This window comes from Thermaerobacter sp. PB12/4term (assembly GCF_003403315.2).
GTDB lineage: Bacteria > Bacillota > Sulfobacillia > Thermaerobacterales > Thermaerobacteraceae > Thermaerobacter.
The window spans coordinates 461,126-518,796 of the sequence record NZ_CP048407.1; the positions used below are offsets into that span (position 1 = coordinate 461,126).

A 57,671-nucleotide genomic window follows, 5' to 3' on the forward strand; every position below is an offset into this window, starting at 1 on the left:
GCGCCGATTCGAGAGACGTTCCGCAACTGGAAGCTGGTCCTGCTGGCCCTGCTCGGTGCCACGGCCGGGCAGGCGGTGGTCTGGTATACGGGCCAGTTCTACGCCCTGGTGTACCTGCAGAATACCCTGAAGGTCGACTTCGTCACCGCCAACATCATCGTGGCCGTCGCCCTGGCCCTGGGCACGCCCTTCTTCGTCGTCTTCGGCCACCTGTCGGATCGCATCGGCCGCAAGCCGATCATGATGGCAGGCAACCTGATCGCTGCCCTGACCTACTATCCGCTGTACCAGCTGATGCACCAGAACGCCGGCAACCCGGTGGTGCTCACCCTGCTGGTCTGGGTTCAGGTGCTCTACGTCACCATGGTCTACGGGCCCATCGCCGCCTTCCTGGTCGAGACCTTCCCCGGCAAGATCCGCTACACCGCCCTGTCGCTGCCCTACCACCTGGGCAACGGCTGGTTCGGCGGCCTCACGCCGTACATCTCGGCCAGCCTGGTGGCCAGCACGGGCAACATCTATGCCGGCGTCTGGTATCCCACGGCGGTGGCCCTGATCACCTTCGTGGTGGGGACCTTCCTGCTGAAGGAGACCAGCGTGATCTCCATCTGGCAGGAGACCCATGCCACCGAAGCCACCGCCGACTGACCCGGCGGACGAACCGGCCGGTGGGCGCCGGCCCCGCGGGCCCTGGCGGCGCCGCGGGGCCGGCTTTTGCCCGGGGCCGGCAAGGGCCGCGCGGCGGGGTCGCGATCGTTCCGCCCCGGCTCGGTTGCTTCGCCATGTCCGGCTGCCGCGGCGGCGATCGCCGGGGCCCGCCTCGCGTCAACCGGGTCCGGGGGGCCCAGGGCGACGGGGACGTCCGGTAGCCGCTTTGGCACTCCCCGCGGAGGAGGGGTTGGGCGCCGGCCGCAGGATCTGAGCGAGTTCCGTTCTAATTAGAGGTACAGGGGACGAATTCCGGCGGGACCGTGCCCGCAGAGGGAGGGGACACCATGGCAGACGCGGCAGGAAGGCCCATCGATGCCCTGCTCCGGGAAGAACGGCGTTTTGCACCCCCCGAGTCCTTCCGGGCCCGCGCCCACGTGCGGGACGAGTCGGTCTACGAGGAGGCGGAACGGGATCCCGAGGGCTTCTGGGCCCGGTGGGCGGAAGAGCTGGAGTGGTTCCGGAAGTGGGACCGGGTGCTGGAGTGGAACCCGCCCCACGCCAGGTGGTTCCTCGGCGGCAAGCTCAACGCCAGCGTGAACTGCGTCGATCGGCACATCCGCGGGCCGCGTCGGAACAAGGCCGCCATCATCTGGGAGGGCGAGCCGGGGGATACCCGCACCCTGACCTACTATGACCTCTACCGGGAAGTGAACAGGTTCGCGGGCGTGCTCAAGAGCCTGGGCGTGAAGAAGGGCGACCGGGTGACCATCTACCTGCCCATGATCCCCGAGCTGCCCATCGCCATGCTGGCCTGTGCCCGCATCGGCGCGCCCCACTCGGTGGTGTTCGCCGGCTTCAGCCCCCAGGCCCTGGCCTCGCGCATGGAGGACGCCGGCTCCCGGTTCCTCGTCACCTGTGACGGGTTCTACCGCCGGGGGAAGGTGGTCCCGCTCAAGGCTCAGGCCGACGAGGCGCTCAAGCTGCTGGCGGGCAAGCAGGATGTGGAGGCCGTGGTGGTGGTGCGCCGCACCGGCCATGAGGTGCCCTTCACGCCGGGCCGGGACCGCTGGTGGCACGAGCTGATGGAACAGGCCCAGCGGCTGTGCCCGCCCGAAGCGATGGACGCCGAGGATATGCTCTTCATGATGTACACCTCGGGCACCACGGGGCGGCCCAAGGGCATCGTCCACACCACGGGCGGGTACCTGACGGGCGTGTATGCCACCACCAAGTGGGTCTTCGACCTCCACGAGGACGACGTGTACTGGTGCATGGCCGACATCGGCTGGATCACCGGCCATTCGTACATCGTCTACGGCCCGCTGGCCAACGGCGCCACCACGGTGATGTATGAGGGGGCGCCCGACTGGCCCGACAAGGACCGGCCCTGGGTGATCATCGAGAAATACGGCGTCACCATCTTCTATACGGCTCCCACGGCCATCCGGGCCTTTGCCGCCGACGGGCCGGAGTATCCCCGCCGGCACGACCTCTCGAGCCTGCGCCTCCTGGGCAGCGTGGGCGAGCCCATCAACCCGGAGGCCTGGATGTGGTACCACGAGCACATCGGCGGCGGCCGCTGCCCCATCGTGGACACCTGGTGGCAGACGGAGACGGGGGCCATCATGATCACCCCGCTCCCCGGGGTGACGGTCACCAAGCCCGGCAGCGCCACCCGGCCCTTCCCCGGGATCAAGGCGGCGGTGCTGGACGACCAGGGCAACCCCGTACCGCCCGGCCAGGGCGGCGGCTACCTGGCCATCCTGCGCCCCTGGCCTTCCATGCTGCGGGGCATCTGGGGCGACGAGGAGCGCTACGTCAACACCTACTGGTCCAAGTGGGGCCGGGACGTGTACTACCCCGGCGACGGCGCCAAGATCGACGAAGACGGCTACTTCTGGGTGCTAGGCCGGGTGGACGACGTGATGAACGTGGCGGGTCACCGGCTGAGCACCATGGAGATCGAGAGCGCGCTGGTGTCCCACCCGGCCGTGGCGGAAGCGGCGGTGATCGCGGCACCTCACCCGGTCAAGGGCCAGGTGCCCGTGGGCTTCGTGATCCTGGAGGCCGGCCGGCAGGGCGGTCCCGAGCTGGAGGCGGAACTCAAGGAGCACGTGGCCAAGGTGATCAGCCCCATCGCCCGGCCCGACCGGGTGCTGTTCGTGCCCGACCTGCCCAAGACCCGCAGCGGCAAGATCATGCGGCGCCTGTTGCGGGACATCGTGGAAGGGCGCGAGCTGGGTGACACCACCACCCTGCGCGATCCCGACGTTCCGGAGCAGCTGCGCCAGATGTACGCTTCCCAGCCTGCCCGCTGACCAGCCCGCTGCTGACGGGCGGACCGGGCCGGCTCCCGGCGGGGGACCGGGGTCCTGCGGGACCCCGGTCCCTTTCCGGTGACGGCGGATGGCCAGCCCGCCCCCCAGCCACGCCCGGCCGAGACCATGCCCTCCTTCGCCTCCCATGACCCCGGCCACCCGCTCTGCTCGGGTGGGGCAGGCTTTTTTGCGTTGCGCTCTGGTTGAAAGCGTCAAGAAAAGTTTACAATCGAACACGATTGATTTAAGTGGTCGCCTCCTATTTCGCCATCGTTCGACAGGTTTTGTCGAAAAGGGCGGGCGGTGGGTGGCGGCCTCCACTGGTCACCGCACCGGCGGCACCCCGCCCGGCCCTGCGGCTTCACGGCCCATGGGCGGCCGGGCCGGCCTCCCGCGGCCGCTGGGCGGCGCCCGTACGGAGGGGAAAGAATGGAACTGGCGCCTGATGGGCCACTGGCGCCTGGCGCACCGCACCTGGAACGGCCGGGCACCGGGGGCGCAGGGCCCCGCCTGGACCAGCCCCAGGATGCGGCGCCCGCCGGAGGGCAGGCCCCGCCTCCGGAGGCTGGGCCGGCGCAGGCCGGTTCGTCCGGTACGCCGGCGGGCGGGCGGCCAGGCGCCGGCCGGGCCGAGGCGGGAGTCGAGGCTGGGGAAGACCACCGGGCCGAGGGTCGAAGCGGGGCCGAAGGCGAACCCGGCGCCGCTGCCGCTGCTGCCGGCCTGGCGGGGATCCCCCTCGACTTGCTGGACATCCCGCCCCGGGTCCGCCTGGCGCTCCAGCAGAGGGGTTACGAGACCGTGGGCGATCTCGCCTGGCGGCATGACCCGCGGCTTCTGGCCGCCCGCGGCATGGGGACGCGGGGCCTGCTGGCCCTGGTCACCGAGCTGGCGCGGGTCATGGCCGACGGAGCCTACCAGCGGCAGCTGCTGGCCCGAGCCACCCGGTATGACCCCCAGCGGTTCCCCGAAGCCGTTCGCCGGCGGCCCGTGGATGATCTCGGGCTGGGCCAGCGGGCCTACCGGGCCCTGCGGCGGGCAGGGATCCAGACCGTGGGCCAGCTGCTGGAACTGGGGGAACCGGGGCTGCAGCGGCTGCGGGGGCTCGGGCCCCGCTCCCTGGCGGAGATCTGCCACCGCCTGGACGCCCTGCAATCGGGCCGGCCCTTGCCGCCACCCGGCGGTGCCACCGGCGACCCCCTGGCCCCCGATCTGATGGACGATCCGGCCCCCATCGGTGCCCTGCTCCTGCCGCGCCGGGTGGTCACCGCCCTGCAGCGGGCGGGGCTGCACACCGTCGGGGCGGTGGCCGGCTTTACGCAGGAAGGGTTGCGCCGGTTGCGCGGGCTGGGGGAGAGCGGCGTCGCGACCATTCTGCAAAGCCTGCACCAGTACCGGCAGGAGCGCAGCCGCAGGGAAGCGTTCCCCCGCCGGCTGGAGGACTGGCTGCAGGAGCTGATCGAGCCGCTGGCCGATCGGGAGCGGGAAGTGCTGGCCCTGCGGTACGGCCTGCTGGGAGAGGAAGCCCACGACCTGTCGGCCATCGCCGCCCGTTGGCAGACCACCCGCCAGTGGGTCAGCGTGGTGCAGGGGCGGGCCCTGCGCCGCGCCAGGGCCCGGGCACGACTGGAGCGCTTCCAGCCGCTGGTGGACGCGGTCCGGGCTGCGGCGACCCGCTGCGGCGCCGCGGGGCCTGCCGAGCTGGCCGAGGCCCTGCGCCAGGACGGCACGGTGGGCGTGCCCGAGTCGACCGACGAGGCGGTCCGGCTGGTGGGCCTGCTGGTGCACGTGACGCCCGGGCTGCGGCGGGTGGCGGGGTCGACCTGGTCGACGGTGGAGATCGCCCAGCACCTGCCGGAGGCGGCCCAGCGCCTGCAGGAGTTCCTGGCGGCGGCCGGCCGCCCGCTGGCCCTGGCCGAACTGGCCGCCCACCTGGAGGAAGGCACGGGGGACCTGCCCGCCCCTGCGGAGGCGCTGGCCCGAGCGGTGGTGACCACCCAGGCTTCCTTCGCCCGCTTCCCCGGCGGGACCTACGGCCTTGCCAGCTGGCGCGCGGGACGACGGATGCGGGCCCGGGACTACGTCTACCAGGCGCTGCAGCGGCACGGGCGGCCCCTGCACTACGCCGAGCTCACCCGGCTGGTCAACCAGCTGTTGCCCGAAGGGCGGAAGATGCCGCCGACCCACGTGTTGACCATCCTGTCGTCGGGGGAGCCCTTCCGCCGTGTGGACCGGGGGATTTACGGCCTGAGCCACTGGGAGCGGCAGCCGGAGCGGAACCTGGCGCAGCTGTGCCGCGATGCCCTGGCCGAAGCCGGGGAGCCGGCCAGCCTGGACCAGGTGGTCGCGGCCGTCCAGCGGGTGCGCAGGTACCCGCGGCGGACGGTGGCCCGGGCCCTCAACGAGGACACCGCCGTGCTGCGCTACGGCCGGGATCGGTTCGGCCTGGCCGCGTGGCTGGCGACGGACCCCCGGGCCGCGGGGGCGGTGCGAGTGCCTGCCTATGGCCCCCGCCCTACCAACCTGGCGGCGGTGCGCGGGCTGCTGGCCGAGCTCCTGGCAGGTCACATGTACGACACGTCCCAGCTCACCTCGTACCTGGGCCGCTGGCGGCAGCGTTCCCAGGCCCGGCAGGTCATCGCCTACCTGGCCACCATGGGCTGGCTGACAGGTCTGGAGGACACCTGGACGGCCACGTCCCTCAACGACGGGTGGGTCCGGGCGGGCGGCGAGATCGATCAGCTGGCCGCCCTGGCCCTCGCCGACCCCGCCTTTGCCCACGCCGTCGTGCTCCACGGCGCCTTCCGCCAGCTGGCCCAGGGGGATGCAGGGCCGGCCGGCCCGGGGGGCGCGGACTCCGTACCGGGACCTGCGGGGGACCGTTCCCGCTGGAGCCTGCCGGGCACCGCCCGTCACGACGGCCGGCCGGCCCCTGACCTCGCCGCCGCCGCGGCGGGCGGGGACCGAGGCGCCGGCGGGGCCGGGTCCGCAGGGCCCCGGGAGTCCGCTGTACCGACCCTGGACCAGGCCGCTGGCTGGCTGGCGGGCCGCATCCGCCGGGCCTCTGGCGCCCGGGGGGAGGAGCCGGGCCCCGAGCTGCTGGAGCGGCTGCGCCGGCAATGGCAGGTTACCGCCTGGTTCGACCCCTGGATTTCCCTGCTGGTCCCGGAGCGGGCGGCAGCGGCGGGCGGGGCGGGTGAGCCCGGAGGCGCAGCAGCTGCCGCCGCGGCGGACGAACCGGCGGCCGCCGGCGGGGGCCGCGGCCGGGGCGCCCTGGCCCGGGCCGCCTTGTGGGACCAGGCGGTGACCCGCCTCTGGCCCCGCCACCCCGTTCACCTGCCGGCGGCGTGGGTGGAGACGCCAGCGACGGCCTGGGCCATCCTGGCCGACGTGGTGGCCTCCTGGTCGGGGCCGGACCGGGTGGTCGACCTGGAGGCTCTGGGGGACTGGTGCCGGTCACGGGGGCTGGACGCCAACCCCGTACAGATCGAGGCGGAACTCTTCGCTCTGGGGCTGTGGCCTGTGGGCGAGGGCTCGCGCCTGCGCCTCTACATGCCTTACCGGCTGGTGGTACCGCCGGGCGGGTTCGGTGCCGCCGGCCTGCCCGGGGGCGCCGGCCTGGCCGACGCAGCGGCCGCCGCGCTGGAGGGCTCCGGGGTGGTCGCTGCAGCCCCCGCGGGCTGGCCCGCGGCGCCCCAGGCCCGCGTCGATGTGATCCCGCCCCTGGGGGGCGGGGGCCCGGCGGAGGCCGCAGCGCTGGGGGAAGAACCGGGCGGCGACACCCGCGACGGGTAGCGGTCACCGGCCGGCGCCGGGAGACCGGCCGCGGCCGGCACCCCGGACCCCTTCCGGACCCCCGGTCCGGAAGGGCGGCTTGCGGGCCGGCGCCGGCGGATCGAGGGACTGGCGCAAAGGGAGGCCCAGCGGATGGATTCGAACCAACGGGCAAGCAACCCGTCACGGCAGGAGGAAGGGGCGCCGGCCCCGGCGCCGGCAGCCGGGGCGCCGGGGGCGGTGGTCCCGGACTGGGCAGCCTTGCGGGAACTGGACCGGCAAGGGATGCTGGGCGCGGTCGCAGCCTTCCCCCACCAGCTGGAGGAAGCCCTGCGGCTGGGCCGGGAGGCGGGCAACCTGCCCCGGCCCCTGGCGGGCACCCCGCGGGCCGTGCTGGTGGCCGGCCTGGGCGGGTCGGCCATCGGCGGCGACTTCGTGGCGGCGGTCCTGGAACCGGAGGCGCCGGTCCCGGTGGTGGTCCACCGGGATTACGGCCTGCCCGGCTGGGTGGGGACCGGGGACCTGGTCTTTGCCGTCAGCTACTCCGGGGCCACCGAGGAGACCCTGAGCGCTTTCGAAGAAGCCCTCGCCCGGGGGGCGGCGGTGGTGGCGGTCGCCAGCGGCGGGCCGTTGCTGGAGCGGGCAGCCGCGGCGGAGGCGGCCGGGCGGCCGGTCCGGCAGGTCCGGGTGCCCGGCGGCCTGGCGCCCCGGGCCGCCCTGGGCTACCTGATGCTACCGGTTCTGTATCTCACCTGCGCCTGGACCGGCGTGGGCGATCCTTCGGCCCAGGTGGAAGAGGCCATCGCCGTCCTGCGCCGCCAGGCCCGCGAGCTGGAACCCGGCGGCCCGGAAGGCCCCGCCCACCGGCTGGCGCGGCAACTTCTGGAGCGGCCGGTGTTCATCTACGGCGCCGGGCGCCTGGGCCAGGCGGCGGCCTACCGCTGGCAGTGCCAGCTGAACGAGAACGCCAAGCTGCTGGCGCACTACCACGGGTTCCCCGAGCTCAACCACAACGAGATCATGGGCTGGGAGGGGGTGCCCCTGGACGGGGCGGCGGGTGGAACCGGCAGCGGCGGGCGGGACGGGGCACCGCAGCGGCCGCTGGTGGTTTGCCTGCAGGCCGGCCCGGACCACCCGCGCAACCGGACGCGCATGGCCATCACCGCCGAGCTGGTGGACGGCCGGGCCGGCTGGGTCACCGTCGCGGGGCACGGCCGGAGCCGCCTGGCGCAGCTGCTCAGCCTTTCCTATTTCGGCGATTTCGTTTCGGTCTACGCTGCCCTGCTGAGGGGCCTTGACCCCTCGGCCATCGCCAGCATCCAGCGGCTCAAGGAGAGGCTGGCGGCCCTGCCGGTGGGAGCGGGCGGAACGGCGGGCTGATCGCAGCCGCCGCGAGCGGGAGGGGGGGCCGGTCTTTCCCGCCGGGCGGGGACATAGCCATGGGCACCGGGAGGGGCAATCCCGGTGCCCATGAACTTTTCCTGCCGACGATGGGTCTGGGTGGCCGCGGCCCTTGCGGGCCTGGCCGCCGGCTGGATGGCGGCGGCCGCCCGTTCCCCCGCCCCGGCGCCGGGCCGCTGGGTGTTCCGGGACGATCTCGGCCAGCGGGTGGTGCTGCCCGGCCCGCCCCGGCGGGTGGCCTGCAGCGGCCGGGATCTCTGCGACCTGGCCCGGGCGCTCCTAGGCGAGGAGGCCGTCATCGTCCTTCCCGCCGGGGCCGAAGAGCAGCACCTGCGGGAGAGCGGTGCAGGCCTGGTGGTCCTGCCGGCGGTCACCCGCCAGCCGGGGCTGGCGGGACGATTGCGGGCCCTGGGCTGGCCGGCGGCCACCTTACGGTGGCGGGACGTGGACCAGCTCCCCGCTGCTGCCCGGCGCCTGGCCGGATGGTTGAACCAGCCCGGCCGCGGCCAAGAGCTGGCCACGGCCTACCGGCGGCGGCTCGATCGGGTCGCAGCCGCCGTGGCCGGGGTGCCCGAGGCGGAACGGCCGGTGGTGGTGGTGCTGGCGTGGGATCAGCCGCCGGTCTGGGCGCAGCCGGGCAGCCCGGTGGCCACGCTGGTGCGGCGGGCCGGGGGGCGCCTGCCGGCGGAGGGAAGGCCGGGTGAAAGGGCATGGGGGACCGGGATTGCGTCATGGTGGCACCGCCCGGGCAGCCGGTGGGGAGGCCTGGCCCGGCTCATCGTCCCGGCCGGGGCTGGTGCGGGCTGGCAGGCGGGCGAGGAGGGGTGGCGGGCCCTGGGCCGCCCAGGTCCCGTGCGGGTGGTGACCCCGCTTTGGACCCCGGTGGTGCCGCCGGGCGGACCGGCGGTGGGCACGGCGCTTTACCTGCCGCCCGCCCAGCTGCTGGGGGCGGGCCCGGCAGCCCTGGAAGGCCTTGAACGGCTGGCTGCGTGGCTCTACCCGGAGCGGCTCGCGTTCGAAGGCGATCCGCACCGGCTGGTGCCCCTGCGGGTGGCGCCCTGAGGGGCCGGGCGGGGGGCACCGCGGCTCCGGCCCGGATTGTGGCGGTGCGGGGGGCTGCCGGCCGGGGGCGGAACCGGACCGTTCCCGGGTGGTCGAACCGGACCGTTCTCAGGGCGGCCGGCGGCACGGCCACCCTGGGCTGCGGGGCGCGGGCGGCCGGGTCAGTGCCGCCGCTGGAGGATCACCAGCCCCAGCCCGGTCCGGGCGCGAAATGCCCCCTCGGTACCCGCCAGAGCGTTGCTGACGGTGTAGGCCGTCCCCCAGGCCAGCGTGGCGTCCGCCAGGGGGTAGACCAGCCCTTGGGTGCTCACGCCGGTCATCCGGGGGGTGAGGGGTACCAGGGAGACGACCTGGCCCGGCCGGCCCTGGAACCGGACCTCGCCGGGGCCCACCAGGGGTGCGACGTGGGCGGGCCCGGCCAGCACCCTGAGGGCATGGCCGCTGGCCACCCAGCGCGTGGCCATCAACAGGTTGGCCAGGGTGTGGTCGACCCGGTCTCCCACCCCGCCCACCAGGTACAGGGGGGCCGGGCCCAGCCGCTGCCGGGCCAGGTCCAGGGCCAGCTCGGTGTCGGTGAAGTCCTTGGCGGGGGGAACGCGCCGGACCTCCACGCCGGCCGCCCGGGCCGCCTCCACTTCCGCGGCGGTCAGGGTGTCAAAGTCGCCGGCCAGCAGGTGCGGCCAGAGGTTGGCTGCCCGCAGAAGGCGCAGGCCCCCGTCGGCGGCGATGCAGAGGGACGCCCCGGCCACCAGGCGGGCCGTTTCGGCCACCAGGGCCGGTTCGTCCAGGTCACCTCCTGCCACCACCACGCCGTAGGGCGGGGAGGGAGGCGGCAGAAAGCCGAAGGGTTCGGGCAAGGGATGGGCTTCCGGCATGGGGGACAAGGGAACACCTCCCGGCATGTCCGGTTCTTCCCCTGCATAGGGTCATACGGGTCCGGTGGCGGCCGGGTCACCGCCGGCCGGTGCACCGGCACCGCCGACGCCGCTTGACCGGAAGGGGGAGGAACCGTGTCGCGGATCAAGGAACTGGCGGCCGAATTGCGGGAGCAGGAGCGTCCCCTGCTCGACCACTACAAGCAGCTGGTGGATGCCGCCACCAAGGAGACGGAGCGGCGCCTGGCGCAGATGATGTACAACTACCAGCGCTTTCAGCTCCAGAGCCTCGAACTGTTCCAGGATCGGGTTCCCGAGCGGTTCCATTGTTTCGGCGTCGTCACCCACGACGACGTCAACGTCCGCCAGCGGCCCTCCGGCAAGTCCGAGGTCCTGGCCCGGGTGGGCCGCGGGACGCCGGTCATCGTCATGGCCTTCGAGGGTTTCTGGGCCGAGGTACAGCTGGTGGGGGGCGAGACGGGTTACGTTTTCAAGGATTACGTCCGCTGCGAGGCGGGCGGGTAGAACCGGCCGGTCCGGCCACCTGGCTGCGGGCGTCCGGGCCGCGGGCGGCCCCGCGAGCCTCGTCGCCGCCCGCAATTTCACCACCCGCCCCGTTGTCGCCCCCGCTGCCGGCAGCCTGGTGGCGGGCAAGCCCGGCGGGGGCCTCGCTACCCCGCGCCGGCCCGTCCCAGGCCGGCCTCCCGCTCCCCCTGCTGCCAGGGACGTCCGGCCCGCCGGCCGTTTCCCCGGCGGGCGGGCCGCCGGCGTTCCCAGGGCCGGCCGCGCTGCCGCCGGTGTTCATGGCGGCGTGAAGCTGGTTCATCCACGTGGGGTTGCCCCGGGCGAAGGCGACGAACCGCTCGATGCGCTCCAGGGTTTGGCGGCTGACATGGTGCTCGATGCCCTCCACATCCTGCTGGACCACCTCCTCGTCGTGCACGCCCAGCAGGCGCAGGAAGGTGGCCAGCGTCTCGTGCCGCTGGCGCATGGCCCTGCCGATGGCCTCGCCGCGCTCCGTGAGCATCAGGCCCCGGTATCGCTCGTAGGTGACGAAGTTCTGCTCGTCCAGTCGCTGGACCATGCGGGTGACGGAGGACGGCTGCAGGTTCAGGGCCAGGGCGATGTCGCTCACCCGGGCGTAGCCCTTGCTGCGGATGAGCTCGTAGATGGTCTCCAGGTAGTCTTCCATGCTGGGCGTTGGCCGCACCCGGGTCACCTCGTTTCCGCCCTGGCGATGGGCCCGCCGGACCGCGGTGGCGCGGCGCCAGTCCGGTGACGGGCCGCCGGGCGGCGGGTTCTCGCCACCAATATAGCTTACGTGGGAAGGCGGCGCGCCAGGGGGCCCGGGTGGCGCGCCGGCAGCCAGGGCAAGGACCCGGCGGCGGGGGACCGGAGGACAAGACGGGAGGCAGCCTGCCGGCTGCCTCCCGAGCTTGCGGGGATATGATCCGCGCGCTACCGCGCACCGCTTCCGGGCTTCAGGCCTGCCGTGCCTCGGCGACCCGGGAACGTCACTCGGTGACATGGATGGTGCCCTTCATCGTGGCGGAGTGGCCGGGCACCGTGCAGATGAACTCGAAGTCGCCCGTCTGCTGGGGCGTGAACTCGATGGAGGTGCTCTTGCCGGGATCCGTCAGGCCGATTTCCAGACCGAGCTGCTCCGCGACCAGGTCATGCTGGACGGAGTCGTTGTTGACCAGCTCGATGGTGTAGGTCTGGCCCTTCTTCAGGTTGATCTCCGTCTGGTCAAAGGACATGTTCTGGGCGGTGACCGTGATCTTGTTCCCGGCGGCCTGGTCGCCACCGTTGCCCTCGTTGCCGCCGCCGCCACCGCCGCCGCAAGCGGCGAGGACCGGCAGGGCCAGCAGCATCAGGGCCGCGACCACCAGCAGAGAACGGCGTGCGCGCTTCATGCTGGGCAAGTCCCTCCTTACGGGATTTCGGTCCACCGTTCTTTTATATCCCATCCCGGAGGCTCCCGCACTCGGATGGATAACCGATTTCAACCCCCGGCCCTCGACCGGGGCCGGCGCCGCGGCCGGCCCCGGAGCCAGATCCGGCCCTGGCCCCGGACTCGGGACCGGGCCGCGAAGGCCCGGGCGAGCGGAGTCCCCGCCAAGCAATAGCCTGCCCGCCCTGGGGACGGAAGCACGCCCGGTGAGCCCGCTCGGCGCGGCGGGGCCCGTTCAGGCCGGGTAACGGCCGGCGCGTGGCTCACCCGCCAGCTGGGCCACGTAGGTCCACAGCACGCGGGCGACTTCGGCCAGATGGGCACGGTCCACGTGTTCCAGGCGGTCGGTGTGCCAGTGATAATGGGGAATGCGGCCGCCGGGACCGGTCGCCAGGAAGGTGATGGCTGGGATCCGCCGCGCCGCGGGGACCAGGGCATCGGTGGGCAGGAGGGGCCGCGGCCCCGGGGTCAGCCGGCCCGCCGGCAGCGCCGCCGCCAGCCGGCGGGCCTCCTGGACCAGGCGGGCGTCGTAGCGAACGGGCAGCAGCATGCCTTCGGCCGTCAGGTAGTGGAGCCGGCCGGCACCCACGTTGTCGATGTTGAGCACCGCCACCTGGCTCCCGCGCTGCCGCGGGAACCAGGGGTGGGAGAGCAGGGCCGCCATGCCCCGCATGCCCGTCTCCTCGGCCCCCGTCAACGCCACCACCAGCTCGACTCCCGGCAGGGGGCGCGCAGCCCAGCGCCTTGCCAGGGCCAGGGCCACGGCGACCCCGGAGCCGTTGTCGTTAGCCCCGTTGATGGGCCGCCCGGTGGCCCAGCTGAGCAGGAGGAACCCGGCCACCGCCGCGGAAACCAGGGCTGCCGCCGCCAGCGGCGCGGCGGCGACCATCCCCGCGGCCCGGGCCGCCAGCAACACGGGCACCGCGGCGAAGGCGGCATACCCGGCAACGAAAAAGGCCTGCAGCCAGGGCAAAAAGCGCGGTGCGAAGAGCCAGCTGCCCCACTGGGTGTCGTAGTGGGCGGTGATCACCAGGTGCAGCGGCCCCGGCTCACCCTGCCGGCCGCCGAGCGGCTCCTGCGGGCCGGCCGCCGGCAGTCCCGCTGCCGAAGGTCCCGGGCCCGCTTCGCCGGGCTGCCGGGCCGCTGCCGCGCGCGGGGTGCCTTGCGGCCAGCGTGCCACCACATTCTGGGAACGACCCCTCGGCACCACCCAGGCCAGGCTGATGGGGGTGCCGCCGGGCCACAAGGCCAGCTCCCCCAGCAGGGGAACCAGGGTCACAAGGGCCATAAGGGCCAGCAGCCCGCTGCCGGCTCCGGGGCCGGCCCAGCGGGCACCGGTCAGGCCCAGGGCCGCCAGCACCAGGCCGGTGAGGCCGGGGCCCAGGTAGAGGGTGTGGCGCGGCGCGGTGAAGGGCTGCAGGTCGACCTCAAAGCCCAGCTCCGCCAGCCGCGCCGCCAGCCAGCGGGCCGCCCGCCCCTCTTCGGGCGTACAGGTGCCCCGGTGGGGAAGGCGGCACAGGGACTCCAGATCGTCCCACGGGTCCGGCACCGGTGGCTCCCCGGTAGCAGCCGTCCTGGTTCCGCCCATGGCGGCACACCCCCTGGCGGCACGGGGCGGGGTCGCCCGGGCCGCATCCCTGGCCTCCGCGTTGCCCCAATGATTCTCGGGTGGGCGCCTCGAGCCCTTCACTTCGTGTCTGCGGGGCCCTCCCCGCTGCCGCGCCACGGCCAGCGGGCCTCGACGGCGAGCCATCGGGCGGCGGCGTCCAGCTCGGCCCGCTCCAGATGGTGGCCCGTGCCGGCCCAGTGCAGGGTGACCGCCGCGCCTGCGGCTTCCAGGGTCCGGGCCAGCTGGAGGCTCTGCTCTGGAGGCACCACCGGGTCCTGCCGCCCGGCCGCGACGAGAACCGGCCGCCCCGCCAGTGCACCCGCCTCAGGGGCCTCCACGGGAACGGCCATGGGCCGGAACAGCACCGCCCCCGCCAGCAGCCGGGGGTGGCGCAGCAGCAGGGCCGCCGCCAGGTTGGCGCCGTTGCTGTAACCCACCGCCACCACCCGCCCCGGGTCAAAACCGTAGCGGCGCGCCGCCGCGGTGACGAACCGGGCCATGTCGCCGGCCCGCCGGCGCAGGTCGGCGGCGTCCAGCACGCCGGGCGCCAGGCGGCGGAAGAACCGGGGCATGCCGTCCTCCAGCACCTGGCCCCTGGGGCTCAATAGGGCGGCCCCGGGCCACAGATGGGCACCCAGGGGCAGCAGGTCGTGCTCGTCGCCTCCCGTGCCGTGGAGGAGCAAGAGCACCGGGGCCCGATCGGGGTCTTCCGTGCCGCGGGCGAACCGGTGGATGAAGCCCAGCTCCCCAAAACCGCTGGGGTGGTGCAGCGGCGGCAGGGCCTGCTCCAGGGCCGCCCGGGCCGGTTCGTACCAGGGCGGCAGGCGCAGCCCGGTGCCCAGAGCGTCCCGGTCCTCGTCGATCAAGAAACCCGGTGGATCGGTGGCGATCTCGAAGAGCACGCCCCCCGGCTCCCGGAAGTAGATGGAGCGGAAATACTGGCGATCCTGGACCGGCGTGACGTGCAGGCCCAGCCGGGTGAGGTGCTGCTGCCAGGCCGCCTGGGTCCGGTCCGTGGGCGTGCGGAAGGCCACGTGATGCACCATGCCCGCCCCCAGGGTGCCCCGGGGAGCACGGGCGTCGCCGGCCAGCTCCAGCCAGCGGCCGGTGCCGCCCGGCCCGGCGACCCAGATCTGGGGCGGGGAGGCCGGCCCTGGTTCCTGCGGGGCGGGTGGGGCGGAAGCGCCATCCGTCCCCTGGGATCCCGGCTGCTCCCGGCCGGAGCGGCCGCCCGCCGGCCGGTACCCCAGCTCCCGAAGGATCGTGGCCGTTGGTTCGATGTCGCGAACCGTAAGGCGCACGCCGGCGACGGCGCCGATGGCGGCGGTGGCGGGCACGGGCCCGCCCGGCCAGCCCGGCCCGCCGGGGCCGGGTTCCTCCACCAGGGCCAGGGGCAGGCCGTCGGGATCCTGGAAGAACAGGGCCTGCCGGCCCAGGGGGCCCGGCCGCCGGTGGCAGGCCACGCCAAAGCCTTCCAGGCGCCCTTGCCAGTAGTCCAGGGTTCCTTCCGGAACGGAGAGGTACACCAGGGTGGCCTGGCCGGCGCCGTGACGGCCGCGGCCGGCGCCGGGCACGGGGAAGAAGGTGAGCAGGGTGCCGGGCCGGCCCGTCTCGTCGCCGAAGTAGAAGTGGTAGGTCCCCGGGTCGTCGAAGTTCACGGTCCGCTTGACCAGCCGCATCCCCAGCACGCCGCCATAGAAGTCCGCGTTGGCCTGGGGATCGCCGGCGATCATGGTGACGTGGTGGATGCCCTCCACCTGCTCCCCTCGCTGCTGCTGGGGCACGGTCGTGTCGCGGGCCATGGTCGCCCTCCCTGCCGCGTGCTGGCGTGGCGCCTGCAAGGCAGGCGCATCCACACCTAGCGTACCTTACGGGACCGGCGACCGGACCCCGGGGCTCCGGGGTCCCCCGCTGGCCGGGGAGCGCCGGCCGCGGCCGCAAAGGGTGCGGGCGGGACGAACCAGCCCCGCCCGCCCACCGGGGGTGCCGTTGCCGATTCGCCGGTCATCCTGCGTCCGGGCTGCCCCGGTCGTGCCGGCCGGGTGGCAGGGCGGATCTTGTCACGCCAGTTGCTGGCGCTCACGCCGCCGGGCTTGTTCTTCCATCAGGGCGCCGGCCTCGGCCAGGATCTCCCTGGCGTAGGCCTCGACCTGGGCGCGTAGCTCCGGTGTGGCGTAGATCGCCTCCAGCTCCTGGTGGGCCATCAGGGCGCGGCGCAGGTACCAAATGCCCTGGTCGAAAGCCTGCCCGAAGAAGGCCTGGGCGACCTCCATCTCCTCCCGGTACCGTTCCAGGGCTTCCACGTTGACGAAGGCCGCCGTGTCGATCACCAGGTCGCCCGTCTTGGGCTCGTAGGTGTGGGGGTAGGCGTTGTGCACCACCGCCACGCCCAGTTCGGGGATGAGCACGTGGTCCAGGCGCCGCCCGTGCAGGCCGCAGTGGTAGGCTTCGATGTCCAGGCCCCGGCGCAGGGCCGCTTCCGCAACCCGGGCCACCAGGGTGGCGCAACCGGTGCCCGGGTTGCCGCGGATGAACACCCGCCGGGGCAGCGGGTCCAGCAGGCTGTCCAGATAGTGGCGGGGCCCTTCGGGGGTCACGGCGCTGGCAAAGAGGCGCCGGATCCGCCCGCGCCGCCCGGCGCGCACGACCCGGTGCCCCTCGAAGACGGCGGCCTCGATCTCGTGGGCGGAGTGGTCAAGGGCCGCCAGGTCAAGGGCCCCTGCATGCTCGTAGAAGTCCTCGTACAGGCCCAGGGCTTCCAGGGCCAGTCCCAGGTAGCGGTGGGCCAGCTGGAAGCGCTGGCGCACCCGCCGCCCGGTAGCGTCGATCCTGTCCTGCCGGGACGCCAGCAGGTCCCGGCCGGCCGTGGCCTCCAGGCTCAGCAGGCGGCCGACCAGGCCGGGCAGGGGCGGCTCCACCGCATGGGGCGGCGTCCCGTCCACCACGGCCAGCCCCAGCTCGGGTGCGTTGACGCCGTCCAAGGAGGACGGATCCGACGGGCAGTGGAACAGCTCCACCCCCACACCCTTCTCCATCAGCCCCTCTACCACCATCCGGATGACCGCCGACTTGCCGGTGCCCGGCCCGCCCTTGAGGACGAAGACCCGGCGCGGCTCGGGCCAGGCGATGTATTCGAAGAACGACTGAAACCCGTGGCCGGTGTTGCCGCTGGCGAACAAATGGCGCACCCGTCCGTGTCCCGTGGCCATCATGGTGCCCCCTCTTGCTGCCGTCGACGCCCGTGACCGGAACCCCGTGCGGACCATCGGGAACCCGCGATGCTACACGCTATGGAGGCGGCCGGGGGCGGGGTGCCTGTACGCGGCGGGGCGGGCGGCCCGAAATGTCAGGGAACCTGACATGGGAGGCGGGAGCTCCGGCGGAAGGTCCGGGGCGGCCGGCCGGCGGTTCCGGAACGATCCGGGACGGCAGCCGTCCAAGAGCGCCCGGCCGGGCGGAGGGGAACGGACCTGCCGGTGCCGCCATATGTATGAAAGAACCCACGGCAAGGGGAGGGGGCTGGCGTGTCGCGGCACCGCAACCTGCCCCTGTATTCCATTGGCGCGGTGTGCCACCTGACCGGCCTGAGCGAGCGCCGCATCCGCTACTACGAGCAGGCGGGCCTGCTGCGCCCGGCGCGGACGGCGGGCAACCAGCGGCGGTACAGCCAGGCGGACGTGGACCTTTTGCTGGAGATCAAGTGGCTGCTCCAGCAGGGGCTGCACCTGGAGGAGATCCGCCGCCGGCTGCTGGAGCGCCGCGGCCGCGACGAGGTCATGGGGCCTCCCGACGTGCCGGCGGCCCGAGCTGCGGCCGAGCCCTGGCCCCTGGCCGCCGCAACGCCGGCGGTGCACCGCCCGCCGGGGGCGAGTTCGCCCCGGTGGCCGGGGTCCCGCTGGCCCGACCGCCCGGGTGCCTCCGGCGCGGCGGCCGGGGTCACCGAGCCGCCTGCCGGCCTGGGGCGCATCGACCGCCTCTTCCGCGGGCCGGCTCCCGCCGTGCCGGGCATGGGCACGGCCCGCAGCCTGTACCCGGCCCTGGACCCCACCGTGCTCTACGAGGTGCGCCGCTGGCAGCGCCGCCGCAACCCGCCGGCGCCGGAGGAGGCAGGACGCGATGCGCCGGCCGCCGGCTGAGCCGGTTCCTCCGGACGAACCGGCCCGGCGGCTGGCCCAGCAGGGCGTCCAGCTGGTGCAGCTGGTGTACGCCGACGTGCTCGGCGTGCAGAAGGGGCTGACCCTGCCGGTCCAGCAGGCGGCGGCCGCCTGGGACGGCGGCGTGCGGGTGGACGGGGCGTCCCTGGAAGGGTTCATGCGCGTCGAAGAGCGGGAGATGCGCCTGCGGGCCGGCGGGGAGCAGGTGTTCGTCCTGCCCTGGGAGCCGGCCGGTGGCCGCGTGGCCATGGTGCCCGCCGGGATCTACACCCGCGACGGGCGCCCCTTCGACGGCTGCCCGCGGGAGCGGTTGCAGGCCGCGGTGCGCCGGCTGGACGGGCTCGGCGTCACCGTGGAACTGGCCTTCGAGATGGAGTTCTACCTCCTGCGGCGGCGCCGGGGCCGTCCGGAGGTCCGGGTGCCGGACCGGACGGGGTATCTGGACCTCTCGGTGCGGGACGCGGGGGAGCCGGTGCGGCAGGAGATCGCCCTGGCGCTGGAGGGCATGGGCATCGTGGTGGAGTCGGTCCATCACGCCGTGGCCCCGGCGCAGCACGAGATCGACCTGGGCTGGCAGCCGCCCCTAACGGCCGCCGACCACCTGCTGATCGCCCGGCGGGCCGTCTACGCCGTGGCGGAGCGCCACGGCATGCACGCCACCCTGCTGCCCAAGCCCCGGGCCGGCACTCACGGCTCGGGCCTGCACGTGCGGATGCGGGTTCGTCCCGCGCCGGGTTCGGGCTGGAGCCGGGCCGCCGTGACCCGCCACTGGCTGGCCGGGCTGCTCCACCATGCGCGGCCCCTCTGCGCCGTGACCAATCCCCTGGTCAATTCCTACAAGCGGCTGGTGCCCGGGTTCGAGGCGCCGGTGTACGTGGTCTGGGGACGCGACACCCACGCTCCCCTGGCCCGGCTGGTGGCCGGCTGGGAGGCGGGGGAGCTGGAATGGCGGGCACCGGATCCCTGTTGCCACCCGTACCTGGCGCTGGCCGTCCTGCTGCGGGCCGGTGCCGACGGCCTGGAGCGCCGCCTGGAACCGCCCCCGCCGCTGGAGGAGAACGTGTTCGAGCTGGACCCGGCCGAGATCGCCGCCCGGGGGCTTGAGCCGCTGCCGGGCAGCCTGGGCGAGGCCCTGGACGACATGCGCCTGAGCGGGCTGGTGCGGGAGACCCTGGGGGATTACCTGTTCAGCCGTTACCTGGAGGCCAAGCGGACGGAGTGGGACATCTACCGCGTCCAGGTGCACCAGTGGGAGCTGGATCAGTACCTGCCCATCTTTTGAGGGCCGGGTCTTTGGCGAACGGGGCCTTTGGGCCCGCCGCCCGGCGGGCCGCCGGGCCTGGGGCGCCGGCAAGACCGGGGGCCGGCCGCCTCCGGGTCCGGCAGCCGGGGTCGTCTGTGCGGGCAGGGCCGGCCAGGCTGGCCAGGGCCGGGCCGGGCCGCGGGCGACCCGCCCGGGGCGGTTCCTTGTCCCGCTGCAGGGGCTCCCGGAAGGTCCCCCGCCGGGCAGGTTCATCCTGCCAACCGCTGGGCGGGGCTATACAGGCTCCCACGCCAGCCGGTCGCCGGGGCGTGTTCCCGTGGCGGCCAGGGTGCCGGCCGGCAGTTCCAGCACACTATGGCCGCGCCACACCAGGGGGCCCACCCTCCCGGGGACCAGGCGGTAGGCGGCCACCACCCTTCCGGCCCGATCCAGGTGCACCACGTCCAGGGGAAAACCCATGCCCAAGCTGTGGACCCACCGGCACGGCCAGAGCCAGAGACCTTCCCCGGGGGCCAGCTCGTCCCAGCCCAGCAGGCCCCGGCTCCGGCTGCGCCACGAGGCCGCCACCCCAATGGCATGGCCCAGTTCCGTTCCCCGGGTCCGGTTGACCACCCGCACGGGGCCCCGGCCGGGCGGCCCGGAACCCGCTCCACCCTCCATGCCGTTGACCTTCCGCATCGCCCGCCTCCTTCCCGGGACGAACCGGCCCCGTCAGGGCCCCAGGCCGGGCCGTGGCGCGGCCCCGGCCCGTCGGGGCCGCAGCCCGTGCCGGCCGCCTGCGAACGCTCCTACAGGGCCTCAGCCCGTGCCGGCGGCCCGCAAAGGCAACGACCGCGGCCGGAGCCCGTAGCGGCGGCCTGCGCACCCTCCCGTCGCGGCGGCAGCCTGTTCCGGCAGGTGGCGGCGTCCCACAGCGGCGTCCCATAGCGGCGTTCCAGAAGGGTATCCGGGGACGTACCGCTAGCGGAGAAGGCCGTTCCCGCCGCAAGTCCCGGCTGGTGCGATTCCCCGCCGGCCTTACCCGCCGCCGCGGGGCTGTATCCATGATGTCGGGCCGGCGGGCGGGCCGTTGAGGGGTGCTGCGGTCCCGAGGCGCCGGGGAGCCGGGGAGGGCCGCTGCCTCTGGTCGCCGGCTCATGGCGCCGGACCCAGTCGCCGGGTCAGGTCGCCGAGGGGCATTCAGCCTGGCGCAGGCCGCCCGCCGCACCATCCGGCCGTCGGAGCAGGCTGCCGGGTCCGATCGTCGAGGGGCACCGCGGTACGCCGTTCAAGGCCGCCCCTCGGGCGAACATCCAGGCGGGACCCGTTCATGTCCTGCCGCAAGGCCGCATAGGGTTGTCCCCGGCAGGTTTTCCGTTCCCGGGCTCGCCCGGGACGGCCGGAGGTGGCAACCGTGGGAGGCATGGCAGACTCTGCGAATCACAGTGCCGTCGGCACCTCACCGCTTGCGGCCTCCGAACCGCTACGGGACCGGCACCAGCCCCCGGCACGCAGCCCCCGGGGCGGATTCGGTTCGTCCTCCTGGGAGGTACGGGCGGGCCGGCTGGAGGGGGTAGTCGCCGCCCCAGGGGGCGCCCAGGCTGTGATCGGCCTCGAAGGGATCTGGGAGGTCACCTGGGTGGGGCGGGCCGGCCCGCCGGTCCGGGTGTGGGTACCCCAGGAGCCCCCGTGCCCGCCCGGTCACGTTCCACCGCGGGCGGTGGTCTACCGGCGGGACGTGGAGGTGCCGCCCGGGCTCTTGGGTGGGAAGGACGTCCGGGCCTATCTGGAGCTGGCCATGGTGCTGGGCCGGGCCCGGGTGCAGGTCAACGGCGACGCCTACGACGTCCCCGGGGCCGGCCAGGTCACCGCGTCCCTCGACGTCACCCGCTCCCTTCGACCCGGGACGAACCGGCTGGCCGTGGAAGTGGCCGGGCCGGAGGACGGAGACGGGGGTCGGCGGTGGAGCCGGGGCCGGAGCCGGTGGCCGGTGCAGCCTGCCGGCGCCCGGGCGGACGCTGCGCCCAGGGACGTCCAGGCGGTGGCCTGGGGCGCCTGGGCCCGGCCCGAGGCGGTTCCGCCGGGGTTCCTCCCACCGGGCCTGGCGGGGCCGGTCCGCCTGCGGTTCGTCCGCGGCGTGGTGCCGGTGGCGGTGAGCTGGTTCTTCCGGGACGAAGAAGAGGGGGCGGGGTCCGGGTCCGGGGCGGCGGGCCGGGGCGGCGGGCGGGCCGGCGGCCGCCCGCTGCCAGGGCAGGCAGAGCCATGGGAACGGCCGGAACCGGCGGGACCACTGCCCCTCTGCGTCCCCTGGCGACCCGGGGTGGGGGAGAAGACCCCGGACCCGCCGGCCGGGCCGGACCGGACCGTGGTGTACGGCTGTGCCCGCGTGCGCTACCTGGCTACGGAACCCGTCCGGGGGCGGTGCTGGATCGAGATCGAGCCGGACGGCTTCGATGCGCCCGGTGCCCGGGCGGCCTGGGACGTGGAGGCCCAGCCGCCCGGCGGCACCTGGGAGGTGTGGTTTGCGCTCCCTTCCCCGCGGCTTTGGACCGTGGGGGATTGGGGCCGGCCGGACCTCTACCGCCTGCGGGCCGGCTTCGAGCCTGCCGGCGGGCCGGCCCAGGCGCCGGTGGTCCCCGCCGGCTCCGGGGAACCCGGCTCGCCCGCAGCGGCCTGGGGGCCGGCCCCCGCGGTGGAAGTCCTGGCCGGCGTCCGCTTCATCCGGCGGCTGGAGGGGGCCTGGTACCTCAACTGGCAGCCCCTGCGCTTCCGGGGCGCCTGCTTGCTGCCCCTGGCCTCCTGGCCGGGGGCCGTCAGCCCGCGCCAGGCCCGGGCCTGGGTGCGGAGGGCCCGGGCCCTGGGGCTCAACGCCCTGCGGGTGTACGCCCACATGGCCCACCCCGCCCTATACGAGGCAGCCAGCCGCCTGGGTGTCGTCCTCTGGCAGGACCTGCCCCCCGTGGGGTGCCACACCCCGGAGGCGGCGGCCGCGCTGGGGGAACAACTGGCGGCCTGGGTGGAAGAGGCGGGCCGCTGGCCCGCGGTGGTCGCCTGGTCCATCTGCCCGGAACCGGCCCTGCCCCTGGCCGGAGAACGGCCGCGCGGGCCGGGTATCCGGACCCCGGCGGGTATCCGGATCCCGCGGCTGCAGGCGACGGGCAGCCGGGTGGCCGCCGGCCTGGCGCGGCAGCTGGCTGCCCTTGACCCCGGCCGGCCCGTCCTGGAGCGGGCGGGTGCCCCGTCCTGGACCCGAATCGGCGGGGCGATGCGGTTCCTTCCCGCGGGGGACGTCCCCGACCCCGGTGCCCTGGAACGGCGGTGGCGCCTGGCACCCCATGTCACGGTGATCGCGTCCCTGGGCTGGCCGGCGGGCGACCAGACCGCCCAGGCGCGATTCGTAAGGTATAGCGGGGATGCTTTGCGCCGGCGGCCCTACCCGGCCAGCGGCGGGTTCTTTTTTGCGCTCAACGACCCTCCTGGCGGCCCGGCCTACGGCCTCTACACGGCCGAGGGACGGCCCCGTGAGGCGGCCCGGGCATGCCGGGAGGTCCTTGCGCCGGTGCGCCTGCTCGTGGGGGCGTGGCCCCGCCGCTGCCGCCCGGGCCGCGGCTTTCGCCTGCCGGTGTGGCTCGTCAATGACACCGCCCGGCCCCTGACAGGGCGGTGGACGTGGCAGCTGGTGGCGGGACGGCAGGTGCTGGCCGCCGGCACCATGGCCTGCGGGGCCGCAGCCAGGTCCCTGGTGCCGGTGGGCTGGATCACCGGCCGGTGGCCCCAGGAGGCCGTTCCCTCGCCTTCGGCCGGGCCGGCGGCCGGTGCGGGACGGGACGAACCCGGTCCCCCGGCGCGAGCCTTGCCCCTGGTGCTCTACCTGGACCTGCAGGTGGGCGGGCGGCTAGTCCGTTCGGCCTACCCGCTGCCGGCCTGGCTTCCCGGCCCGGCCGGCGCCGGTGCAGCCGCCGCGGGTGGCGCGGGGGACCCGGGGGGAACCCCGGAGCGGCTGCGTTCGTCCTAACCCATTGACGGCGCCTGCTGCCGGACTATGCTGGAATTCCGGAAGGCGACCCGGGTCGCCGGGGTCACCGCCCTGGGCTTGAGTCCCCGGGTCGCCGCCCCGGGCTCGCGGGCCGAGGAGGGCCCTGTGGGAGGGAGAACCGTGACGTACCTGGATCCGGCGGCCACGGTGATCGGCACGCCGGCCTGGCCTCTGTGGCTCCTGCGCGGCCTGGAAGCGGCCGTGGTCTTCGTGGTGGTCTACAACCTGGCCGTGTACCTCGGGGGGCTGCGCAATCCCCGCCCGGTTCCCCGCACCGCGCCGCGAGCGCGGTTTGCGGTGCTGATCCCCGCCCACAACGAGGAGGCCGTGATCGGTCCCCTGATTGAAAGCCTGTGGCGCCAGGAGTACCCGCGCCACCTCTATGACGTCTTCGTCATCGCGGACAACTGCACCGACGGGACGGCCGCCGCCGCCCGGGCCGCGGGGGCCCGCGTGTGGCAGCGCTTCGACGACCGCCGGCGGGGCAAGCAGTACGCCGTGGCCTACGCCCTGGAGCGCATCGCCAGCCTGGGCCGGCGCTACGACGCCGTGGTGATGTTCGACGCCGACAACCTGGTGCAGCCCAACTTCCTGCAGGTGATGAACGACCACCTGGCGGCGGGCGAGAAGATCATCCAGGCCTACGTGGACGCCAAGAACCCCGACGACAGCTGGGTGGCCGCGGCCTTCGCCTTCAGCTTCTGGATGAGCAACCGCTGGCGGCTGCAGGCGCGGCACAACTGGGGCCTGTGCGGCGCCCTGGCCGGCACGGGCATGTGCATCGCCTGGGAAGTGCTGGAGCGGGTGGGCTGGGATGTGAACACCCTGACGGAAGACCTGGAGTTCTCCGCCAAGGCGCTGCTGCACGGCTACGTGACCACCTTCGCCCGGGAGACCCGGATCTACGACGAAAAGGTGACGGGGTTCGTGGCCTCCTGCCGCCAGCGGGTGCGCTGGGCCCGGGGGAACGTCCAGGTCATGCTGATCCACGCGCCCCGGCTGCTGTGGGCCGGCCTGCGCCAGCTGGATCCGGTGAAGTTCGAGTTCGTCTTCGACCTGACGCGGCCGCTGCACCTGGTGGTGACGGCGGTAGCCTCGCTGCTCAACCTGGTGGCTGGGCCGGCCCTAGCTCAGTGGGGCTGGGTCCCCCTGCCCGAGTGGCCTGTGCGCCTGACGGCGCTCTTTGCCCTGGTGGGACCGCTGCTGGTGCTGGTGCTGGACCGGCTGCCGCTGCGGCCGTACCGCTTCATCCCCCTGCTGCCGCTGTTCCAGTACTCCTGGATTGCCCTGGTGCTGTGGGCGCTGCTCACCCCGCGGAACCGGCAGTGGGTGCCCACGGTCCACACCCGGGCGGTGCGGCTGGGGGAGCTGTCCCGTTGACGGGCGTGGCGTGAAGCTCCGCCCGCGCAGATCCCACCCTGCGTGCCGCCCCCGGGGGACGGCGGGGGAGCCCTCCCAGTACCGGGGGCAGTGCGTTCCCTCGAGGCCCGCTGGAGGTGTGCAGGGGGCTCCCACGGGATTGGACCCGAAGCGATCGCTCAGCGGTGAGGAAACGTTGAAGGGCGCCCCCGGTGGGGCGCCCTTCAACGTCCCGGCGGAGTGCCTGCCGGCGCCCCGGGGGAGTGCATCTCGCCGTCCCGGCGGGTACCAGGGATGTCCGGGAGCGGGGGACCGGGCAGGGAGAAGTCCCCGCCCGCGGCGCAGGAGGACATCCGGATTGGGCGGGGAAGGGAGTGGGGCCTGGGTTTCGAAGGAAGGAATCCAGGGCCACCCAGACCGGGTAAGCGGCAGGCCCGTCCGGGGGCGGTACCCGGCGGAGCCGGGGTGCCGGCCAGGTGCGGCACCCGGTGACAGCGCACTGCTTCTGTGCGGGGAGGATCATCCCGTGAAACGCACCCGCCGTCGGACGAGCGCAGCCCTCGCATGGGGACTTTTCCTGGCGGCCATCGCCCTGGCGGCGGCTGCCTGCGGGGCGCCTCCACTGGAACCGGAACCTGTGACCCTGTATGACGTGGAAGGCTGGCCTCCCTTCGACCGCTTCCTGCCGGCGGCGGAACTGGCCGGCGATGTGCGCGTCACCGCCCGGGTGACCGTGAGGCCGGTGACCCGCCCGGGGCCCGATCCCCGGAACCCCTCGCACCAGGTGCCGTGGCGGGATGTCCATTTCGAGGTCCGGATCGAACCGGCCGGCGGCCGGGCGCTGCGAGGGGTGGTGGCGGGCGTGCGGCTCAACGAGGCGCTGGCGCCCTGGATCCCTTCGGGCCTGCTGGTCTTTGGCAGCGATATGCATGCGCCCCTTGACGTGGGTCCCGGTACCGAATCGCCCGGGCTTCTGGTGTCGCGGGTCACCGGCGTGCCGGACCCCTCCGTGCTGTCCGGGGAGGAGCGGCGCGCCCTCCGGGCGGCCCTCCAGACCCCGATGTGGTTGAAGCTCACCTGGGACGGGTATCCCCGTTACATCCGCCTGGAACCGGGCGAGGACATCCAGTACCAGGGGCTTGAGGTCTTCGGTGAGACTGGAGCCTCCGGCCCGGGTGCGGGGAACCGGTGAGGGTGCCCGGGCGGGTGGCCGGGCCGGTGCCGGCGCCCGGCGCCTGGCGCCGCCGGGGCGCCCGGCGATGCGCCCCGGGCTTCCGGGCCGCGTTACAATAGGCTCATCATGAACCGCTGGAACCGCCGCCGTTCTTCCTCGTCCGGTGCCGCCCCTTCCCCGGCCGGTGCCACTCCCGGTTCCGGAGCGGCCCGCTCCGGTCAGGGAACCGGGCTGCCCGGGGTGAGCGACGGCGCCGCGGAGCCCTCTGGCACCGCCGGTACCGCCGGCACCGGCCGGAAGGAACCGGGAGCCGGTGCCTGGGCCGCCTATCGCCAGCTGCTGCGTCCCTTCCGCACCCAGGCCGTGCTGGCCGTCGCCCTCCTTCTGGCCCGGTCCGGGCTCGATCTAGGCATCCCCCAGATCTTCCGCTGGCTTCTCGACGTGGCCATCCCCGCCGGCGACCTGCGGCGCCTTGCCATGGGGGCGCTGGTGGCCCTGGCCCTGGTGGGGACGCGGGCCGCCGTGCACTATGCCGCCGTCTACGTCTCCTTCGACCTGACCCAGCGGGTGGTGCACGACCTGCGGGTGCGCCTCTACCGCCACATCCTGTCCCTTCCCCTGGCCTTCTTCCACCGGGAGCGGCAGGGGGCCGTGGTCGCCCGCCTGACCACCGACATCGGCGCCGTGGAACGGTTCGTCCAGGCGGTGTTCGCCCGGCTGGCCGGCGAGTTCGGCGGCGTGCTGGCGGTGGTGGCGACGGTGGTGGCCCTGCAGCCGGCCCTGGGGCTGGGGCTGGTCCTTCTGCTGCCCCTGGCGGGAGCCTGGTTCTACCTGCAGACCGTGCGGATCCGCAGCCTCAGCCGGGAGATCCAGGCCCAGGCGGGCCGCATCGGGGCCGCGGCCACCGAGGCGGTGGGCGCCATCGCCACGGTCAAGGCGTTTGGCGGTGAAACCCGCGAGGCCGGGCGGCTGGCGGCGGCCAGCCAGCGTTACCGTGCCCTCAACATGGCGCGGCGCCGGTTTATCGGGCGGATGGAGAGCGGTGCCGACCTGATGGGCAACCTGGGCCTGCTGCTGCTGTTCTTCGCCGGCGGTTACCTGGCCATCGCGGGCCGGCTGAGCCCCGGCAGCCTGGCGGCCCTGGTCCTTTACGTGCGGATGATGCTGGCGCCCGTCAGGAGCCTGGTCAACTTCCACCTGATCCTGCAGGAGGGCGTGGCGGCCATGGAGCGGGTCCAGGAGATCCTGCAGTTGCCCGCCGAGGGGGTACTGCCTGCCGGCGGCACCCGGGAAGCAGCGGCCAGCGGGGGGCCGGACCGCCCGCTGCCGCCGGCGGCGGGCGGCGTGGTCCGGGAGGGCGCCGACCAGGATGGCCGGGGGGCCGTAGCCGTACCGGCGATCTCCGGAACCCACCCGTCACGTCCCGCGGGGGGGCCCGCGTTCCCCCAGGGGGCGCCGCGGCCTCCCGGGGGACCAGGGGCGCCCGGGGGAGGTGGCGGCGCCGGGGCCGGTGGGGCGGAGGCCCGGACATGGCCCGAGGCGGCTGTGCGGCCCGCCCGGCCATCGCCCGCGGGGGCGGCCCTGGAGCTGGCCGGCGTCTGGTTCCGCTACCGGCCCGGCGACCCGCCGGTGCTGCGGGGCGTGAACCTGCGGGTCGAACCCGGCGAGCGCATCGCCCTAGTGGGGCCGTCGGGAGCGGGGAAGACAACCCTGCTGCACCTGATCCCCCGATTCTACGACCCCGAGCAGGGGGCCGTCTTGCTGAACGGCCGGGACGTGCGCCGGTTCGACCTGGCCGAGCTCCGCCGCCAGGTGGCCTGGGTGATGCAGGACCCGGTGCTCTTTTCCGGCACGGTGGCGGACAACATCGCCTACGGCTGCCCCGGCGCCAGCCGCGCCGCCATCCAGCGGGCCGCCGAGCTGGCCAACGCGGCCGCCTTCATCGCCGCCCTGCCCCAGGGCTATGACACCCCGGTGGGGGAGCGGGGCGTGCGCCTTTCCGGGGGCCAGCGGCAACGGATCGCCATCGCCCGGGCCCTTTTGCGCCGGCCGCGGCTCCTGCTGCTGGATGAGGCGACCTCCTTCCAGGATGCCGAGTCGGAGGAACGGATCCACCAGGCCCTCGACCTGCTGGAGGCCGGAGGCTGCACCAGCATCGTGGTGGCCCACCGGCTCTCCACCGCCCTGCGGGCCGACCGCATCGTGGTGCTGGACGGCGGCCGGGTGGTGGAAACCGGTACCCACGCCCAGCTCATCGCCCGGGGCGGCCTCTACGCCCGCCTGTACCGCACCTTCTTCAGCCCCCGCGGCCCCGGCCAACCGCGGCCGGGCCTTCCGGCCGGAGGGACAGGCACGGGAGACTAGCCGGGGATCCGGCGGGCGGCCGGGGCGACGGCCCGGGTTTCCTCCGGGATCCCGGGGCCCCCTCCGCCGGCGGGGCGGGGGATCCGGCGGGCGACCGGGGTGACGGCCCCGGTTCTGCCTCGACCAGATCCCGGAGCCGGGGCAGGACCGTGGATTTCCACCCCTCGTCCATCTGCGCCCGGATGGTCTCGTGGGTCCACCCGGTCTCGGAGGCGACCTTGCCCGCGACCCAGCCGTCATGGGTCAGGGTGACGCGGGTGCTCCCCCTCCTGGGGCTCGAGCTCCAGGGTGACCTCCCAGTCGCCGCCCCAGCGAAAGGCGAGCCGGTGGGGCGGTTCCACCACCGTGACCCGGCAGGGAACGGGGCCGAAGGGGGTCTGGAGGGTAAAGGGATGGCCGGCTTCGGCCTTGAGGTCGTTCGGCATCAGCCATGCCGACAAGCCCTCCGCCGTTGCCACGGCCTGCCAGACCCGCTCCACCGGGGCCTGGACGGCGATGGAGTGGCGGATGGGGGGCAACGGAACCGCTCGGGTCTCGTCCATGGGCTCGACCTCCTCGCTGGGGTGGGCTGCCCTCGGCAGCCCGCACGGCGGGAAGTAGGCCACCGGCGCCGGCCTGTCAAGGCAAGCCGGCCTGACAAGGTGAGGTGGCCTGTCAAGGCACGGCGGACTGCCCCAGGGTGGCCCGGCCCGGCAAGGTGATATGGTGGACGTGTAGGAGGCGATGGCCTTGGCCCGCTGGACCCTGCGCCTGCGGGTACGCTACGGCGAGACGGACCGCATGGGCCGAGCGTACTACGCGCGCTACTTCGACTGGTTTACCGACGGGCGCACCGAGCTGATCCGCCGCCTGGGCCTCTCGTACCGCCGCCTGGAGGACGAGGGGGTGTTCCTCCCGGTCCTGGAGGCGGCCTGCCGCTACCTGCGCCCGGTGGATTACGACGACGAGCTGGAGCTGGACGTGGAGCTGGTGCGCCTGACGCCCACCCGCATGGACTTTGTCTACCGGCTGCGGGCGGCCGGCAGCGCCCAGGTGGTCGCCGAAGGCGAGACCCGCCACGCCTTCATCGACACCCGGGGCCGGCCCATCAACCTGCGCAAGGCCCGGCCCGAGGTCTGGGCCCAGCTGGAGGGCTTGCAGCTCGAGGTGCCGGTGGAAGCCGGCAGGCCGGGCGGGGGGGACGACGGCCGGTGAGCAGCCGGCAGCGCCTGGCCCAGGCATTGGAACGGGTGGCTGCGGCGGACCCGGCCCTGGCCGGGATCGCCGGTCGCCTGGGCCCCCTGCTGGACCTGCTGGATGCCGTCGACGCGGGGGCCACCCTGGACGTCTGGATCGAGTTCGGGGGCGGGCACGCGGTGATTGCCGACGTGGCCTCGGAGGCCCGGGAGCTGGTCTGGGATGCGGCCGGGCCGGGTCTGGGCTTCGAGGGGGCGGCCGGGGAGCTGGTGCTCCTGCTCCACCACATCCAGCAGGTGCGGCGGGAGCACGCCACCGGAGGGGTGCGGGTGCTGCTGGCCACCGGGGAGGCGCTTTGGTTCCGGGCCGTGCGGCCGGGCCACAGCGGGCTGTCCCGGCCGTTGCAGGCCTGAGGACCGCTTTCCCCGGACGGAAGTTTCTTGCTATCGTGGGAGCGGTGTGGACTACCCTCGCGCGAGGTGATTCCCGACATGCCGCTGGTCACCGGCATCGAGCTCCTGGAAGACGCCCGCAAGCGGGACTACGCCGTGGGCGCCTTCAACGTCAACAACATGGAGATCATCCAGGCCATCATTGCCGCCGCCGAGGAGGAGCGCTCGCCTGTGATCCTCCAGGCCAGCCAGGGTGCCATCAAGTACGCGGGCATCCGCTACATCCGCGCCCTGGTGATGGCGGCGGCGGAAGAGGCCCGGGTGCCCATCTGCCTGCACCTGGACCACGGCCCCAGCTTCGAGCAGGTGATGGAGTGCCTGCGCTACGGATTCACCTCGGTGATGTTCGACGGATCCCACCTGCCCTATGAGGAGAACGTGCGCCTGACGGCCAAGGCCGTGGAGGCCGCCCACGCCGTGGGCGTCTCCGTGGAGGGCGAGCTGGGCAAGATCGGCGGGGTAGAGGAAGAGATCCGCGTCGAGGACTGGGACGTGGTGCTGACCGATCCCGAGGTGGTGCCCGATTTCGTCCAGCGCACCGGGGTCGACTACCTGGCGGTGGCCATCGGCACCAAGCACGGCTTCTACAAGGGCGAACCCAAGCTGGACTTTGACCGCCTGGCCCGGATCCACCAGCTGATGCCGGACCTCCCGCTGGTGCTCCACGGCGGCAGCGGCATCCCGGAGGAGCACATCCGCCGGGCCATCCCCCTGGGGGTCCGGAAGATCAACATCGACACCGAACTGCGGGCCGCCTTCGTCGGGCGGGCCCGCGAGATCATGGCGGAAAAGCCGCAGGAGATCGACCCACGCAAGATCCTCGGCCCCGCCCGGGAGGCCATGAAGGAAAAGGTCAAGGAGAAGATGCGCCTCTTCGGCTCCTCGGGTAAGGCGTGAGCGGGCATGGGCGGGCGGGGGTGCCGGGCGACGTCGCGGGGGCCGGTTCGTCCGGAAGAACCGGCCCCCGCTTGCATGCGAGGCACCGCAGGCGGCGAGCCGGGGACGGCAAGGGCGGGCCCGCCCGGCTGGAGCCGGATCAGGGGCCGGATCCCTACCTGGCCCATCAGCCCGCCGGCCGGGCGGCGGGCGAGTCCGGTACCGGGCCGGCACCATGACCGGAGCTGGAGAGTGGAGGAATCGGGGATGGAACGCGAACTAACGCTCGAGCTGGTGCGGGTGACGGAGGCCGCGGCGCTGGCCGCCGCCCGCTGGATGGGCCGCGGTGACAAGGAGGCCGCCGACGGCGCCGCCGTCGACGCCATGCGGGCCGTGTTCGACACCGTGGACATCCGCGGGACGGTGGTCATCGGCGAGGGGGAGATGGACGAGGCACCGATGCTGTACATCGGCGAGCAGGTGGGGAGCGGCCAGGGCCCGGAGGTCGACGTGGCCGTCGACCCCCTGGAAGGCACCAACCTGGTGGCCAAGGGGCTGCCCGGGGCCATCGCGGTCCTGGCCGTGGCGCCGCGGGGCTGCCTGCTCCACGCCCCCGACATGTACATGGAGAAGATCGCCGTCGGCCCGGCGGCGGCCGGCGCCATCGACATCGAGCGGCCCATCGAGGAGAATCTGGAGGCCGTGGCCCGGGCCCTGGGCAAGCGGGTGCAGGACGTGACGGTGATCCTGCTCGACCGGCCGCGCCACGCCGACCTGGTGGCCCGCATCCGGCGGGCGGGCGCCCGCATCCGCATGATCTCCGACGGCGACGTGTCGGCCGCCATCGCCACCGCCCTGGAGGGAACCGGCATCGACCTCATGGTCGGCATCGGCGGCGCCCCCGAGGGGGTGCTGGCGGCGGCCGCCCTGTACTGCCTCGGCGGCGAGCTGCAGGGGCGCCTCTGGCCCGAAGACGAGGAGGACCGCGAGCGCATGCGGGCCATGGGGATCGACGAGGCCCGAGTGCTGCGCATCGAGGACCTGGTCCGAGGCGAAGACGTGATCTTCGCCGCCACGGGCATCACCAGCGGCGAGATGCTGCGGGGGGTCCAGTTCACCAGCCGCGGCGTGTACACCCACTCGGTGGCCATGCGTTACCGGACCGGGACGGTGCGCTTCGTCGAGGCGTGGCACCGGCTCGAGCGCAAGCCCGTCATCGGGCCCATGGTGAGCGGGAGCGGGGCGGACACCTGACCGCGGGCGCCGGGGATGGGGTGTGCGCCGGCGGGCCGAGGCGGCGGGTCGAGCCAGCGGGTCCAGCCGGCGGGGCCGGTCCCAGCGGCGCAATCCGGTGCCGGGTCCAGACTTATCGCTGGGGTGCGACGACGCGGCGCTGCCCGCCGGGGCGCCGAGCACCCGCCATCACGCGTTCCGCAAGGATCCATATTCCGCTCTGGCTGGAGAAGCGGCCACGGGCATAGGCGAGGTGGTTCGGATGGCAAATGTTGAACGGGACGAACCGGCTGCTGCGGGCCGGGACGAACGGGTGGCTGAGGAGGCGGCCCTTGAGGCCCGGCGGGCCCGTACGTTGGCCTGGCTGCGGGAGCAGGCAGACCGAGGGCGTGGCTTCCGGGACCTGGCGCAGGCCCTGTGCACCCACCTGTACCGGGAGTACCCTCACTACTCGTGGGTGGGCGTCTACATGATCGAGGACGACCGGCTGAGGCTCTGGGCCTGGGACGGTCCCCAGCCCACCCAGCACGTGGAGATCCCCCTGAACGCGGGTCTCTGCGGCTGGGCCGCCTCGACGGGCCAGCTGGCCAACGTGCCCGACGTGCGCCAGGACCCGCGGTACCTGCAGTGCTTTCTGTCCTGCCAGTCGGAGATCGTCGTGCCCATCGCCCGGGACGGGAAGGTCTACGGGGAGATCGACATCGACAGCGACCGGCTGGCCGCCTTCGGCGTGGGCGACGAGCGCTTCCTGCAGGAGGTCTGTGCGATCCTGGCGGAACGGGCGGCTGCGGACGCGGAGGTGGAGGCCGGGAGGACAGAAACGTAATGTCCTCACCGGAAACGGACGGTCCGCCGGGGTTCGGGGTGGGTATCCCATCCCGGCGCATCTGGTCGTTCGCTCCATGCAATTCGGGGTCCCGGCTCTGTTGCGGTGCGGATGACCAGATGCTCGGCGAGGCGGCGTGTCAGGTCGGCGCGGTTCCGAGCACCGGTCTTGGCCAGGATACGTTTGACGTGGTTGTGGACCGTGTGTTCTGAGAGCACCAACTGCTGAGCGATCTCGCGGTTGGTGAGACCACGCGCGACGAGGGCCGCGACCTGCCACTCCCGGCCCGTCAGGGCGCCCCTCGCCCAAGATCCACCGTGCCGGGACGGGGTTGCGGCATGCACCGTCACATCGGTTGCCGGAGAACCCCGGTTTGGATCGGCAGGCTCGGCGGCCATGGCGACGGTAGCGTTCCGCCGTAGGGCGGCGTTCTGCTGTGTCGTGGACGAGGCCTCGAGCGGGCGATCGTCACGCCCCACGGCGTGCAGAAGGGTGTGGGCGGTTTGGGCGGAGATCGGAACCCGATCGGTGGCCAGTTCTTGGAGAGACGCAAGCAGCGCCTCGGGGGCCAGGCCCTTGACCAGATACCCCTGGGCTCCGCTGCGGATGGCCTCCCAGAACTCCTCCGGGCGGCGGTGCACGGTGAGGATGATAACCCGCACCTCCGGATGACGGCGGCGGATCCACCGGGTGGCCAGGAGGCCGTCACACCGGGGCATGGCGAGGTCCATCAGCACCAGGTCGGGTTGTAGCAGGTTGACCGCGCGGATCGCTTCATAGCCGTCGGCTGCCTCACCGACTACGGTCCAGCCTGGCAGGCGTCCCAAGAGGCGGCGCAACGCAGCCCGGGTCATGGGGTGGTCGTCAGCGATCAAAATTCGCACCGTACAGCCCTCCCCGGTACGGGTTGGCAGGGATCCGCAGTTCGATCTGCGTTCCGCGACCGGGACGCGAACGCACTTCAAGGTGGCCTCCTACACGCTCCGCCCGCTCCTGCATCAAGGATAGGCCTAGCCCGCCGGTGTCCCGTCCCGGGTCGAACCCGCGCCCTGAGTCGGCGATTGTCAAGCACCAGAACCGCTCCCGGGAACCGGGACCAGGGCGGCGAAGACTGGCCTCGACCCGAGCCTGCCGCGTGTCCGCGTGTTTGGCCACGTTGCGCAGTGCCTCGGCGACGATGGCCAGCGCGTCGCTGGCGGCGTGGGGTGGCGGTGTGGGCAAGCCGTCACCGCGCCCATTTTGCCCCGCCACCTGCACGTCGAGATCGAGTTCGTTCGCAATGCGGCGTAAGGCGTCCCAAAATGAGGGGACGCCCGTTGCGGCGGTGCCTTCGTGCAACCCGTGCAGTGCATGGCGCACGGCGCCATACGCCGCATCGACCTCAGACCGGACGGCCCCCAGGCGCCGGCGCAGTGCCTCGAGATCGGGTACGATGTCCTTCGCCCTTCCATTGAAGCCTTTCGATGCCCCGGAGACCATCGGGCCGCCGGAGGAGGTGGGGCGGACCGGTTCCATCTGGCTGCGACCCGATTCCTCCCGTAGAGGCACCGATCCGAGGGCGCGGACGAGTTCGTCCAGCTCGACACCGATCCAGAACAGGCGCTGGGCCACGTCGTCGTGAAGGGCGGCCACCAGGCGATCGCGCTCATGGCGCCGCGCGGCCTCTGCTTCGACCTGCCGTAACCGATGGTATAGGGCGTCAGCCTTGGCGGCCACGGCCCAACTGCACACACTCGCGGCCAAGCCGGTCGCCAAGGCTCCCAGGAGGTTCCCCGCGTGGGCGTGCGGCACGGGCTCGAACCAGCTGTGTCGCACGGTCTCGAACAAGGCCGTGGCCACGGCCGGTACCCCCGCCAGGATCCAGCGCCAGTGCCGCGGGTTCATCCAACCCATTCGCCTCACCTCATGGAGGGAGGGGCGCGTCCTCCTCCCGGCTCGCCTTCCAGTTTACCGCCCAATCCCCGGTAACCAAGAAAATGACCCGTTTGGGTCATTGCCGCGGCGGCGTGAGCGGGCTCGAATGGGAAGGGGGTGCGCGTGAAGACGGTCGTCCGCTAAGACGGTCGTCAAGGAGGATCCCACCATGGAGAAGGAGGTTGGCGCCATGGGTCGCCACCCGGGGCCACGTCGGCCGGCTGGCGGTGCCCGCAGCACTCGCATCTGGCTGCCCTCGCGACCGCAGCTCCTGATGACCATAGCCGCTGCCACGCTTGTCTTGACCACGGCAGTTCCAGCCACGGCCCACGACCGCTGGGTCCAACCCTATTCCCCAGTGGTGACCAGTGGCCAGGTGGCCTATTTCGACATCATGCTCGGCAACCACAGCAACGAGCATCGGAGCTACCGGCTGGCCGGAAAACCAGGGCGCGAAGGGCTTGACGTCTTGGTGATCGGTCCCGATGGCCAGCGGACATCCTTGAACGACACGCTGTTCGACACGGGCGAGGCCGATGATACGCCCCCTGCCGGTCCCAAGGGCTACCTCTGCGGCTCGTTCGTCCCCCAATCGGAGGGGACTTACATTGTTGCCGCAACAGCCGACGCAGTGTTGCAACACGGTGATGAACCGCCGTTCCGCAGCCTGTCCCTAGCCAAGACCGTGGTCATGGCGGCCAGTTCCTTGCCGGCAACCGCTTCGAACGTGGAGGGCTACGATCGGCCGGTGGCGGACGACCGGCTGGAGATCGTCCCCAAGGTGAATCCGGCGGCTTTGTTCCCCGGCGAGGAGGTCCGGCTGCAGATCCTGCTCAAAGGCGAGCCCCTGTCGGGCCAGAAGGTCGCCGTAATACGGCGCAGCACCTCGGAGTTCAAGGAATACGAGACCGACAGCCAAGGGATGATCCGCTTCCCCGCCGGTGAACCGGACTACTACCTTGTCCGTCTTGAATACGACAGCCCCCAGGAGAAGCAGACCGGGCAGTACGAGAAGACGACCTACGAAGCAACCTTCACGTATGCGGTGCAGCGCCCGGCGGCGGGTAAGGTTGGCGGCCAGCGTGCAGCGGACAGAGTCCCTGGATGGGCGTGGCTTGTCGCGGGTGGCTTGCTAGGCGTGGCGGGAAGCGCCATCGGCGGCCGGTGGCGCCGCTAGGCTCCCCTGTGGAGCATCCGTCGAGCCGGCCGGGTCGTGGGACCTGGCAGGAGGTTCGGGTCATGGGCAGAGGTGCGAAGGCTGCTATGGGAAAGATGCCTCGGGATGGAGTGGGAGGCTTCGGGAGCGCAGTTGGTCGGGTCGCAACGGCGGCGCTGTCCGTGCTCGTTCTACTGGGCGTTGTCGGTAGCTGGGCGCGGCCGGTGGGCGCGCATGCCTTCGCTGTGGCGTCGTTTCCCAAGGAGAACGAGCGGCTGACCGAGGCGCCCGAGACCCTGTGGGTGCGTTTCACCGAACCCATCGAAACCGGTGTGAGCACCCTGCGACTGCTCGATGCGGCTGGTCAGGAGGTGGCCGGCACGCGCCAGTCGGCGGAGGGCGACCGGGGACTGCGACTCAGCGTCCCCCCACTGGCTCCCGGTGACTACACGCTGGAGTGGAAGGTGCTGGCTCAGGACGGGCACGTCACCCAAGGGACCATTCGGTTTTCCGTGGCGGGCGCCGGCGGACCGGAGGCTCGGCAGCCGGCGTCTCCAGCCCCAGCTCCTGCCCCGCCCCCCGAGATCGGAGCGGCCCCCCGTTCGCCACGCGGGCCTGGTGCGTCGGTGGTGGCGATCGGCGCGGCGTCCCTCGGTGTCTTGGTGGCGGGGGTCGCCGTTGGCTTGGCGCGGCGTCGCCGCTGATGGGCCAGCTTGATTCCCGCCTCCGGTGAACCCACCATGAGAGCGGGGGTGGTAAGTGTGGCCAAGCGCATCGCCATCCTGGTCGACGACATGTACGAGGACCTTGAGCTCTGGTACCCCTACTATCGCCTGCTGGAGGCGGGTCATCAGGTCGACCTGATCGGCAGCGAGCGGGAGCGGGCCTACACTAGCAAGCACCACTACCCGGCCAAGGCGGTGAAGTCCATCGCCGAGGTCCGGCCGGAAGACTACGACGGCGTGGTGATCCCCGGCGGCTACGCGCCGGATAAGATGCGCCGGGACGAGCGGATGGTCCGGTTCGTCCGGGAGATTCACGATCAGGGCAAGCTGGTGGCGGCCATCTGCCATGCCGGCTGGATGCTGGTCTCGGCCGACGTGCTGCGCGGCCGGCGGGCCACCAGCGTCCGGGCCATTCGCGACGATATGCGCAACGCCGGCTGCGAGTGGGTGGACGAGCCCGTGGTGGTCGACGGGAACCTGGTGACCTCGCGGACGCCCGACGACCTGCCGGCCTACATGAAGGCGATCCTGGCCAAGCTGGGTGAGGGGTAAGGCCGGCCCGCCCGGCCGCGGCTGTGACCGGGTGGGCCGGCTGTGGTAGACCCGGGAGGCGGGGCCGGGAAAAAAGGAGAGGGTGCAGCGGCTGCCAGGGCCGCTGCACCTTTTCTTCTTCGCCGTCCTGCCGGCTCGCCAGAGGCACGGTCACCCGGGGCCGGAGGCAGCGGCCGGAGGCAGCCGGCCGGAGGCACCCCGTTCTCAAGGCACCCCTCTCGAGAGGCGCCGGCCCGAGGGACTGGCCAGAGGTCTGGCAAGGGGTACTGGCAAGGGGCACTGGCGGGGGGGCAATGCAAACTGGCGATTTGCCAACAGGAATTGCGCCCCTCGCGGGGAACTACGATCCCCAACCCGCAAGCCCCAGCACCGCACCCCCCTCGCGGGTCCACCCGCAGGTCCGGGGTCCATCCCCAGGTCCGGGGGCGGGGCGCCGGGGCGGGAGGAGCCGTGCAGGCCATGCAGGATTCCGCTCCGGGAACTTGCCGCGCAGCGGGCCCGCTTCCCCTACGGCACGCCGGACGCCGGCGCTGGCGGCAGGGGGCGAACCTGGGTGCCCGCGTCCTTGCCGGCCTGGTCCTTGTGCTGGTGGCGGCCGGGCTGGGCGGCTGCGGCGGGGGAGGGGTGCCCCGGGACGGGCATGTCGGGCCCGGAGCCGGCGCTGCGGTGCCGGCATCCTCCCGGGAGGAACCGGCCGGCTCCCATGCCAGCCCGCAAGGTGGGCCGCCCGGGCCACCCGCCGGCCCGGGGGACGGCCCGGCCGGCGGCACGGAGATCCTGGTGGCGGCGGCGGCCTCGCTCCAGGAGGTCATGGAGGAAGCGGCCGCCGCCTTCGGCTGGGTTCATCCCGGGATCCGGGTGCGATTCCACTTTGGCTCGTCGGGGGCCCTGGCGGCCCAGGTGGAGGCGGGGGCCCCGGTTGACCTCCTGGTGGCGGCGGGGCGCCCGCCGGTGGACCGCCTGATCCGGGCCGGCCTGGCGGCACCCGGCGACGTGCGGGTGCTGGCGGGCAACCGCCTGGTGCTGGTGGCCCCCGCGGGCCCGGGACCGGCCGGGCCCGGGACACCGGTCCGCAGCTGGGCGGACCTGGCGGGGGACCAGGTCCGCCGGGTGGCGCTGGGCGACCCGGCCCACGTGCCGGCGGGGCAGTACGGCCGGCAGGTGCTGGAACACCTGGGGCTCTGGCCGGCGGTGGCCTCCCGGCTGGTCCTGGATCAGGACGTGCGCCAGGTGCTGCACCATGTGGCCGCCGGAGCCGCCGACGCGGGGATCGTCTACGCGACGGACGCCGCCACGGCCCCGGGGGTTCGGGTGGTCGCCGAAGCACCGCCCGGCAGCCACGATCCTATCGTCTACCCCCTGGTCATCCCGCGCAGCGCCCCCCAGCCCCAGGCGGCCCGGGTCTTCGCGGACTTCCTCCTGGGGCCCGAGGTGCGGGCCATCCTGGACGAACACGGCTTTGCGCCGCCACCCTGAGGCCGGCACGGCCAGGCGGGGCCCCGTGGGGGGCGGGGTTCTCCCCGGGTGATCGTGAGGCCAAGGGTGATGCCGCCGGGCCGGCGAGGTCTGGACCGTGCCTCGGGCCCCAGAGCGCTTGCCTGGCGGCCGGGAAGCAGGGTGCGGAAACGGGCGGGAGCCCGGTGCACCGGAGCACCGGGGTCCGGGGAGGAAGCCGGCGGGTGGTCGACGGCATCCAGGCGCTGCAAGTCTCGCTGCTGGTGGTCACGGCGGCCACCGCCCTGGTGGTGGCCGTGGGGCTCCCCCTGGCCGTCTCCCTGTCCCGGCCGGGCTGGAAAGGCCGGACGCTGGTTGACGTGCTGGTGACCCTGCCCCTGGCCCTGCCGCCCACGGTCCTTGGGTTCTACCTGCTGGAGCTTCTGGGTTACCGGGGGCCGCTGGGCTGGCTCAGCCGGCACCTGCTGGGCAGCACCCTGATCTTCACGCCGGCGGCGGCCGTGCTGGCGGCGGCGGTCCTGGCCCTGCCCCTCTTCGTCCAGCCGGCCCGGGCAGCCCTGGAGGAGATCCCGCCCGAGGTGCGGGAGGCCGCCGCCATCGACGGGGCGGTGGGCTGGGCCCTGATCCGGCACGTGATCCTGCCCCTGGCCTGGCCCGGGGTGGCCACCGGGGTGCTGCTGGCCTTTACCCGCGCCCTGGGCGAGTTCGGCGCCACCCTGATGGTGGCGGGGAACATCCCGGGGCGAACCCAGACCTTGCCCCTGGCCATCTACAGCGCCGTCCAGGCCGGGCGGGACGACCTGGCCGGCCGCTTGGCGCTGCTGCTGACGGCCGTGGCGGCCCTCTCCCTGGGGGCCGGGTACCGCTGGCGGCGGCCCGGAGGGCCGGGGTTTCCCGTTCCGGGAGCGGGAATGGCGGGAAGGCTCTCCGCGCCACCGGGAAGGAGGGCCCGGTCATGAACGGCCGGCGGGACCGGCGGGATCATCCGGACCGGCCTTCCCGCCGGCCCCTTCACCGGCCCGGGGGCCCGCCGGAGCCGGGTGGAGGGTCCCCGGGGCGCCGCGGCCGCGGGGCCCGCCAGGACGCCCGCGGCCGGGCCAGGCCAGGCCGGGAGGGCGTCGCCAGCCGCCTGCGGGAGGCCCGCCGGCGCCTGGGGCTCAGCCAGCAGGAGCTGGCGGTGCGCGCCGGCGTGTCTCGCCAGGCCATCGGCGCCATCGAGGCCGGGCGGATGACCCCCTCGCTGGCCGTGGCCATGCGCCTGGCCCGCGCCCTGGGCTGCCGGGTGGAAGACCTGTTCCACCTCGACGAGCCGGCACCCGAGGTGGTGGTCGAGCTGGCACCGGCCACGGCCCTGGCCCTGGCCACCCCCCGCCAGGACCGGGGTGAGGGGCAGGTCAAGTCCAGGGGCGGCGCCCGGATTCTGGTGGGGCGGGTGGGCGGGCGCTGGGTGGGCCACCTGCTCCAGGGCGACGGCGCCTTCACCCCGGGGCTGGTGCCGGCCGGGGCCCGTCTGCTGGCGCCCGCCCGTGAAGGACCGGCCCCGGGCCCCGGAGCGAGTGGCCGGTGGCGGGCCGCCCTGCTGGAACACCCCGGCGACCTGGCCCGGAGCGTCCTCATCGCCGGCTGCGCTCCCGAGCTCTCCCTGTGGTCCCGCGCCCTGGCGCCGGGCCGGCACGGGGTGACCCTGCACCGCATCCCGGCCAACAGCCGGCAGGCGCTGGAGCTGTTGCGGGCGGGGATGGTCCATGGGGCAGGGGTCCACCTGGCCGGGTCCGCCGGCGAGCCCGACAACCTGCCCCTGATCCGGGCGGTGCTGGAGGGCCTGGAGGCCGTGGTCATCCGGTTGGGGGTGTGGGAGGAGGGCCTGGTGGTGGCGCCGGGCAACCCCCTGGGCCTGCGGGGCGCCGCCGACCTGGCCCGCCCCGGCGTGGTGGTGGTCAACCGGGAGCCGGGGGCCGGGTGCCGGGCGCTGCTGGAGCAGAGCCTGGCGGCCGCCGGGATTCCCCCGGCGGCGGTGGCGGGCTTCGGCCGGCAGGCCGCGGACCATCTGGAGGTGGCCCGGGCCGTGGCCCGGGGCCAGGCCCACGCCGGCGTCACCACCGCCGCCGTGGCGGCCGCCTACGGGCTCGACTTCATCCCCCTCCGGTCCGTGGCCTACGATCTGGTCTTCCTGCGCTCGACCCTGGACGAACCGGCGGTGCAGGCCCTCCTGGGAAGCCTGGGGGACGCCTGGGTGCGCCGCCAGCTGGCCGCTCTGGGCGGTTTCGACACGTCGGCCACGGGCACCGTCACCGCCCGGATCCCACTCATGCTGCAGTCCCCCGGCCCATAGGCTCGGAGTGGGCGGGAAGAGAGGCCGGCCCGGCCCAGGAGGCAGGGCCCGGATCCAGCGCCCCACCGGGCCGGCCGGTCCGGCGAGATGATCCGGCGGGTGGGTCCCGTCTCCGGATCCGGCGACCGGGTTCAGAGGCGGGACCGGCCCGCAGCGGTGGCGACCGGTCCGGGCAGCCGGCCCGCCCGGCGCCGGCCGGACAACCGGCCGGCCATCCAGGGGAGCGTGGCCTATGGCGGCAGGTGGGCGTGGCCGGCGGGGACCCGCAGGGGCCCGGCGGTGGTGGTGGGCGGCGGGGTGGATCCTGCTCATCGCGGCGGCCATGGCGCTGGGAAAGGCGGGCTGGTCCCCTTTCCGGCTGCTGCCGTGGAGCGGCCGCAGCGACGGCTTGCCCGCCCGGGTCGCGCCGGATGTGTGGGTCGGGCCGGTGGCCGTGGGCGGCTGGCCCCGGCAGCAGGTGGAGTCCTGGCTGGCCGGCCTGGCCGGGCAGGTGGCCATGCCGCCTGAGGATGCCCGCCTGGATCCGGCCAACCGGGCGGTCATTCCCGGCGCCGCCGGCCTGGCCCTGGACGTCCCCGCCAGCCTGGAGGCCATTCTGCGGGCGCCCCGGGGCAGCCGGGTCGACCTGGCCTTCCGGGCCCTCCCGCCCCGGCAAGACCTGGACGACTTCCCCGCCGGGCCCGTCTACCACGGCAACCGCCGCAAGCAGGTCGTCACCTTCCTGGTCAACGTGGCCTGGGGCGAGGAGTATCTGCCCGCCATGCTGGATGCCCTTGCCCAGGGCGGCGCCCGGGTGACCTTCTTCCCGGTGGGGCGCTGGGCCGAATCCCATCCCGACCTGGTGGCGGCCATGGCGCGGGGCGGCCACGAGCTGGGCAACCACGGCTACTCCGATGCCCTCGACCTGGAAGGGGCACCCGCCGAGACCGTGCTGGCCGACCTGCGCCGCGGCGCGGAGGCGGTGGCCCGGGCGGCGGGTGTCGACCCGGCGTCCATCCGCTTCTACAGCACCCACCGGGGGGTGCGCACCGCCGCCGTGGAGCAGGCGGCGGCCGCGGCCGGCGTGCGGTTGATCTACTGGAGCCTGGATACGGTGGACTGGATGAAACCGGCTCCCGAGGCCATGGCCCGCCGCATCGTGACCCAGGCCCAGCCCGGCGACCTCATCCTGATGCACCCCACGGCGGTGACGGTCCAGGCCCTGCCCGCCATGGTCCAGGGCCTCCAGCGGCGCGGCCTTGCCATCGTGCCCCTGGGCGAGTTGCTCTCGCCCCTGCCCGCCGGCGAGGCGGATCCCGCCTTCCGCCCCCTGGTGCCCCCGGGACCCGTCTTGGCCGGGCGGTTTGACCCGCCGCCTTTTGGTCCTGACCCGGCCGGTCCCGGCCGCGCGGAAGAAGGACTCCTGTCCGCCCCGCCGGCCCCCTCCCTGCGGTAACCCTGCGGGTCCCCGTCTCGCGGTGAACCCCCGCGGAGCCCTCCCCGGCGAACCGGGGAGCCGGTCCTGCCCGTTAACAAATCCTTTACATTTGGCTCCTGCCGCGCCCCGCGGGGTTGCGGGGGCCAATGCTATACTGTTTCGCGGCAGCCGGGTTGCCCGGAGGGAGTGAGGGTTGCCATGATCGAGGTTTCCCGCGTGAGCAAGCGTTTCGGCGAGCACCGGGCGGTGACGGATTTGACCTTCACCGTCCAGCGGGGCGAGATCGTCGGCTTGCTGGGGCCCAACGGCGCCGGCAAGACGACCACCATGCGCCTCATCACGGGGTACATGCCGCCCAGCGCCGGCACCATCCGGGTGGCCGGGTTCGACACCTGGGAAGAACCCCTGGAAGTCAAGCGGCGGGTAGGCTACTTGCCGGAGAATCCGCCGGTCTACCCCGACATGACGGTGGAGTCCTACCTGCTGTTCGTCGCGGCCCTCAAGGGCGTGCCCCGGCCCCGGCGGCGGGCGGAGGCCCTGGAAGCGGCCGAGCGCACCGGCGTCGCCCACGTGTGGAAGCGCCTCATCGGCAACCTGTCCCGGGGTTACCGGCAGCGGGTCGGCCTGGCCCAGGCCCTGGTGGGCAAGCCCGACGTGCTGATCCTGGACGAGCCCACCGTGGGCCTGGATCCTGCCCAGATCGTGGAGGTGCGCCAGCTGATCCGCGACCTGGCCGGGGAGCACACGGTGATCCTGAGCTCCCACATCCTGCCGGAAGTGCGCCAGACCTGCCAGCGGGTGCTCATCATGAACCGGGGCCGCCTGGTGGCCCAGGACACGCCGGAAGGCCTGACCCGGGCGCTCCAGGGCGGAACGGCCCTGCGGCTGGCCGTCAAGGGACCGGCCGAGGCGGTGGCCCGCCGGTTGCGCGAGCTGGACGGCGTGGAAGCCGTGCGGCTGCTGGAGCCCGACCACCGGGCGGCGGCCCCGGCACCGGCCGGGGCGGGAACCGGGCCGGGTGAGCCGGGGCCGGAACCCGAAGCGGTGGTCCGGCTGGAGGTGACGGCGCGGGGCCGGGACGTGCGCGAGCCGATCTTCTACGCCATGGCCGCTGAGCGCTGGCCCATCCTGGAGATGCGCCCCCTGGAGATGACCCTGGAAGACATCTTCATGCAGCTGGTGACCGACGAACCGGCGCCTTCCGCCCCGGGCGAGCAAGGGAGGGGCGGGGCGGCCGCCGGCGACCGGCGGGGTCGCCGCCCGGCCGCAGGCGCCGCCAGGAGGTGAGGGCCGTGGGCTGGCACGGGCTTCTGGCCCTGTGGCGCAAGGACGTGCTGTCCTTCTGGCTGTCCCCCCTGTGGTGGGTGGTGGCCGCCGTCTTCCTGGCCCTGACGGGCTGGTACTACCTGGCCGTGGTGGCCAGCTTTCAGGCGCCCGACCTGCGCTTTCTGCTCGACCACATGGTGGTGCTGCTGCTGTTCGTGGTGCCCGCGCTGACCATGCGCTCCTGGGCCGAGGAGCAGCAACGGGGCACCGCGGAACTGCTGCTGACCTCGCCCATCACCCTGAACCAGGCGGTGCTGGCCAAGTTTCTGGCCGTGCTGACCCTGCTGACCGTCCTCCTGCTGGTGACGGGGATCTACCCGGCCGTCACCGCCGCCTACGGCGGGGTGGAGTGGCCCATGCTGCTGGTCGGCTATCTGGGTGTGTGGCTGGTGGCCGCCACCTTTGCCGCCGCGGGCGTTCTGGCCTCGACCCTGAGCGACAGCCAGGTGATCGCCGCCGTGGCCGGCTTTGGCATCCTTCTGGCCCTCTACATGCTGGACTGGGCCGCCGGCTCCGTCGGCGGGACCACCGGCGACGTGCTGCGCGCTGCGTCGGTCTGGGAGAACCTGAGCGACTTCATCAACGGGGTGCTGGACACCCGGCGCCTGGTCTATTTCGTCACGCTGATTGCCGGTTTTTTGTTCCTGGCCGTGCGCAACGTGGAGCGGCGCACCTGGGCCGCTTGACGGCGGGTCCTGGGCCGGCCGGCGGCCGCCGGGACGCGCCGGCGGCCGGATCTGCCGCGGGCAGGCCGGGTGCGGCCCGCCCGGCAGGATGCGGAGCGTGGCGCGAAGCGCGGCGGCTTCGCTGCGGAGCAGCATGACGTGCTGCGGAGTACCACGACGTTCATGAGCACTGGCTGAGGAGGACCGCCTATGGCCGAACGGGCCGATGCCCATCGCCGCCGGGTCCTGTGGCGGGGGACGAACACGGCCGTCCTGACGGTGGCCGTCCTGGCCCTTCTGGTGCTGGCCAACGTGTTTGCCGCCCGCTACTCGTGGCGGTACGATGCGACGGCGCAAAAGATCTACTCCCTCTCGCCTTCAACCCACCAGGTCTTGAGCGAGCTCGATCAGGACGTCACCCTCTACGGGTTCCTCCAGTCCGGATCGGCCGAGGGCGACACCCTGCGCCGCATCCTGGAGCTGTACGACCGGAACTCGGACCGGATCCGGCTTGAGGTGGTCGACCCGGAGCGGGAACCCGCCACGGCCCGCCGGTACGAGGTGGACACCTACAACACCGTGGTGGTGGAGTCGGGCGACGACTACCGCAAGATCGACCCGCTCAGCCTGTTCGGTTACGGTGCGGGCGGCGGCCTGGAGATCCGCGCGGAGCAGGCCATCACTCGCGCCCTCCTGGATCTGACGGGCCGCGGCGGCAAGAAGGTGTACTTCCTGACGGGCCACGGCGAGGGCACGCCCGGCGGGGAGCTGGCGACCCTGGGCCGGTTGCTGGAGGGTGAGGCGCTGGCCGTGGAGACCCTCAACCTGGCCCAGAAGGGCGAGGTGCCCGCCGACGCCGCCGTGGTGGCCATCGCCGGTCCCACCCGCGATCTTCTCGAGGAAGAACGCCAGCGCCTGGAGGAGTACGTCCGGCGCGGCGGGCGGCTGCTGGTCCTCTACGGCCCGGTGCCCAACCAGCCGCGCCTGGAGCAGCTGGAACGGCTGCTGGCGACGGTCGGGGTCGACGCCGCGGCGGACGTGGTGGTCGACCCGGAGCGGGCCTTCCTGGGGCAGGATCCCCTATCGCCCATGCCGCTGCTGGGCAGCCATCCCATCGTAGACCCCCTGCAGCGGGGCGACCTGGTGCTGGTCCTTCCCGGCAGCCGCAGCCTGGCGCCCAGGGAGGACACCCAGCTGACCACCACCGAGCTGCTCCACACCAGCGACGCAGCGTGGGGCGAGACGGATCTGCGGGCCCAAGCCGTCCGGCAGGACAGCCAGGACCGGCCCGGCCCGCTGGCGCTGGCCCTGGCGGTGGAAGGCGAGCTGGGCCAGGGGACGGCCGGTACCGGTGGGAACGGGCAAGAGGGCGGCGCCGGCGATCAGGAGGCCGCCTCAGGAACCGCCGGGCAAGGGGCGGCTGCGGAATCGGGGGCTGCGGAGCCGGCCGGCGGCCCGCGCCCGGTGGCGGTGGTGGTCGGCAGTGCCGCCTTCGTCGCCAATGACTACCTGGACCGGGTGCCTGGCAACCGGGACTTCGTGGTCAACGCCGTCAACTGGCTGGTGGGGTCCGAAGAGCGGCTGACCATCCGGCCCAAGGAGCTGGCGTCCACGCCCATCGTCCTGACCCCCGGCGCTGTGGTGGGCATCTTCTACGGCCTGGTGCTGGGCTTCCCGGCCCTGGTGGCGCTGGTGGGGCTCGGCATCTGGTGGAGGAGGCGGCACGCATGAGCCGCCGCAGTCGCCGCCGCGGGCCGGTTCAGCAGGGCTTCCTGGGGCTGTTCCTGCTGGTGGTGGCGGCCGGCCTGGCGGTGTACGCCTGGGCCACCCGGGACCGGCAGCCCGGCGACGGGGAGGCCGGTGAGGGCGAGACGGCCGTCGTGTGGGAGGCCGGCGATGCCGCGGTGCGCGAGGTGGTGATCGAGGGCGAGGACGGCCGGATCGTCCTGCGTCCGGGCCCGCCGCCGGAGCTGGTGGTGTCGCCCGACCGGCCCTTTGCTGGCCAGGGGCCGGTGGCCGCGGATACCATCGACGGCCTGTTGTCCAGTCGCCGCTGGTGGATCCACCAGCCGGGCCCGTACCCCGTGGCCGACGAATACGCTACCACCATTGCCGACAGCCTGCGCCGGCTGGTGGCCCAGCGGGTGGTGGCCGAGGACGTCTCCGAAGGCGAGCTGGCCCAGTACGGCCTGGACCGGCCGGCCACCCGGGTCACGGTCCGCTTTGCCGGCCAGGCCGAGACCCGCGTGCTGGAGCTGGGGGCCCGGAGCCCCCTGACGGGCGGCGGCACCTACGCGCGCCTTGAGGGCGGCCGCCAGGTGTACCTCATCGCCCCGGGGGTAGCGGACACCCTGCAGCTGCCCCCCAGCCAGCTGCGGGAAACCATGTTCCTCCCCTTCAACGACGAGCGGGTCCGGCGGGTGGAAGTCGACTGGAACGGGCGGCGGCTGGTGTTCGTGCGCGAGGAAGGGGGCACCAGCTGGTCGATGGAGCGGGACGGCCGGGCGGTGGGCAAGCAGGACGGCAGCCAGCTGTCGGAGCTCTGGTTTGCCCTGCACCAGTGGCGCGCGGCCGGCTTCGCCGGCGACCAGGGGGACGAACCCGCCGCCCAGCGGCGGTACGGCCTGGCGGAGCCCTACGGCCGGATTCGCCTGGAGTTCCAGCCGGCGCCGGGGCAGCAGGCGGCACCGTGGCTGGAGATCCGGGTGGGCGCCCCGGCGGAGGAAGGCGGCCGCTTCGTGATGACCAGCGAGGGGCCGTGGGTGTACCGGCTGGACCCCGACGACCTGTCCTACCTGGAAGATCAGGTGCTGCCTGCCCTGGAGAAGCCGGTGGAAGAGGGCAAGGCCAGCGGCCAGGAAGACGGCCAGGCGGGCCAGGATGCGCAGGAGGACCAGGCCGGGCAGGGGCAGGGGGCTGGAAGCGACTAGCGGCACCCCAAGGATCCCCCAGGGCGGCCCGCCGCGGCCGGGGAGGAAACGGGCCGGGCGCGCCGAATCCCTGTAACACCCGCCGCACAGGGCGGGCGTCCGGATGGCAGGCGGGCGGCCCGCGGGCCGCGTTCGTCCTGAGCCCGTCCGCGCCGCCCTTTTTTATGCCCCCGCCCCGACCGAACGGTCGGTCGGGGCGCCCGCCGGGAGGGGGCCTGGGGCCACCGCTGCGGGCGGGCTGAAGCCCCGCTGCGGCGCGGGACGGGGCAGCGCAGGAGGCGACGGCATGGCCAGCCGGGAGCAGGAGATCCTGGACGCGGCGCGCAAGTTGTTCCGCCAGAAGGGCTACTACGCCACCACCATGCAGGACATCGCCGAGGCGGTGGGCCTGCAGAAGGCGTCCCTCTACCACTACATCCGCAGCAAGGAGGCGCTCCTGCTGCAGATCGCCGGCGAGACCATGCGGCTCTTCCACGCCGAGCTGGACCGCATCGAGGCGGCGGGGGGCAGCGTTGCCCAGCAGCTGGCGGCGGCGATCCGCGCCCACGTCAGGGTGGTGGCCGAGCACCAGGAGACGCTGACGGTGCTGTTCCGCGAGTCCCACGCCCTGCCGCCCGAGCACGCGGAGAAGGTCCGCGGCGAGACGGGCCGGTACACGCGGCGGCTCACGGAGCTCATCGCGCGCGGGGTGGCCGCCGGCGAGCTGCGGCCGGTCGACCCCGGCGCGGCCTGCCTGGCGATCCTCGGTGCTTGCAACTGGATGTACCGGTGGTACAGCGCCGACGGCCGGCTGACGCCGCGGCAGATCGGCGACCAGTTCGTTGAGGTGATCCTGCACGGCCTGCTGGCGCCGGACGGGGCGGGGCGCGAGGCCCGGACGCCCGGCCGGTCGCCCTGAGGCGGGCCGTGGCCGAAACCCTTTGACAACCCCAGGGAAAGGTGGGGAAGCCGGATGGGTTGGAACGTGGTGGTGCTGCTCAAGCCCATCCTCGACCCGGAGCTGCCGGCGCGGAAGTTCCGGGTGGCGGCCGACGGGCGCCGTCCCGAGCGGGGCGACGCGCCGGTGGTGATCAACCCCTTTGACCAGAATGCCCTGGAGCTGGCGCTGCAGCTCAAGGACAAGGGCGCGGCGGACTCGGTGACGGTGATCAGCGCCGGCGGCGCCGAGGCCACCGACGGGCTGCGCAAGGCCCTGGCCCTCAAGGCGGACCGGGCCGTGCGGGTCGACCTGGGCGGCCTCGACCTGCCCGACGCGGCCACCACCGCGCGGGTGCTGGCGGCGGCGGTGCGCCAGGCGGGCTCGGTGGACCTGGTCCTGGCCGGGCGCCAGGCGGGCGACTGGGACCAGGGCCAGGTGGGGTATTTGCTGGCGGAGGAACTGGGCTGGCCCTGCGCCGCCCTGGTCCAGCAGGTGGAACCGGCCGGCGGCGGCCTGCGGCTGGTGCGGGAGGCACCGGGAGGGCGCGAGGTGCTGGAAGCCTCCCTACCCCTGGTGGTGACGGTGACCAACGACGACAGCAACGTCCTGCGCCTGCCCAAGGTGCGCGACGTGATGATGGCCAACCGCAAGCCCATCGACCAGTGGACCCTGGCCGATCTGGGGCTGGACCAGGGGGCCCTGGCCGGCGAGGCGGCCAGCGAGGTGCTGGCGCTGCGCATCCCGGAGCGCAAGACCGAGTGCGAGATGATCCAGGGCGACGATCCGGCGGAGGTGGCCGCGACCCTGGTGCGGCGGCTGCGGGAACTGAAGGTGCTCTGAACCGCCCTTGGGAGGAGGACATGCCATGATCCTGGTGGTCCAGTGGAACGGAAAGGGCCTGACCCAGGGGACCGCCGAGCTCCTGGGTGGCGCCCGGCAGCTGGCCGGCGACGGTCCCGTGGCCGTGGCCGTGCTGGGACCCGGCGCCCGCGAGGCGGCGGCGGAGGCCGGCGCCTACGGTGCCCGGGCCTACGCCGCCGACGGGGACCTGGAGAGCTACGGCGGCGAGGCGTACGTGGCGACCCTGGCGGCGGCCTGCCAGAGCCTCCAGCCCCAGGTGGTCCTGTTGCCGGCTGACCCCCGCGGCCGGGAGGTGGCTCCGCGGCTGGCGGCCCGGCTGGGGGGTGCTGCGGTGACCGACGTGATCGAGGCCCGGCGGGACGGGGACCGCATCGTGTGGTCGCGGCCGGTGTTCGGTGGCAAGGCCGTGGCCGACGTGGTGCTGAAGAAGTCGCCCCAGGTGGCCACGGTGCGGCCGGGGTCCTTCCCGGCGGCGGAAAAGGCCGGTTCGTCCCCGGCGGAGGTGGAGGAGCTGCCCCTCACCGGCACCGACCGGCCGCTGCGCCGGGTGGAGGTGCGGGCCGCCGACGAAGGCGGCGTGCGCCTGGAGGAAGCCCGGGTCATCGTCTCGGGCGGGCGCGGCCTGGGCGGTCCCGAACCCTTCAAGGATCTGGAGGAACTGGCCCGGCTGCTGGGCGGCGCGGTGGGCGCCTCCCTGGCGGCGGTGGACGAGGGCTGGGCGCCGCCGGAGCGGCAGGTGGGCCAGACCGGCAAGATCGTGGCGCCGGACCTTTACATCGCCATCGGCATCTCCGGCGCCAGCCAGCACCTGGCCGGCATCGCCGGCGCCAAGACCGTGGTGGCCATCAACAAGGATCCCGAGGCGCCGATCTTTGAGGTGGCGCGCCTGGGGGTGCCGATGGAGTATCAGAAGGTTCTGCCGCACCTGATCGAGGAAGTGCGCAAGCTCAAGGCCGGTTGATGCCGGCCCGGATCCCGGTGCCCGGGCGGCGCTACCGCCGCCCGGGGCCGGACCGCCTCCCGGCTTGCGGGTGGCGGCAAGGAGCGAGGGGGGAAGGAGCATGCCGGAGGCGATGCCTGCCGTCGCCGAGGCGACCCGCCAGGTCCAGTGGAACGTTCCCCACAGCTTCGTGTGGGTCATGTACATCAGCATGACCGTGGCCCTGGCGGTGATGGCCTACGGTGCCTGGCAGCGGGTGCGCACCTGGATGGCGGGCAAGCCCGAGGTGCGGTGGGATCGCCCCGGGCAGCGCCTGCGCCGCGTCCTGATCCACGGGCTGGGCCAGGGGCGGCTGCTCAAGGAGCGGCTGCCGGGCATTGCCCACGCGCTGCTGTTTTTCGCCTTCATCGTGCTGTTCATCGGCACCCTGGTGGTGATGATCCACCACGACCTGGGCATCCCCATCCTGCGGGGCCGGTTCTATCTCTACTTCCACAGCCTGACCCTGGACGTGTTCGGCGCCCTGGCCACGGTGGGCCTGGCCGTGTTCTTCTGGCGGCGGTACGTGATGCGGCCGGGCCAGCTGGAGAAGGGCAAGCGGGCCGACTTCCTGCTGCTCCTGGGGCTTCTCGTCATCATGGTGACCGGGTTCGTCCTGGAGGGGATCCGGCTGGTGGTGACGGCCGATCCCTGGGCCCTCTGGTCACCCTTCGGCTACCTGACGGGCCTGGCCCTGGCGGCCCTCCTGCCGGCGGAGGGCGCCCTGCGGGCGGTCCATGCCGGGACCTGGCTGCTGCACATGCTGACCTGGCACGCCTGGCTGGCTGCGCTTCCGTACAGTAAGGCCTTCCACCTGGTGACGGGGCCGCTGAACATCTTCTTCAGCAACCTGGACGCCAAGGGCGAGCCCAAGCCCATGGACCTGGAGGACGAGACGGCCAGCCTGGGGGCCCGGACGGCGCTGGACCTGACCTGGAAGCAGCTGCTGGACCTGGACGCCTGCACCGAGTGCGGCCGCTGCGAAGCCGCCTGCCCCGCCTTTGCCGAAGGCAAGCCCCTGTCGCCCAAGCGGGTGATCCTGGACCTGCGCGATCACGTACGGGCCTACCGGGACGATTTGCTGCGTGCCAAGGCGGCCCAGCTGGCCGGCGATCAGGAGACCTATGACAGCATCGTCGAGCACCTGCCGATCCTGGCGGGCGGCGTGATCAAGGAAGAGACCCTGTGGGCCTGCACCACCTGCCGCGCCTGCGAGCAGGCGTGCCCGGTCTTCATCGAGCACGTGCCCACCATCCTGGAGATGCGCCGTTACCTGGCCATGGAGAAGGCGGAGATGCCCGAGACCCTGGCCAGCGCCATGGAGAGCCTGGAGACGCGCCAGCACCCCTACCGGGGTGCCACCGCCGACCGTACCGACTGGTACAAGGACCTGCCGGTCAAGACCATGGCGGAGCTGGACGACCCCGAGGACATCGAGTACCTCTACTGGGTCGGCTGCGCCGGCGCGTTCGACGAGCGGGTGCAGAAGGTGGCCCGGGCCCTGGCCCGGGTGATGGACCGGGCCGGCATCAAGTTCGCCGTCCTGGGTCCGGAAGAACAGTGCACCGGCGACCCCGCCCGGCGCAGCGGCAACGAGTACCACTACGAGATGCTGGCCCGGGCCAACGTCGAGACCCTGAACGGCTACAAGGTCAAGCGCATCGTCACCCACTGCCCCCACTGCCTCCAGCAGCTCAAGCACGAGTACAAGCGCTTCGGCGGCCACTATGAGGTGATCCACCACAGCGAGCTGGTGTTCAAGCTGATGGAGGAGGGCAAGCTGGAGCTGGCCCGCGAGCTGCACCGCTCGCTGCAGGTCACCTATCACGACCCCTGCTACCTCGGGCGCTACAACGACGTCTACGACGCGCCCCGCCAGGTGCTGGACGGCCTGGGAGCCCAGCGGCTGGAGATGCGGCGGTCGCGGGAGCGCAGCTTCTGCTGCGGGGCGGGCGGCGCCCACATGTGGTACGAGGACAAGTCCGGCGGCAAGATCAACCGCAACCGGGCGGAGGAGGCCGTGGGCACCGGAGCGGATGTGGTGGTCACCGGCTGCCCCTTCTGCCTGGCGATGATGGAGACGGGCGTCAAGGCCGTGGCCGGCGCGGAAGAACGCGGCGTGCGCGTGCGGGACTTCGTCGAGCTGGTGGACGAAGCGCTGGCCGATCCCGCCGGTGCCGCCGCAGGAGGAGAGGCCCGGCAGGCTGCGGGCGATTAGCCTTAGCCGGTCCGGCCGGCGGCCCGGCCGGTCGCTCTGCAGGTGCGTGCAACGCCCCCGGCCAGGAGAAGCGGAGAGGCTGGGGGCCAGGGAGGGGAGTACCGTGGCGGAATCCCTGGCGGGAACGGGGACCCCGGCGGGACAAGCCCAGGCGGGGGAGTTCCCCTGGCTGCGTTTCTATCCTGAGGGGGTGCGGCATCGCCTGGACTATCCCCCGATGCCGCTCTACGGCTTGCTGGACAGGGCGGCGCGGGAACGGCCCGAACATCCGGCCGTGATCTTCTTCAACCGGACCCTGACCTACGCCCAGCTCAACCACGCCGCCGACCGCTTCGCCCGGGCCCTGGTGCGGCGGGGGGTCCGGCCCGGCGACCGGGTGGCCATCATGCTGCCCAACTGCCCCCAGTTCGTCATCGCCTACTACGGCGTCCTCAAGGCGGGCGGCGTGGTGGTCAACCACAATCCGCTCTACACCGCGCCGGAGCTGGAGTTCCAGCTCAACGACTCGGGCTGCCGGGTGCTGGTGGCGCTGGACATGACTTATCCCACGGTGCGGGAGGTCCGGCCGCGGACCCGCCTGGAGACGGTGATCCTGACCCGGGTCAACGAGTACATGCCCGCCCTGCTCCGCCTGCTCTACCCGCTCAAGGCCCGGCGTGACGGCACCTGGCCGGCGATCGGCGAAAACGATGACGTCCTCTGGTTCCAGGACCTGCTGCGCGAGGCTGGCGAGGCCGGCGGCGGGGCGCCCCCGGTGCCGGTGTCCGTGCCGCCCGATCAGGTGGCCCTGCTGCAGTACACCGGCGGCACCACGGGGCGGCCCAAGGCCGCCATGCTCACCCACCGGAACCTGCTGGCCAACGCCCTGCAGACGGCGGAGTGGGTGCTGCAGGGCAAGGTGGACGACGGGCCCCGCCACCGCATCATGGGGGTCATCCCCTTCTTCCACGTCTACGGCATGACCACGGTGATGAACCTGGCCATCGCTATCCAGGGCACCATGATCCTGCTGCCTCGCTTCAACGCGGGCGAGGTGCTGAAGGCCATCGCCCGCTACCGGCCCACCATGTTCCCCGGCGTGCCGACCATGTACGTGGCCATCCTGAACCACCCCGACTTGCGCCGGTACGACTTCTCGTCCATCGAGTCGTGCGTCAGCGGCGCCGCCCCCCTGCCGCTGGAGGTCCAGGAGCAGTTCGAGCGGCTCTCCGGCGGCTCGCTGGTGGAGGGCTACGGGCTGACGGAGGCCTCGCCGGTCACCCACGTCAACCCCACGGGCCCCGGCAAGCGCAACGGCACCATCGGCATTCCGCTGCCCGACACCGAGGCCCGCATCGTGGACATCGAAACGGGGACCCGGGTGCTGGGACCGGGCGAGGAGGGCGAGCTCGTCATCCGCGGCCCCCAGGTGATGAAGGGGTACTGGAACCGGCCCGAGGAGACCGAGCGCACCCTGCGGGACGGCTGGCTCTACACCGGCGACATCGCCACCATGGACGAGGACGGCTTCTTCCGGATCGTGGACCGGAAGAAGGAGATGATCATCACCGGCGGCTACAACGTCTACCCCCGCGAGGTGGAGGAGGTCCTCTACCAGCACCCCAAGGTGCTGGAGGCCGCCGTGGTCGGCGTGCCCGATCCCTACCGGGGCGAGATGGTCAAGGCCTACGTGGTCCTCAAGCCGGGGGAGACGGCCACGGAGCAGGAGATCATCGAGTTCTGCCGCCAGCGCCTGGCCAAGTACAAGGCGCCGCGGGCCGTGGAGTTCCGCAGCGAGCTGCCCAAGAGCCTCATCGGCAAGGTCCTCCGCCGGGTCCTGGCCGAGGAGGAGCGGAAGCGGGCACCGGCGGCGGGCGAGCAGGCGACCCCGTCCAGGGAAGCACCGGCCGGGCCGCAGGCCGGGGTGGCGGGGGATGGGGAGGAACCCGGCGACCCGCAGTCCCGCTAGGCCCGAGCCCGGCCGGGCAGGGAGGCGCCCCGGCGGTGCAGCTGGGCGTTACGTCGCACTGGGCGCAAAGAAGATCGCTGCCGCCCGCCGGTGGCCGGGACCGGGGCAGGTCGTGGGATCGCGGCAAGGCCGTGGTATCATGGGCAACGAGAGCCAGGACCGTGGGGGAGGGGCCGGCCGACCGGCCCCTCCCGCGCAGCGGGGTGAGCCCATGAACGGCCAGCAGCCGCAGGATCCCGCAACAGGCCAGACCCGGGAAGCCGGCCTGCCGGGGGCGCACCCGGCCGGGGAGCCCGGCCAGCCGGAGCCCGCCGCCGAGAACCCCCCGGCGGCCCCCGATCCGGATCCCGTGCCACCGGCGCGGCCCGCCCGGGAATCCCGGGTGGAAATGACCGAACTGGTCCTGCCCAACGATGCGAACCCCCTCGGCAACATCCTGGGCGGGAAGGTCATGCACCTCATGGACATCGCCGGGGCGCTGGCGGCGGCGCGCCACTCGCGGCGGATCTGCGTCACCGCCTCGGTCGACCGCATCGACTTCCTGCACCCCATCCGCGTGGGCGAGGCGATCCTGCTGGAGGCCCAGGTGACGGACGCCGGCCGTACCTCCATGGAAGTGCGGGTGAACGTCTACAGCGAGAACCTGCGCACCGGCCAGCGGCGGCACACGGCGACGGCCTTTTTCACCTTCGTGGCCCTGGACGACAGCGGCCGCCCGGCCCCCGTGCCCGCCGTCATCGCCGAGACGCCCGACGAGCAGCGCCTGCAGGCGGAGGCTCGGCTCCGGCGGCAGGAGCGCCTGGCCCGGGCAGGCCGGGCGGGAACCGGCCTGCCGGAGGCGGCCGGAGAGGGGCCGGCCGGCACCGTGCCGGCCGGCGGGACCCGGCCCGGCCCGTCAGCCGGTGGATTCCCGGCGGGCGGGACACCGTCCGGCGGCCTGCCCGCCGGGACGGCACCACGCCCGGATCCGGCCGGGGGCGCGATCCCGTAGCCGTCCCGGGCCCGCTCCGGGGACCGGCTCAGGGCCGGCCGCCCGGCGCCGGCGGAATTCCCGGTCACGGGAGAAGCGGTCAGCGGAGAAGGGGGGAGAGCCTTGCAACTGGTCATCCGGCCCCTGGAGCGGCATGCCGAGCTGGCCCAGGCCGAAGCCCTGCAGCAGGCGGTGTGGGGCGGGCCGCCTCTGGTGCCGTCGGCCACCATGCGGGCGGTGCTGGAAGTGGGCGGGTCCGTCCTGGGGGCCTGGTTGGGCGGTGAGCTGGCCGGCTTCTGCTTCGGCTTCCCGGGGTGGCGCCAGCGGCAGCCCGTGCCTCCCGGCCTGGAGGAACCGGCCGGCGGCGCTGTCGCGGCGGCCGGGCCGCCGGACGGGCCGCCGCCCGTTCCGGGCGAGCCGGGCCGGCGGGAGCCGGTCTTCCATTCGGACTTGCTGGCCGTGCGGCCCGAGCTGCGGGACCGGGGCATCGGCCGCCGGCTGAAGCTGGCCCAGCGGGAGTGGGCGCTCCGGCAGGGGCTGCACCTGATCACCTGGACCTACGACCCCCTGCAGGCCCGTAACGGCTACCTCAACCTGACCCGCCTGGGCGGCGTGGCCCGCCGCTACGTGCGGGAGTTCTACGGGGTGCTGGACGACGAGCTGAACCGCGGCTTGCCGGCCGACCGGGTGGTCATCGAGTGGTACCTGACCAGCCGCCGGGTGGCCCGGCGGGCCGGGGCCGGCGAGGGCCCGGGGGACTCGGGGCGGGCGGGCCTGGCGGCCCCTGCCGGCGCAGCAGGCCCGGGGGCCGGCGCGGAGACGGCGGCCGTCGGGGACGTCCCAGGCTCCGCTCCGGAGGGTTCCCGGGTGCCGGGGCAGGTCCCGGGGCAGCCGGCGCCGGGGCCGGCGGAGCGGCCCGTGCTCAACCGGGTGCGGGACGATCGGGGGCTCCCCGTGCCCCTGGACTGGCAGGTGCCCGGTGGTGAACCCGAGGTGGCCGTGCTGATCCCGGCCCGCTTCGCCGAGTGGCGGCAGAACCGGCCGCAGTGGGGCCTGGAGTGGCGGTTCCACCTGCGCCACGTGCTGGAGGCGGCGCTGGGGGCGGGTTACCTGCTGGACCGGTGCCTGCCCGGGCCCGGTGGGTCCACCGTGACGTACGTGCTGGCGCGGCGGGCCTCCCCCTGACCCGCCTTTCCCTTCCGCACCGCCCAATCCATGCGACCGGCGCGGCCCTGGGGCCTTTCGCCAGGGGGCAGGGGCCGGCGGGAAGGATCCCGGACCCGCCAGGACCGGGCTCCGGGCCGGCGCCGGGGAGAGGAGGAACCGCCGTGGAGCAGCGGGACAGGGTGGAACGGGACGAGTGGCAGGAGGCGGCAGCGGAAGCCGGGGCCGCGGCGACTGCCGCGCAGCGGGATGCGGTGGCACCGGCGGCGGGATCAGAAGGTCCGGGCGTTCTGGACTTTCCCCCCATGCCTGCCGAGCCGGAGGCGGAGGCCGTGCCGCTGACCATCACCGGCGTCCAGCTCTTCTGGCTGCGTATGCCCCTGGTGGCGCCCTTCGAGACCAGCTACGGCCGGGTCGACCGGCGGGAGTGCCTGCTGGTGCGGCTGGAGGCCCGCCATCCGGAGGCGGGGGTGGTGGAGGGCTGGGGCGAGGTGGTGGCCGACGCCGACCCGGGCTACAGCTACGAGACCACGGGCACGGCCTGGCACGTCCTCACCGAGTTCATCCTGCCCGCCCTGCCCGGCCGCACCTTCGCGACGCCCGGCCAGTGGCGGGCCGCGTGCGAGTGGGTGCGCGGCCATCCCATGGCCAAGGCCGGGGTGGAGATGGCCCTGCTGGACGCCCGCTCCCGGGCCCGGGGCGTGCCGCTGTGGCAGGAATACGGCGGTGACCCGGCCCGCCGGCGGATTCCCGTGGGGGTCAGCGTGGGCATCCAGCCCAGCCTGGATGCCTTGCTGGCCACGGTGGAGCGGTTCCTGGAGCAGGGCTACCGGCGCATCAAGATCAAGATCAAGCCCGGCTATGAGGTCGAACCGGTCCGGGCCTTGCGGCAGCGGTTCGGCAGCATCCCCCTGATGGTCGACGCCAACGCCGCCTACACCCTGGCCGATGCCGGCCGGCTCCGGGCCCTCGACGACTACGGCCTGATGATGATCGAACAGCCCCTGCACGAGGACGACCTGCTGGACCACGCCGCCCTGCAGCGCCAGCTGGCCACGCCGGTGTGCCTGGACGAGTCCGTCAAGCACGTCCACGGCGCCCGGGAGGCCCTGGCCCTGGGCAGCGGCCGGATCATCAACATCAAGCAGGGCCGGGTCGGAGGGCCGATCGACGCCCGGCGGATCCACGACCTCTGCCGCCGCTACGGCATCCCGGTGTGGTGCGGGGGGATGCTGGAGACCGGCGTGGGCCGCGCCCACAACATCGCCCTGACCACCCTGCCCGGCTTCACACTGCCCGGCGACACGTCGGGAAGCGACCGGTACTACCACGAGGACGTCATCGACCCGGCGGTGCGGGTGGGGCCCGACGGTACGGTGGAGGTGCCCCAGGAGCCCGGCCTGGGGTACCGGGTGGTGCCGGAACGGGTCGAGAAGTACACCCTCCGGCACCGCTCCTGGCACGCTTCCTGACCGGACGGGTCAATCCGGCCGGTTCCCGGCGGCCGGCTGGCCCGGGGTCATGGCCGGTGGGGCCAGCACCGCCACCACCTGGCCCCGGGCGCAAAGGGTCGCGCCGGCGTACAGCTCGCTCTCCACCACGGCCT

The 57,671-nt window shown here is 73.6% G+C and carries 47 protein-coding genes (2 of these 47 running past the window's edge); 36 read left to right on the plus strand and 11 right to left on the minus strand.

What is annotated here, in order from left to right; genetic code table 11:
- The 5 genes from DYI95_RS01935 to DYI95_RS12900 form a co-directional block, all read left to right on the plus strand.
- Nucleotides 1-648, plus strand: partial view of an MFS transporter gene (locus DYI95_RS01935; RefSeq protein ID WP_116901071.1) — the final stretch only. Its footprint begins 696 nt before the window's first position; 648 of the gene's 1,344 nt are visible here — the last part of the coding sequence; the start codon falls outside the window, past its left edge; it ends in the stop codon at nucleotides 646-648.
- 347 nt (nucleotides 649-995) lie between these two features.
- Nucleotides 996-2,969: an acetate--CoA ligase gene (gene acs, locus DYI95_RS01940; protein WP_116901070.1), complete on the plus strand. Its 1,974-nt coding sequence runs from the start codon at nucleotides 996-998 to the stop codon at nucleotides 2,967-2,969.
- 429 nt (nucleotides 2,970-3,398) lie between these two features.
- Nucleotides 3,399-6,761, plus strand: a complete 3,363-nt coding sequence (locus DYI95_RS01945) for a DNA-directed RNA polymerase subunit alpha C-terminal domain-containing protein (RefSeq protein WP_116901069.1) — start codon at nucleotides 3,399-3,401, stop codon at nucleotides 6,759-6,761.
- A gap of 132 nt (nucleotides 6,762-6,893) precedes the next feature.
- Complete coding sequence (locus tag DYI95_RS01950; RefSeq protein ID WP_116901068.1) at nucleotides 6,894-8,120, plus strand: bifunctional phosphoglucose/phosphomannose isomerase; 1,227 nt, start codon at nucleotides 6,894-6,896, stop codon at nucleotides 8,118-8,120.
- A 90-nt stretch (nucleotides 8,121-8,210) separates the two neighbouring features.
- Nucleotides 8,211-9,203 (plus strand): ABC transporter substrate-binding protein, encoded by a 993-nt coding sequence (locus DYI95_RS12900; protein WP_305849882.1) that lies wholly within the window; start codon nucleotides 8,211-8,213, stop codon nucleotides 9,201-9,203.
- Nucleotides 9,204-9,364: 161 nt separating this feature from the next.
- On the opposite strand, the gene DYI95_RS01960 is transcribed toward DYI95_RS12900, so the two are convergent.
- Complete coding sequence (locus DYI95_RS01960; RefSeq protein ID WP_243149908.1) at nucleotides 9,365-10,078, minus strand: thiamine diphosphokinase; 714 nt, start codon at nucleotides 10,076-10,078, stop codon at nucleotides 9,365-9,367.
- Nucleotides 10,079-10,213: 135 nt separating this feature from the next.
- On the opposite strand from DYI95_RS01960, the gene DYI95_RS01965 reads away from it, so the two are divergent.
- Nucleotides 10,214-10,603 (plus strand): SH3 domain-containing protein, encoded by a 390-nt coding sequence (locus DYI95_RS01965; RefSeq protein ID WP_006904397.1) that lies wholly within the window; start codon nucleotides 10,214-10,216, stop codon nucleotides 10,601-10,603.
- Here the strand turns inward: DYI95_RS01965 and mntR are convergent.
- From mntR to DYI95_RS01990, 5 genes are all read right to left on the minus strand, one after another.
- Complete coding sequence (mntR, locus tag DYI95_RS01970; protein WP_116901127.1) at nucleotides 10,569-11,288, minus strand: transcriptional regulator MntR; 720 nt, start codon at nucleotides 11,286-11,288, stop codon at nucleotides 10,569-10,571. The two genes, DYI95_RS01965 and mntR, sit on opposite strands and share 35 nt — an antisense overlap.
- 304 nt (nucleotides 11,289-11,592) lie before the next feature.
- Nucleotides 11,593-11,994, minus strand: coding sequence for a cupredoxin domain-containing protein (locus tag DYI95_RS01975; RefSeq protein WP_116901065.1), 402 nt, complete (start codon nucleotides 11,992-11,994; stop codon nucleotides 11,593-11,595).
- A gap of 273 nt (nucleotides 11,995-12,267) precedes the next feature.
- A complete protein-coding gene (locus DYI95_RS01980) occupies nucleotides 12,268-13,620 on the minus strand; it encodes a M28 family metallopeptidase (RefSeq protein WP_116901064.1) in 1,353 nt (450 codons plus the stop codon).
- Nucleotides 13,621-13,718: 98 nt separating this feature from the next.
- A complete protein-coding gene (locus DYI95_RS01985) occupies nucleotides 13,719-15,443 on the minus strand; it encodes a VOC family protein (RefSeq protein ID WP_116901063.1) in 1,725 nt (574 codons plus the stop codon).
- Between the two features lie 258 nt (nucleotides 15,444-15,701).
- Nucleotides 15,702-16,853, minus strand: a complete 1,152-nt coding sequence (locus tag DYI95_RS01990) for an AAA family ATPase (RefSeq protein ID WP_243149797.1) — start codon at nucleotides 16,851-16,853, stop codon at nucleotides 15,702-15,704.
- Between the two features lie 312 nt (nucleotides 16,854-17,165).
- Between DYI95_RS01990 and DYI95_RS01995 the strand changes: the two genes are divergently transcribed.
- Entirely contained in the window at nucleotides 17,166-17,777 is a 612-nt protein-coding gene (locus tag DYI95_RS01995) for a MerR family transcriptional regulator (RefSeq protein ID WP_116901061.1), read from the plus strand.
- Complete coding sequence (locus DYI95_RS02000; RefSeq protein ID WP_116901060.1) at nucleotides 17,758-19,077, plus strand: glutamine synthetase family protein; 1,320 nt, start codon at nucleotides 17,758-17,760, stop codon at nucleotides 19,075-19,077. Before DYI95_RS01995 ends, DYI95_RS02000 begins: the two co-directional genes overlap by 20 nt.
- Nucleotides 19,078-19,332: 255 nt before the next feature.
- On the opposite strand, the gene DYI95_RS02005 is transcribed toward DYI95_RS02000, so the two are convergent.
- On the minus strand, nucleotides 19,333-19,737 hold the full coding sequence (locus tag DYI95_RS02005) for a DUF192 domain-containing protein (RefSeq protein WP_116901059.1): 405 nt from the start codon (nucleotides 19,735-19,737) through the stop codon (nucleotides 19,333-19,335).
- Between the two features lie 904 nt (nucleotides 19,738-20,641).
- On the opposite strand from DYI95_RS02005, the gene DYI95_RS02010 reads away from it, so the two are divergent.
- The 4 genes from DYI95_RS02010 (at nucleotide 20,642) to DYI95_RS02025 (ending at nucleotide 27,971) form a co-directional block, all read left to right on the plus strand.
- Nucleotides 20,642-23,053 (plus strand): hypothetical protein, encoded by a 2,412-nt coding sequence (locus tag DYI95_RS02010; RefSeq protein WP_116901058.1) that lies wholly within the window; start codon nucleotides 20,642-20,644, stop codon nucleotides 23,051-23,053.
- 141 nt (nucleotides 23,054-23,194) lie between these two features.
- A complete protein-coding gene (locus DYI95_RS02015; RefSeq protein WP_116901057.1) occupies nucleotides 23,195-24,454 on the plus strand; it encodes a glycosyltransferase family 2 protein in 1,260 nt (419 codons plus the stop codon).
- A 505-nt stretch (nucleotides 24,455-24,959) separates the two neighbouring features.
- Entirely contained in the window at nucleotides 24,960-25,625 is a 666-nt protein-coding gene (locus tag DYI95_RS02020; protein ID WP_116901056.1) for a hypothetical protein, read from the plus strand.
- Between the two features lie 222 nt (nucleotides 25,626-25,847).
- Nucleotides 25,848-27,971 carry an ABC transporter ATP-binding protein gene (locus tag DYI95_RS02025; RefSeq protein WP_243149798.1) on the plus strand — a complete coding sequence of 708 codons (2,124 nt, stop codon included), beginning with the start codon at nucleotides 25,848-25,850 and terminating at the stop codon, nucleotides 27,969-27,971.
- A 236-nt stretch (nucleotides 27,972-28,207) separates the two neighbouring features.
- On the opposite strand, the gene DYI95_RS11935 is transcribed toward DYI95_RS02025, so the two are convergent.
- Entirely contained in the window at nucleotides 28,208-28,513 is a 306-nt protein-coding gene (locus tag DYI95_RS11935; protein ID WP_203530678.1) for an SRPBCC domain-containing protein, read from the minus strand.
- Between the two features lie 181 nt (nucleotides 28,514-28,694).
- On the opposite strand from DYI95_RS11935, the gene DYI95_RS02035 reads away from it, so the two are divergent.
- The 5 genes from DYI95_RS02035 (at nucleotide 28,695) to DYI95_RS02055 (ending at nucleotide 32,534) form a co-directional block, all read left to right on the plus strand.
- Nucleotides 28,695-29,165 (plus strand): thioesterase family protein, encoded by a 471-nt coding sequence (locus DYI95_RS02035; protein ID WP_116901054.1) that lies wholly within the window; start codon nucleotides 28,695-28,697, stop codon nucleotides 29,163-29,165.
- A complete protein-coding gene (locus DYI95_RS02040; protein WP_006904382.1) occupies nucleotides 29,162-29,560 on the plus strand; it encodes a hypothetical protein in 399 nt (132 codons plus the stop codon). The genes DYI95_RS02035 and DYI95_RS02040 overlap by 4 nt, the downstream gene beginning before the upstream one ends.
- A gap of 78 nt (nucleotides 29,561-29,638) precedes the next feature.
- Nucleotides 29,639-30,496: a class II fructose-1,6-bisphosphate aldolase gene (locus DYI95_RS02045; RefSeq protein WP_116901053.1), complete on the plus strand. Its 858-nt coding sequence runs from the start codon at nucleotides 29,639-29,641 to the stop codon at nucleotides 30,494-30,496.
- A 246-nt stretch (nucleotides 30,497-30,742) separates the two neighbouring features.
- On the plus strand, nucleotides 30,743-31,729 hold the full coding sequence (gene glpX / locus DYI95_RS02050; RefSeq protein WP_116901052.1) for a class II fructose-bisphosphatase: 987 nt from the start codon (nucleotides 30,743-30,745) through the stop codon (nucleotides 31,727-31,729).
- A 241-nt stretch (nucleotides 31,730-31,970) separates the two neighbouring features.
- Nucleotides 31,971-32,534 carry a GAF domain-containing protein gene (locus DYI95_RS02055; RefSeq protein WP_116901051.1) on the plus strand — a complete coding sequence of 188 codons (564 nt, stop codon included), beginning with the start codon at nucleotides 31,971-31,973 and terminating at the stop codon, nucleotides 32,532-32,534.
- 5 nt (nucleotides 32,535-32,539) lie between these two features.
- On the opposite strand, the gene DYI95_RS02060 is transcribed toward DYI95_RS02055, so the two are convergent.
- Nucleotides 32,540-33,418 carry a response regulator transcription factor gene (locus tag DYI95_RS02060; RefSeq protein WP_147308128.1) on the minus strand — a complete coding sequence of 293 codons (879 nt, stop codon included), beginning with the start codon at nucleotides 33,416-33,418 and terminating at the stop codon, nucleotides 32,540-32,542.
- On the minus strand, nucleotides 33,399-34,427 hold the full coding sequence (locus DYI95_RS02065; RefSeq protein ID WP_116901049.1) for a sensor histidine kinase: 1,029 nt from the start codon (nucleotides 34,425-34,427) through the stop codon (nucleotides 33,399-33,401). The genes DYI95_RS02060 and DYI95_RS02065 overlap by 20 nt, the downstream gene beginning before the upstream one ends.
- 190 nt (nucleotides 34,428-34,617) lie before the next feature.
- Here DYI95_RS02065 and DYI95_RS02070 point away from each other — a divergent pair, with 190 nt between their 5' ends.
- From DYI95_RS02070 to menC, 19 genes are all read left to right on the plus strand, one after another.
- Nucleotides 34,618-35,625: a DUF4198 domain-containing protein gene (locus tag DYI95_RS02070; RefSeq protein WP_116901048.1), complete on the plus strand. Its 1,008-nt coding sequence runs from the start codon at nucleotides 34,618-34,620 to the stop codon at nucleotides 35,623-35,625.
- A 224-nt stretch (nucleotides 35,626-35,849) separates the two neighbouring features.
- Nucleotides 35,850-36,308 (plus strand): copper resistance CopC family protein, encoded by a 459-nt coding sequence (locus DYI95_RS02075; RefSeq protein ID WP_158556075.1) that lies wholly within the window; start codon nucleotides 35,850-35,852, stop codon nucleotides 36,306-36,308.
- A gap of 57 nt (nucleotides 36,309-36,365) precedes the next feature.
- Complete coding sequence (locus DYI95_RS02080) at nucleotides 36,366-36,881, plus strand: type 1 glutamine amidotransferase domain-containing protein (protein WP_243149799.1); 516 nt, start codon at nucleotides 36,366-36,368, stop codon at nucleotides 36,879-36,881.
- 666 nt (nucleotides 36,882-37,547) lie between these two features.
- Nucleotides 37,548-38,357: a molybdate ABC transporter substrate-binding protein gene (modA, locus tag DYI95_RS02085; protein ID WP_243149800.1), complete on the plus strand. Its 810-nt coding sequence runs from the start codon at nucleotides 37,548-37,550 to the stop codon at nucleotides 38,355-38,357.
- A 203-nt stretch (nucleotides 38,358-38,560) separates the two neighbouring features.
- Nucleotides 38,561-39,295: a molybdate ABC transporter permease subunit gene (gene modB / locus DYI95_RS02090; RefSeq protein ID WP_116901046.1), complete on the plus strand. Its 735-nt coding sequence runs from the start codon at nucleotides 38,561-38,563 to the stop codon at nucleotides 39,293-39,295.
- Nucleotides 39,292-40,668: a substrate-binding domain-containing protein gene (locus DYI95_RS02095; protein ID WP_116901045.1), complete on the plus strand. Its 1,377-nt coding sequence runs from the start codon at nucleotides 39,292-39,294 to the stop codon at nucleotides 40,666-40,668. Before modB ends, DYI95_RS02095 begins: the two co-directional genes overlap by 4 nt.
- Nucleotides 40,669-40,900: 232 nt before the next feature.
- Entirely contained in the window at nucleotides 40,901-42,103 is a 1,203-nt protein-coding gene (locus DYI95_RS12135; RefSeq protein ID WP_116901044.1) for a polysaccharide deacetylase family protein, read from the plus strand.
- A gap of 198 nt (nucleotides 42,104-42,301) precedes the next feature.
- The gene (locus DYI95_RS12905) at nucleotides 42,302-43,372 is read left to right on the plus strand and encodes an ABC transporter ATP-binding protein (RefSeq protein ID WP_305849867.1); all 1,071 of its coding nucleotides are present in this window, start codon (nucleotides 42,302-42,304) and stop codon (nucleotides 43,370-43,372) included.
- A 5-nt stretch (nucleotides 43,373-43,377) separates the two neighbouring features.
- Nucleotides 43,378-44,097: an ABC transporter permease gene (locus tag DYI95_RS02110; protein WP_006904372.1), complete on the plus strand. Its 720-nt coding sequence runs from the start codon at nucleotides 43,378-43,380 to the stop codon at nucleotides 44,095-44,097.
- A gap of 189 nt (nucleotides 44,098-44,286) precedes the next feature.
- Nucleotides 44,287-45,807 carry a GldG family protein gene (locus DYI95_RS02115; protein ID WP_116901042.1) on the plus strand — a complete coding sequence of 507 codons (1,521 nt, stop codon included), beginning with the start codon at nucleotides 44,287-44,289 and terminating at the stop codon, nucleotides 45,805-45,807.
- The gene (locus DYI95_RS02120; RefSeq protein WP_116901041.1) at nucleotides 45,804-47,006 is read left to right on the plus strand and encodes a DUF4340 domain-containing protein; all 1,203 of its coding nucleotides are present in this window, start codon (nucleotides 45,804-45,806) and stop codon (nucleotides 47,004-47,006) included. Before DYI95_RS02115 ends, DYI95_RS02120 begins: the two co-directional genes overlap by 4 nt.
- 286 nt (nucleotides 47,007-47,292) lie before the next feature.
- Nucleotides 47,293-47,904, plus strand: coding sequence for a TetR/AcrR family transcriptional regulator (locus DYI95_RS02125; protein ID WP_116901040.1), 612 nt, complete (start codon nucleotides 47,293-47,295; stop codon nucleotides 47,902-47,904).
- Between the two features lie 54 nt (nucleotides 47,905-47,958).
- Nucleotides 47,959-48,765, plus strand: a complete 807-nt coding sequence (locus DYI95_RS02130) for an electron transfer flavoprotein subunit beta/FixA family protein (RefSeq protein WP_116901039.1) — start codon at nucleotides 47,959-47,961, stop codon at nucleotides 48,763-48,765.
- A gap of 25 nt (nucleotides 48,766-48,790) precedes the next feature.
- Nucleotides 48,791-49,747, plus strand: coding sequence for an electron transfer flavoprotein subunit alpha/FixB family protein (locus DYI95_RS02135; protein ID WP_116901038.1), 957 nt, complete (start codon nucleotides 48,791-48,793; stop codon nucleotides 49,745-49,747).
- Nucleotides 49,748-49,847: 100 nt separating this feature from the next.
- Nucleotides 49,848-51,983: a (Fe-S)-binding protein gene (locus tag DYI95_RS02140; protein WP_116901037.1), complete on the plus strand. Its 2,136-nt coding sequence runs from the start codon at nucleotides 49,848-49,850 to the stop codon at nucleotides 51,981-51,983.
- A 103-nt stretch (nucleotides 51,984-52,086) separates the two neighbouring features.
- Entirely contained in the window at nucleotides 52,087-53,931 is a 1,845-nt protein-coding gene (locus DYI95_RS02145) for a long-chain fatty acid--CoA ligase (RefSeq protein WP_116901036.1), read from the plus strand.
- Nucleotides 53,932-54,142: 211 nt separating this feature from the next.
- Nucleotides 54,143-54,922 (plus strand): acyl-CoA thioesterase, encoded by a 780-nt coding sequence (locus tag DYI95_RS02150; protein ID WP_243149801.1) that lies wholly within the window; start codon nucleotides 54,143-54,145, stop codon nucleotides 54,920-54,922.
- Nucleotides 54,923-55,024: 102 nt separating this feature from the next.
- Nucleotides 55,025-56,086, plus strand: a complete 1,062-nt coding sequence (locus DYI95_RS02155; RefSeq protein ID WP_116901034.1) for a GNAT family N-acetyltransferase — start codon at nucleotides 55,025-55,027, stop codon at nucleotides 56,084-56,086.
- A gap of 143 nt (nucleotides 56,087-56,229) precedes the next feature.
- Nucleotides 56,230-57,537, plus strand: a complete 1,308-nt coding sequence (gene menC, locus DYI95_RS02160) for an o-succinylbenzoate synthase (RefSeq protein ID WP_203530679.1) — start codon at nucleotides 56,230-56,232, stop codon at nucleotides 57,535-57,537.
- Between the two features lie 9 nt (nucleotides 57,538-57,546).
- Here the strand turns inward: menC and DYI95_RS02165 are convergent, their stop codons facing one another.
- Nucleotides 57,547-57,671, minus strand: partial view of a PaaI family thioesterase gene (locus tag DYI95_RS02165; protein WP_116901033.1) — the 3' portion only. 400 nt of this gene lie beyond the right edge of the window; only the last 125 of its 525 coding nucleotides appear in the window; its start codon lies beyond the right edge, outside the window; the stop codon is at nucleotides 57,547-57,549.

Bases quoted from the DNA above. Each gene is read 5' to 3' on its own strand.
- acs (WP_116901070.1), top strand. From the start codon at position 996: ATGGCAGACGCGGCAGGAAGGCCCATCGATGCCCTGCTCCGGGAAGAA.
- DYI95_RS01945 (WP_116901069.1), top strand. From the start codon at position 3,399: ATGGAACTGGCGCCTGATGGGCCACTGGCGCCTGGCGCACCGCACCTG.
- DYI95_RS01950 (WP_116901068.1), top strand. From the start codon at position 6,894: ATGGATTCGAACCAACGGGCAAGCAACCCGTCACGGCAGGAGGAAGGG.
- DYI95_RS12900 (WP_305849882.1), top strand. From the start codon at position 8,211: ATGAACTTTTCCTGCCGACGATGGGTCTGGGTGGCCGCGGCCCTTGCG.
- DYI95_RS01960 (WP_243149908.1), bottom strand. From the start codon at position 10,078: ATGCCGGAAGCCCATCCCTTGCCCGAACCCTTCGGCTTTCTGCCGCCT.
- DYI95_RS01975 (WP_116901065.1), bottom strand. From the start codon at position 11,994: ATGAAGCGCGCACGCCGTTCTCTGCTGGTGGTCGCGGCCCTGATGCTG.
- DYI95_RS01980 (WP_116901064.1), bottom strand. From the start codon at position 13,620: ATGGGCGGAACCAGGACGGCTGCTACCGGGGAGCCACCGGTGCCGGAC.
- DYI95_RS01985 (WP_116901063.1), bottom strand. From the start codon at position 15,443: ATGGCCCGCGACACGACCGTGCCCCAGCAGCAGCGAGGGGAGCAGGTG.
- DYI95_RS01990 (WP_243149797.1), bottom strand. From the start codon at position 16,853: ATGATGGCCACGGGACACGGACGGGTGCGCCATTTGTTCGCCAGCGGC.
- DYI95_RS02000 (WP_116901060.1), top strand. From the start codon at position 17,758: ATGCGCCGGCCGCCGGCTGAGCCGGTTCCTCCGGACGAACCGGCCCGG.
- DYI95_RS02005 (WP_116901059.1), bottom strand. From the start codon at position 19,737: ATGCGGAAGGTCAACGGCATGGAGGGTGGAGCGGGTTCCGGGCCGCCC.
- DYI95_RS11935 (WP_203530678.1), bottom strand. From the start codon at position 28,513: ATGGACGAGACCCGAGCGGTTCCGTTGCCCCCCATCCGCCACTCCATC.
- DYI95_RS02035 (WP_116901054.1), top strand. From the start codon at position 28,695: ATGGCCTTGGCCCGCTGGACCCTGCGCCTGCGGGTACGCTACGGCGAG.
- DYI95_RS02045 (WP_116901053.1), top strand. From the start codon at position 29,639: ATGCCGCTGGTCACCGGCATCGAGCTCCTGGAAGACGCCCGCAAGCGG.
- glpX (WP_116901052.1), top strand. From the start codon at position 30,743: ATGGAACGCGAACTAACGCTCGAGCTGGTGCGGGTGACGGAGGCCGCG.
- DYI95_RS02055 (WP_116901051.1), top strand. From the start codon at position 31,971: ATGGCAAATGTTGAACGGGACGAACCGGCTGCTGCGGGCCGGGACGAA.
- DYI95_RS02065 (WP_116901049.1), bottom strand. From the start codon at position 34,427: ATGGGTTGGATGAACCCGCGGCACTGGCGCTGGATCCTGGCGGGGGTA.
- DYI95_RS02070 (WP_116901048.1), top strand. From the start codon at position 34,618: ATGGAGAAGGAGGTTGGCGCCATGGGTCGCCACCCGGGGCCACGTCGG.
- DYI95_RS02095 (WP_116901045.1), top strand. From the start codon at position 39,292: ATGAACGGCCGGCGGGACCGGCGGGATCATCCGGACCGGCCTTCCCGC.
- DYI95_RS12135 (WP_116901044.1), top strand. From the start codon at position 40,901: ATGGCGGCAGGTGGGCGTGGCCGGCGGGGACCCGCAGGGGCCCGGCGG.
- DYI95_RS02115 (WP_116901042.1), top strand. From the start codon at position 44,287: ATGGCCGAACGGGCCGATGCCCATCGCCGCCGGGTCCTGTGGCGGGGG.
- DYI95_RS02120 (WP_116901041.1), top strand. From the start codon at position 45,804: ATGAGCCGCCGCAGTCGCCGCCGCGGGCCGGTTCAGCAGGGCTTCCTG.
- DYI95_RS02125 (WP_116901040.1), top strand. From the start codon at position 47,293: ATGGCCAGCCGGGAGCAGGAGATCCTGGACGCGGCGCGCAAGTTGTTC.
- DYI95_RS02130 (WP_116901039.1), top strand. From the start codon at position 47,959: ATGGGTTGGAACGTGGTGGTGCTGCTCAAGCCCATCCTCGACCCGGAG.
- DYI95_RS02135 (WP_116901038.1), top strand. From the start codon at position 48,791: ATGATCCTGGTGGTCCAGTGGAACGGAAAGGGCCTGACCCAGGGGACC.
- DYI95_RS02140 (WP_116901037.1), top strand. From the start codon at position 49,848: ATGCCGGAGGCGATGCCTGCCGTCGCCGAGGCGACCCGCCAGGTCCAG.
- DYI95_RS02150 (WP_243149801.1), top strand. From the start codon at position 54,143: ATGAACGGCCAGCAGCCGCAGGATCCCGCAACAGGCCAGACCCGGGAA.